This window comes from Aeromicrobium sp. P2_G6 (genome assembly GCF_056403535.1).
This window is the reverse complement of record NZ_JBFUFH010000003.1, coordinates 54,523-111,317: the sequence shown is the minus strand read 5'-3', so window position 1 is coordinate 111,317 and position 56,795 is coordinate 54,523. Positions and strand designations below refer to the sequence as shown.

The window sequence follows — 56,795 nt, the reverse complement described above, 5'->3', positions numbered from 1 at the left end:
ACATGAACCACATCATTCTCCTCACCGTCCTGGCCGTCGCGTTCCTCGCGCTGGCCGTCCAGCTCGTCCGTACGCTTCGCGGCGACGGTTACGGGGTGCGGCCTCCGCCGCGCAGTCATTGGGAGGAGGTCGACCTCAAGAACCCCTACCGCAGCCTGATTGGATGACCAGCGTGGTCAACCGTCTTGCTCGTCTCCTCTTCGGCCTGAGCCTCTATGGGTTCACGATGGCGATGATGGTCGAGTCGACCCTGGGTCTGGACCCGTGGGACGTCTTCCACGAAGGGCTGGCGCAGCAGCTGCCACTGACCTTCGGGCAGGTCGTCATCCTCGTCGGGGCCGTCGTGCTCCTGCTGTGGATCCCACTGCGGCAGATGCCAGGTGTCGGCACGATTCTCAACGTCATCGTGATCGGGCTCGCGGCCGATGCAGGCATCGCGGTGATCAGCCAGCCCGACAACCTGTGGCTGCGTGGCTTGCTGCTCGTCGGCGGTGTCGTCGGCAACGGGCTTGCCGGCGCGATCTACATCGGCGCCCAGCTCGGCCCGGGACCGCGCGACGGTCTGTGGCTGGGCCTCGTTCGGCGCACGGGCCGCAGCGTACGGTTCTGGCGCACCGTCATCGAGGTCGGCGTCCTGGTAGTCGGCTTCGCCCTCGGCGGGACGGTCGGGGTGGGCACGGTCCTGTACGCCCTGACGATCGGACCCATCGTGCAGTTCTTCCTGCCGCATGCGCAGGCCCGTACGTCAGACGGCTCGCCGCAGCCTCATTGGTCGGGCACGATGCGCAGGCGCGGTGCTCCTCGCACCGACGGGTGCGTGATGACCGGCCCGGTCGTCGGATCGGGCGACGCCGAGTAGAAGCCCTGCGCCGAGTCGCACTCGAGCAACCTCAGGTCGGCGAGCTGTTCGACGTCCTCGACGCCTTCGGCCACCACCAGCAGGCCAGATCCATGTGCGGCGTTGACCAGGAGCGCCAGCAGGTCGCGCGCTCCCGGCTCCAGTGAGTTGACGAGGGTCGAGTGGATCTTGATGGCATCGGCCGGCAGGTGCTGGATCTGGCCGATCGGGGTCCGGCCCGTGCCGAAGTCATCGATGCTCACGAACACCCCGGCATGCCGGAGTGCGCTCAAGGGCAGCATCGCGTTGGGCACATCGACCAACGCCATCTCGGTCACGCCGATCGTGAGGCGGTGAGGCGCGAGGTCCGCACTCCTCAGGGCGGCCTCGACGTCCTCGACCAGCGTGGGGGAGGCCAGGGTCCGTGCCGAGATCGTCACCGTGACCGTGAGGTCACAGAACCGCGCCGGGTCGGCCGCGGTCAGCTCCGAGAGCTCCGTCGTTGCCTCGCGGAGCGTCCACAGGTCGATCTCGCAGATCAGGTCGGAGGTCGCGGCGATGGGCAGGAATGATTCCGGCCCCTGCAGCCCGCGATCCGGGTGGTCCCATTGGAGCTGCGCCTCGTAACCCTCGACGCTCCCCGTGTGAACCGCCACGACAGGCTGGTACTGGATCGCGATCTCACCGGCCGCGAGGCCGGCACGCAGCTCCGCCTCGATGGCCGTCCGCTCGCTCAGCTCCGATCGCAGCCGCTTGTCGAACACCTCGATCCGACCCCGGCCCGAGGCCTTGGCTCGTCGGATCGCGACGTTGGCCTCGTGCAACAGCTGATCGGGTTCGGTCCCGCCGTCCATGCTGGTCGTTGCCCCGATGCTGGCACTGATCGGCACGGTGTGGCCCGACACCTCGACCGGCTGGTTGATCGACGGCAACAGGTGCGCAGCCATGATCATGGCGTCGTGGTCCGATGCCACCGAGTCGATCAGGACGACGAACTGGTCGCCGCCCAGCCGACCCACGACGTCCACATCGCGTACGAGGCTTCGCAGCCGGTGGGCGACGCTTCGCAGGACCAGGTCGCCGGTCCCGTGACCGAAGCGGTCGTTGATCTCGTCGAAGTCGTCCAGATCGACGACCAGAAGGCCGACGGAGCTGCCCTCTCGCCGGCCGCGGCGAAGCGCGGCCCCGATCTGCTGACGCATGGAGGGGCTGTTGGCCATACCAGTCAGGGCGTCGTGTGATGCCTCGTGGAACAGGTCGGAGCGGAGCTGGTCCCGCTGTCTGGCGGTCGAGCGGATCTCCTCGATGTTGTAGGCCATGCGCGCCACGACGAGCAGGGACAGCATGCTGGCACCCAGCACGAGGGTCCAGGTGTCGACCTCCAGGCCGTGCGTCAGGCTGACGACCAGCAGCACGGGGGCGATCAGCACCGCCGTGGCCAGCGCCGCAAGGCGTCGCGCCGTGAACGGAGCCGTGCGCACCCCGGCCGGCGTGGACAGCTGAGCCATCGTCGGATGCAGTGCCGCAGCGCCCCACAGGACGTACGAGATGAGCCAGAGCCCGTCGAGAATCGACGCGTACGCGGTGCTGGTCTGCATGGCGAACACCGTGTCGGCGGCGATCAGGGCGGCCGTCGCGGCGACCAACAGCCGGAAGGCTGCCGATCGCGCACCCGGTGCGGCCACGAGGCGTACGACCAGAGCCAGCAGCACGATGTCGCCGGCGGGATAGGCCGCGGCGATGGCGCGCTCGACCCACGGTGTGCTGGTGTCGTCGATGATCGGGTCCGCGACGAGCACCCATGACAGGAGCCCGATGCCGAGCGTCACGATCGCGCTGTCGATGACGCCGGCGGTGTCGCGCCCCGGACGCCGGCGATGGACGAGCACGGCCAGTCCGGCGATGAGCAACGGATAGGCCGACAGGTAGGCCAGGTCGGAGGCGGGCGGATTCGTGTGGATCAGGTCTGGCTGGTCGTAGAAGACGTCACCGGCGACCCATGCTGCCTGACCGGCCGCCATGAGAAGCCACGGCAACGGCGTGGCGGGTTTGTTGACGCGGAGGCCGACGAGGATCGCCGCCACGCACGACACGCCGATGAGGAAGTAGAGCAGGGTCGACGGCACGAGGAGATAGATCGTGGTCGCGATCGCGCCGACGACGAGGTAGCCCCTGGTCATCGCTCTCCTTTCCGTCGCCTGGACAGCAATTGAGACGCTGGTGTCCAAGGCCCCATCTTGTCCCACATCCGGACTGTCGGTGCAGGACCGTCCATTTTCGGTGGATCTCCGGCACATTTCAGGCGTGTGACGTCTCGGGGGAGTGCTGACAGGCGACCTCAGCCCCGGTACCTTTCTCGCAACGTGGTTGCCGCACCGGTGGCCAGGCTGATGTCTAGGGGTGTGCCTGCATGGCCGATGCTTCGATCGGCAGGGCACGTCGTCTCCCGCCCGAGCTTGCGATGCTGCGGATCAGCAACGCCCGTCACCGCCTGCCAGCCGTGTTCGGCACGGGCCTGCTCATCGTGCTGGCGCTGGGCGTCATGATCGGCGCGGGCATCTTCTCGTTGGCCGGCAGACAGGCCGCGACGATGGCCGGCCCCGCCGTGATCGTCTCGTTCCTCATCGCCGCCGTGGTGTGCCTGCTCGCCGCGCTCTCGTACGCCGAGCTGTCCTCGACGCTGCCGACCGCCGGCAGCGTCTACACGTTCGCCTATGTGGCTTTCGGCGAGTTGTGGGCCTGGATCGTCGGCTGGGCGCTGGTTCTCGAGCTCGTCGTCGCCGCGGCACTCGTCTCCCGCGTCTGGGCGGCGTACTTCGCGACGACGCTCGACGGCTTCGACGTCGCGGTACCGACATTCGTGGCCGAGCACTCGTCGGTCGACAAGGGCACCGGCTGGATCGCGGCGATCGTCGTGATCGTGCTGGCGCTCCTGGTCATGCTGGGCACCAAGCTGTCGGGGCGGGTCCTGGCCACGATCGTGGCGGTCAAGCTCACCGCGGTCGTGCTGGTCATTGCGGTTGGCGCCCGCCACGTCGACTCCGGCAACTACACGCCATTCGTTCCGGACGTCGACTCTGGCGCGGGCGCGAAGGGCACGGTGCTGCAGAGCATCCTGGGCGGATCCGGCGATGCGTTCGGGATCGTGGGCATCTTCACCGCCGCCGGGGTCATCGTGTTCGCGTTCATCGGCTTCGACCTCATCGCGACGGCTTCCGAGGACGCCCGTAACCCCCGACGATCGGTGCCGCGCGCGATGCTCGCCTCGATCGGCATCGTCACGGCGCTCTATGTCGCGATGGCGGCGGTGCTCGTGGGACTGAAGCCGTACGGCGAGCTCAACACCAACGCACCCGTCTCGGACGCCCTCCGTGGGGTCGGGCCGGGGTGGAGCGGCGACGTCATCAACGTGGGTGCCCTGTTCGGTCTCACGACTGTCGTGCTGGTGGTTCTGATCGCCCAGAGCCGCGTGCTGTTCGCGATGGGGCGCGACGGCCTGCTGCCTCGGGGACTGGCCCGCATCGGCGCCGGTTCATCGCCGTCCCGGGCGGCACTCGTCGCCGGTCTCGCAGCGGCCGGTCTGGCACTCGATCCCGGCACCGCCAACCGGGAGCAGCTCTTGGTGCTCGGCACGCTGTTCGCGTTCGCGTTCTGTGCGGTCGGTGTGATCCGGTTGCGCAAGTCGCAGCCCGACCTCGAACGCGGTTTCCGTGTCCCGCTCGTGCCGTTGGTCCCGATCCTCTCGCTGCTCGCGACGATCTGGTTGTCCCTCAGCCTGACCTGGTCGACGTGGCGCAACTTCGGCGTGTGGATGGTGGTCGGGCTCGTGATCTACGTGATCTACGGTCGCCGGCACAGTGCGCTGGGCAATCGCGAGGAGCCGCCGCCTGCGCCGCCCGAGGCCGAGGTCGCTCTGGCCGCCCGGGCCGTTCGCGCGCCGGGCGCCCATCGGGCGGGGTATCGCTAGGGCGTCAGCGCCGCGTCGCGATGATCAGCGAGGCGTCGACGTCGATCAGCATCTCGACGGCGGCGAACCGCTCGTCGGTGAGCCACTGCTCGCGGACCGTGTCGACGCGGCCCTCGACGATCGGCGGCCAGAACGCCGATGGCACGAAGTCGTCCAGCACGGCGATGCCTCCGGGCTCGAGCAGGTCGGCGATGACGTCGATGTCCTGCATGACCTCACGGACGTCGACGAACAGCAGCGAGAACGGGGCGTACTGCTCGAGCGTCGACCAGTCGCCGGCGATCACGTCGACGTTGTCGGTGTCGGCGAAGATCTTCTGCACATCGCCGGCCAGTGCCGGATCGAGCTCGGCGCTGACGACCCGAGCATCCTTGGGCGCACCGCTGGAGAGCCACGCCGAACCGACGCCGCACCCGGTGCCGAGCTCGGCGAGCGTGCCGGTGCGCGAGGCGGCCAGCGACGCCAGCAGTCGACCCGTCTCGTTGCGGATCGACGTGATGAACCCGCGCTGGCGGGACAGGTCGAGAGTGCTCGAGACGAGCGCGGGGACTTCAGCGGGGGCGCTCACGTGGCCAGTCTGTCACGATCCGATGACACGGCACGCCCGTCTCATCTCGCGCGCTGAGACGCGCCCCACGTTTGCCGGACAAGACGGCGCTACGCGCCTACACTGGCCGAACTATGCGGAAGCAGCTTGTAGTAATCGCTTGCCGCGGCAGGGCCTCTTAGGGCTACACCCTGCCGCGGAGTTTCGGCGTTGGCCCGCCGTTCCGCCGCAGGGTTGCTGATCATGATCTGATCGCTCGCTTTCGTACTCTCCTCGGATGATCTCCGGACACGTGTCTGGTGGAACGGCGGACCCCCGCCGGGACCCGTTCCCGTCCACACCGAAGGAGATCGCCATGGAACCCCAGCTGATGGAGTGGGGCCCCGCGCACCTGCGCGACGAGGCCTCGACGCCTGAGTTCGAGTTGTCCGACCGACCCGACGACAACTGACCACATACCAAGATGCAGGTTTCACATCCTGAGACCTGCCTGCCTAGAATGACGCTCATGACTCGCTCGTTTTCCCTTGCAGTGGTGCCCGGAGACGGCATCGGACCCGAAGTGACCGCCCAGGCCCTCCAGGTCCTCAACCTCGTCGCCGCCGACCACGACGCCGCGTTCAGCAGCACCGAGTACGACCTCGGCGCCAAGCGTTGGCACGCCACGGGAGAGACCCTGCCCGACTCGGTGCTCAAGGAGATCCGCGGCCACGACGCGATCCTGCTCGGTGCCGTGGGCGACCCGAGCGTGCCGTCCGGCGTCCTCGAGCGCGGTCTGCTGCTCAAGCTGCGATTCGCCCTCGACCACTACGTCAACCTGCGCCCGTCCAAGCTCTTCGCGGGTGTCCAGACCCCGCTGGCCGATCCCGGAGCGATCGACTTCGTCGTCGTGCGCGAGGGCACGGAGGGTCCCTACGTCGGCAACGGCGGCGCGATCCGCGTCGGCACGCCCCACGAGCTTGCGACCGAGGTCAGCATCAACACGGCCTACGGCGTCGAGCGTGTCGTCCGTGACGCGTTCGCCCGCGCCCAGGCGCGGCCCCGCAAGAAGCTGACGCTGGTCCACAAGAACAACGTGCTGGTGCACGCCGGCCACCTGTGGACGCGCACGGTCGACGCCGTCGCGGCCGAGTTCCCCGACGTCGCGGTGGACTACCTCCACGTCGACGCGGCGACGATCTTCCTCGTCACGGATCCTGCCCGATTCGACGTCATCGTGACCGACAACCTCTTCGGCGACATCCTCACGGACCTTGCCGCGGCCATCACCGGTGGCATCGGCCTCGCGGCGAGCGGCAACGTCAACCCCGATCGCACGGCACCCAGCATGTTCGAGCCGGTCCACGGCTCGGCGCCCGACATCGCCGGCCAGCACAAGGCCGACCCGACGGCCGCGATCCTCTCGGGTGCTCTCCTGCTCGAGCACCTCGGCCTGCCCGAGGCGGCCACGCGCATCAGCTCCGCAGTCGAGGCCGACATCGCCGGGCGCGGCGCCGCTCCTCGCACCACCGAGGAGGTGGGAGAGGCCATAGCTTCACGCGTGGCCGAGGGCGTAGCGGTCGGTTAATGACCGCTTACCCTTGACCCCAGAAAGTACTAACGTGATTACTATGACTTCCGACCATTTCGCCAGCACGTTCGAGGCCAACCCAGCCGCGAAGACCGACGAGCAGCGCGAAGCCATCCTCGCCAACCCCGGCTTCGGCAACCACTTCACGGACCACATGTTCCTGTCCGAGTGGACGCCTGACACGGGCTGGGCGAATGCCCGGGTCGTTCCCTACGGTCCGCTGCTGATGGACCCGGCGACCGCGGTGCTGCACTACGCGCAGGAGATCTTTGAGGGCCTCAAGGCGTACGTCCACGACGACGGCTCGGTCTGGCTGTTCCGGCCCGACGTCAACGCGGAGCGCCTGCGCCGCTCGGCGCGCCGCCTGGCGCTGCCGGAGCTGCCGACCGACTGGTTCCTCGGCTCGATCCGGGACCTGATCATCGCCGACCGGGCCTGGATCCCGTCCGGAGGGGAGAAGAGCCTCTACCTGCGGCCGTTCATGTATGCCTCCGAGGTCTTCCTCGGCGTGCGACCGAGCCAGCACGTGACCTACTCGGTCATCGCCTCACCGGCCGGCGCCTACTTCCCGGGTGGCGTCCAGGCGGTGTCGATCTGGCTGTCCTCGGAGTACTCCCGAGCCGGCGCCGGTGGCACCGGAGCAGCCAAGTGCGGCGGCAACTACGCCGCGAGCCTGCTCCCGCAGCGGGAGGCGGCCGAGCACGGCTGCGCGCAGGTGGCATTCCTGGACTCGACCGAGCACAAGTGGGTCGAAGAGCTTGGTGGGATGAACCTGTTCTTCGTGCACGCCGACGGCTCGATCGTCACGCCCGAGCTGTCCGGCTCGATCCTCGAGGGCGTCACCCGCGACTCGATCCTGCAGATCGCCCGCGACCTCGGCTACGCCGTGACCGAACGGCGAGTGAGCATCGACGAGTGGCGTGATGGCACTGCCGACGGCTCGATCACCGAGGTCTTCGCGTGCGGCACGGCGGCTGTCGTGACGCCGATCAGCTCGCTCAAGTGGGACGGCGGCGAAGCGGTCAGCGGCGATGGTGAGGCCGGCAAGATCACGACGGACATCCGCTCGGCGCTCGTCGACATCCAGTACGGCCGGGCGCCTGACCAGCACGGTTGGCTCCACCAGGTGATCTGAGCTGGAACGCGCATTTCAATCGCCCGATGCGAAGGGGATGACTGTACTGATGAGTACAGTCATCCCCTTCCGCATGTGGCACCGGATTGCTCTATGGTCGCCATGTGGGGCTCAACGTCGCGCCCCGTCACTGGAGGCTGCACATGACCATTGCCACGCGTTCCGAACACGATTTGATCGGCGACCGTGACGTCCCCCTCGAGGCCTATTGGGGTGTGCACACACTCCGCGCCCTCGAGAACTTCCCCATCACGGGCATCCCGATCGGCACGAGCCCGTTCCTCGTCGAGGCGCTGGCGGCGGTCAAGGAAGCCGCGGCGACCGCGAACCATGATCTGGGCCTGCTCGACGACGAGCGCTTCGCCGCGATCCGCGATGCCTGCGAGGAGATCCGTAGCGGCGAGCTGCGCGACGAGTTCATCGTCGACGTCATCCAGGGTGGCGCCGGCACCTCGACCAACATGAACGCCAACGAGGTCATCGCCAACCGTGCTCTTGAGCTGATGGGGCACAAGAAGGGCGACTATCACGTCATCCATCCCAACGAGCACATCAACCTGAGCCAGTCGACCAACGACGTCTACCCGACAGCGGTCAAGATCGCCATCATCCTGGCAACGCACGCGTTGCTCGACGCGATGGCGGTGCTGGAGGCGTCGTTCGCAGCCAAGGCTGACGAGTTCCACGACGTGCTCAAGATGGGCCGCACCCAGCTGCAGGATGCCGTCCCGATGACGTTGGGGCAGGAGTTCCGGACGTACTCGCTGATGATCTCGGAGGACCGCAGCCGGCTCTCCGAGGCCGTCCTGCTGCTGCACGAGATCAACCTCGGTGCGACCGCGATCGGCACCCAGCTCAACGCCCCTGAGGGCTACGTGCCGGCCGCTTGCGCCCACCTGTCGCGGATCACGGGGCTGCCGCTCGAGAGCGCGATCGACCTGATCGAGGCCACCCAGGACTGCGGTGCGTTCGTGCAGCTGTCGGGCACGCTCAAGCGCGTCGCCGTCAAGCTGTCGAAGATCTGCAACGATCTGCGACTGCTGTCCTCAGGTCCGCGAGCCGGCTTCAACGAGATCAACCTCCCCGCCGTCCAGGCCGGGTCGAGCATCATGCCCGGCAAGGTCAACCCGGTCATCCCCGAGGTCGTCAACCAGGTGGCGTTCCAGGTCATCGGCCATGACATGACGGTCACGATGGCGGCCGAGGCCGGGCAGCTCCAGCTCAACGCGTTCGAGCCGATCATCTGCTACTCGCTGTCGGCCGGCATCTCGCGGTTGCGCGAAGCGATCCTCGTGCTGGCGAGCCGCTGCGTCGACGGCATCACCGCCAACGTCGAGCTGCTGCGCAACGAGGTCGAGAACTCGATCGGCCTGGTCACGGCCCTCAACCCCTACATCGGGTATGCCGCGGCGACGGACGTCGCGCAGGAGGCTCTCGCCACGGGCCGCGGCGTGGCCGAGATCGTGCTCGAGCGCCAGCTGCTGCCGCCCGAGAAGCTCGAGGCGATCCTGCGTCCTGAGACCTTGGCCCACCTGGCCCCCAAGAGGTCGAAGCACGAGGAGAAGCCGACCACCTGACGCGTCAGGGGGCGAAGAGCGCCTCGGCGGGGTCGCCGTCGAGGGTGACCCCGAGCAGGTGGTCGTCCTCGTCGTACGTGATCTCGACGTCGATCGATCGCCCCTTGGGTGTCGACGCGGCCTCGGTGTCGCCCAGGCCGTACGCGATATCCCGCAGCGTCACGGTGGCGCGGCCGACCGGGTCATTGGCGGGCCACTCGGCGAGGAGCCGATGGACGAGTCCGGCGAGGACGGCGCTGTACATCGCGTGCGCCGACTCGTCCACGCCCTCGACGACGATCTCGGGCAGGCCGAACGACCTCAGCCCGACCGTGCGGAGGTATCCGTCGGACAGCCCTAGGTAGTCGACGGTGTACCACTGTGTCGCGTGCGCGAGCGAGACCTCGTCGGACCGCCACTCGACGACGCGAGGAATGCTCAGGTCGATCACCACCCCGTCATGCTCCTCCGCGAGGAGCAGCGCGTCGATCCGGGCGTCGCGGATCGCGAACGCCGCGTCCTCGAGGGTCGTCTGACGCAGGATCAGCCGCTGGTGCGGGCGGGAGCGCAGGCGGCGCATGGCCACCTCGGACGAGCCGTAGTGACGGAGCAGCTCGGGGGAGGGGGGCGGGATCAGGTCCTCCGTCTCCAGAGGCTCGGCCGTCATGACGGCGTACATGACGCTCGGCTCCAGATCGAGTGGGACGGGTCTGGCGGTCATAGGTCGATCAGTCTAGACTGACCCGCATGCAGAGCATCTCGATCATTATCAACAGGCGCGCCGGGCACTGACACCAAGCTCCCGACGCGCTGCCTCCCATCTTCTGGGGGGCATTTTTTGTGTCGGGACGGGCCATGCCTGACCGAGATGCCGACCGGACCGAAGGACACCGCAGTGAACGCAGGACACCAGAGCGTGAGCGACTTCCACGTCTACGACACGACGATGCGCGACGGCGCACAGCAGGAGGGCCTCAACCTCTCCGTGCAGGACAAGATGCACATCGCGCGCCACCTCGACGACCTCGGCGTCGGCTACATCGAGGGTGGCTGGCCCGGGTCGAACCCCAAGGACACCGAGTTCTTCGCCCTCGCGGCCAAGGAGCTCGACCTCAAGCACGCGACGCTGGCTGCGTTCGGCGCCACGCGCCGGGCCGGGGTGCAGGCCTCGGAGGACCCGCTGATCCAGGCGCTCCGTGACTCCGGCGCGTCCGTCGTGACGCTGGTCGCCAAGAGTCACGACCGGCACGTCACGGAGGCGCTCCGCACGACGCTCGAGGAGAACCTCGCGATGGTGCGTGACACCGTGACCTACCTGCGCGAGGAGGGCCAGCGGGTCTTCGTCGACCTCGAGCACTTCTTCGACGGCTACCGCGCCAACCGTGACTACGCCCTCGAGGTCGTACGCGCTGCGGGTGACGCGGGCGCTGAGGTCGTCATCCTGTGCGACACCAACGGCGGCATGCTGCCGCACTGGGTCACCGAGATCGTCACGGATGTCGCCCAGACCGGCGTACGCCTCGGCATCCACGCGCACAATGACACCGGCTGCGCGGTCGCCAACTCGATGGCGGCGGTCCAGGCCGGCGCGACGCACGTGCAGGGCTGCGTCAACGGCTACGGCGAGCGCACGGGCAACGCCGACCTGGTGACGTGCGTGGCCAACCTCGAGCTCAAGCTGGGCATTCCAGCGCTCCCGGAAGGTCGCCTCGCGGAGGCGACTCGCATCTCGCACGCGATCGCCGAGATCACGAACTATCCGCCGTCGGCGCGCCAGGCGTACACCGGCGTCTCGGCATTCGCCCACAAGGCCGGCCTGCACGCGAGCGCGATCCGGGTCGACCCGAACCTCTACCAGCACATCGACCCCGCGCTGGTCGGCAACGACATGCGGCTGCTGGTCTCGGAGATGGCCGGGCGGGCCACGATCGAGCTCAAGGGCAAGGAGCTGGGATTCGACCTGGCCAACGACCCCGTACGCCTGGCGCGGGTCACCGACCGGGTCAAGTCGATGGAGCAGTCCGGCTACACGTTCGAGGCCGCCGATGCGTCGTTCGAGCTGCTCCTCGCCGAGGAGATGGACGGGGCTCGGCCCTCGTACTTCGACGTCGAGTCCTGGCGGGTGCTCGCCGAGTCGGCCCGCGGTGACGACGCCGTCGCCGAGGCCACGGTCAAGCTGGTCGCCGGAGGCGTACGCCTGGCGGTGATCGGCGAGGGCAATGGCCCCGTCAACGCGCTCGACCATGCGCTACGCCAGGCCATCGAGCAGGTCTATCCCGACGTCGCACGCTTCCACCTGATCGACTTCCGCGTCCGCATCCTCGACCAGGGGCACGGCACCGATGCCGTCACCCGCGTGTTGATCGAGACGTCGGACGGCAAGGACTCGTGGGTCACGGTCGGCGTCGGCGCCAACATCATCGAGGCGTCCTGGGAGGCCTTGGTCGACGCGCTCACCTATGGGCTGCGCCGGCACGGGGTGGCGTCGCGCATCAACGGCTGATGGATTGACCCGCTTTCCCGACGCTGGGACTGTGTGGGGGTGAACGTGCCGATGCGCAGGGCCGTGGTCGCCCTGCCGGTCCTGCTGACGGTCGTGATAGCGGTCGTCATCGGCGCGCTCGTCGTGGTGCAGGACCAGCGGCAGTCCAGCCAGGTCGGTGAGGCGGACATGGTCGCGCAGGACTATCTCGCGCAGGTCGAGAAGTTCCGGTCGTCGGTCATCGCCAAGGTCGAGGCAGCTGACGCGAAGGACCCCGGAGCCTTGAGCAAGGTGGTCGACCGCGCCATCGCGGAGCCACCGCGCCTGGCCGACGCGCCGGCATACGGTCGCGAGCACTCCACGTCGTACGCCGAGGCGCTGCAGACCGAGGCGACCGTGCTGCAGCCGTTCAAACGGCTCAGCACCACGCTGCGCAGGGCCGACACCGCGCTGGCGTTCATCGTCGCCGCGCGCAAGGTGCTCGAGCTCCGGGCTACCGACTACGTGGGATACGGATTCATCACCACGAGCACGCGAGTGCGGTCCGAGCTGATCCCGGCGTTCGTCCGGGCCCGCGACGAGTTCGACCGGGTCACGGTGCCTCAGGGCCAGGAGAAGCTGGCGCAGAAGGTGCACGACGCTGCGCAGTACGTCATCGACCAAGCGTCGCTCCTGGCCAACAGCATCGAGAGTCGCCGCAACTTCTCGTTCAGCTACCGCGAGGAGTTCCAGGCGGCGGCCGACGCGGTCAGCGACTACGCCACCAAGGTCAAGGGCGATGTGGCCGAGGCAGTCTCCGAAGTGACCGCGACTTCCTAGAGTCGGCGATCAGGAAGGCAGCAGCCGAGGTCAGCGGGCAGCCGACGGAGTCCTCGACATGGGTGTGTGGAGGATGCCCGCCTCGTAGTAGTCGTCACCCGAGCGTGCGTAGCCGAACGACTCGTACCAACGCTCGAGGTAGGACTGGGCGTTGAGCTGCAGCTCGCTGTCGCCCCACAGGCGCGCCACCTCGGCCATGAGCTGCCCCGACAGTCCCTGCCCGCGTTGATCCTTGCGCGTGCAGACCCGGCCGATGTGGCGGACGCCGTCATCCCCGACGTAGACCCGCAGATAGCTCGTCGGACCATCGGCGTCCTCAAGCCACAGGTGCGTCGTCGTGGGCAGCAGGTCTCGGCCGTCGACGTCCTCCTCGTCGACCTGTTGCTCGACCGCGAACACCGCGTCGCGGATCTTCCAGATGTCGTAGACGTCCTGCGCGGTCAGCGCATCACCGGTCACACAACGCAGGCCCATGACCCCACCCTAAGAGTAGGTTCGGAGCATGGACACGCCTGTGGCAGAGGCGATGCGCGCGGTGCCGCGCGCGCACTTCCTGCCGCGGGCACAGCGGGGCTCAGCCGGCCTCGACCAGGCGTTGGAGGTCGGCCACGGGCAGACGTGCTCGCAGCCCTCGACGGTCGTCGACATGCTGGAGCTGCTCGACGTACGGCCGGGCATGCGCGTGCTCGATGTCGGTTCCGGCACGGGCTGGACGACGGCGTTGCTCGGGCACTTGGTCGGTCCGGACGGCTGCGTCATCGGGTGCGAGATCGTGCCGGCGCTGGTCGAGTGGGGGCGGGAGAACCTCGCGGGCGAGGGCATGAGCTGGACCCGCATCGAGAGCGCCACCAAGCACGAGCTGGGTCGACCCCAGAACGCGCCGTACGACCGCATCCTCGTGTCGGCGATGAGCGACAGCCTCCCGTACGAGCTCGTGGAGCAGCTCGCGCCGGAGGGGATCCTCGTCATTCCCGTGGCCGGCTCGATGACACGGGTCATCGTCGACGCGGACGGCACTCCGCAGATCAGCCGGCACGGGATCTACCGGTTCGTACCGCTGATCCGCTGATCCCCAGGCTATTCGCGGGCGCTGACGCAGGTGTTGCACGTGCCGAAGATCTCCAGCGTGTGTGCGACGTCCTGGAAGCCGTTCTCCTCGGCGATCTTGTCGGCCCAGCGCTCGACGGTCGGACCCTCGACCTCGACGGTGCGGCCGCAGGACCGGCACACGAGATGGTGGTGATGGCCGGCGCTGCACTGGCGATAGAGGACCTCACCATCGTCGTTGCGCAGGGCGTCGACCTCGGCAGCATCCGCGAGAACCTGCAGGCTGCGATAGACCGTCGACAGGCCGACGGACTCACCGCGTTGCTTGAGGATGTCGTGGATCTCCTGCGCACTGGCGAAGCCGTCCAGATCCTCGAGGATCGCGACGACCGCGCGGCGCTGGCGAGTGTTGCGGGGTGCTTCGACCATCAGATGTCTCCTCGTGCGAAATCTACTGGATGACGACGGGCCCGAAGGCGCCTCGTCGCTGCGCCGAACAGTGCGGCCACCGCGAACACCGTGAGCGCGAGCAACACGATCGTCGGGCCGGGCTGGGTGTCGATCTCGTAGCTCGCGACGACGCCGCCGAGGGCTGCGAACAGGCCGATCGCCATTGCGGCAGCGTGTGTCGCCCGGAAGCTACGGGTCAGCTGCTGGGAAGCGGCGACGGGTACGACCATCAGCGCCGACACCAGCAGCAACCCCACGGTGCGCATGGCGACCGTGATCGTCACGGCGGCGAGCACTGCGATGAGGATGCTGTAGACGCGCACGGGCACGCCACTGACCGCGGCATGCTCCTCGTCCTGGCACACCGCGAACAGCTGGGGTGACAGTCCGACCGCCAGGGCGATCACGACCACGGCGAGGATCGCAACGACCTTGAGGTCCCCGTCGGACACCGTCGTGATCGAGCCGAACAGGAAGCTGTTGAGTGCGGACGCGCTCTTCCCGGCCAGATCGGTGAGGAGCACGCCGCCGGCGAGCCCGCCGTAGAAGAGGATCGCGAGAGCGACGTCACCACTCGTACGGCCGAACATGCGCAGCAGCTCGATGACGATGGCGCCGACCACCGCGACGGCGATGGCGGTCAGGACCGGGGCGACGTGGGTGAGCAGGCCGAGGGCGACACCAGTCAGCGCGATGTGCCCGATGCCGTCGCCCAGCAGGGCAAGACGACGCTGGACGAGGAACGTGCCGATCGCGGGTGCGGCGAGGCCGGTGAACACCGCGGCGATCAGCGCCCGCCGCATGAAGTCATAGTCAAGAAGCTCGATCATGCCGTCACCTCCAGACCCCTTCGCCGGTCAGGCCCTCAGGGGTCGGGGGCACGCCGTGCATGTGGACGTGGGCGTGGTCCTCGCCGACGAGGCCCTCGCAGGGTCCTTCGTACGCGACCTCGCCTGCGTGCAGCACGATCGCGCGATCGATCAGGGGGCGCAGCGGGCCGAGCTCGTGGGCGACCAGCAGCACTGACGTGCCTTCGTGGACGAGGCCGCCGAGCAGCTCGGCGAGGGACTCCTGGTTGTCGTGGTCGACGCCCGCGGTGGGCTCGTCCATGATCAGCAGCTCGGCCTCCGACGCCAGCGCCCGGGCGATGAGCACGCGCTGCTGCTGGCCACCGGAGAGCTCGCTGAGCGATGAGCGCGTGCGGTCCGGCAGCCCCACGCGCGAGATCGCAGCGTCGACGGCCGCGGCATCGGCCTTGGTGCTCCATCCGAGGAACCTGCGGTGGGCGAGTCGCCCGCTCATCACGACCTCGTGCACCGTCGCGGGGACGCCGGCGACGGCGCGCGAGCGCTGCGGGACGTACCCGATGCGATGCCGGTCGCGGAACCGGTCGAGCGGCGTGCCGAACAGCTCGACCGTGCCGCCGCCCATCGGGATCAGCCCGGTGGCGGCGCGCACGAACGTGGACTTGCCCGAGCCGTTGGCCCCCAGCAGCGCGACGAACTCACCCGCCGACACGTCGAGGTCGACCTGTCGAAGGACAGGCCGACCATCGAGTGCCACGCTCACGCCGCGAGCTTTCAGCGGCTGTGTCGGGTCAGTGCTCATGTCGTTGCCTCCGTGAAAAACCCACGATACGGAGGCAGCGACATGAGGTGCTTGTCGTTCGCTCGCTGACGCTCGCTCATGTGCAGGAGTTTGCCTCTCTCAGGGTCCCGAGGTTCTTGCGCATGAGCGTCAGGTACGTCTGGCGCTTGGTCTCGTCGGACAGACCCTCGATGGGATCGAGCGTAGCGGTCGTGGCCCCGGTCTCCTTGGCGATCGTCTTGGCGATCGCCGGGCTCACGAGCTCCTCGGTGAAGATCGTGGTGATCTTCTCCTTGCGGACCAGCTTGGTGATGTCGCCGAGCTGCTGGGGTGACGGCTCGTTGGCCGGGTCGAGACCAGCGATCGGCACCTGGGTCAGGTCGTAGCGCGCGGCGAGGTACTGGAACGCGGCGTGGCTCGTGACGATCGTGTGGCTCTTGCAGGTCTTGAGCCCGGTCGCGAAATCGGTGCCAAGGGTCTCCAGCTCGGAGATCAGCTTGGCGGCATTGGCGGAATAGTCCGTCGCGTGGTCCGGGTCGACCGCTGACAGCTTGGCCTCGACGGCCTTGGTCACCGCGACCATGTTCTGCGGGTCGAGCCAGGTGTGGGGGTCTTCCTCGCCGTGGTCATGACCCTCGTCGCCGTGATCGTGGCCCTCTTCGGCGCCCGCCTGAAGGGGCTTGAGCTTCACGACGGAGGCGACGTCGACCGTGTCCTTCGCCGACCGGTCGGCCTGCTTGACCGCGTCGTCGACCGCGGCCTGGAAGTGCTTCTCGTAGACCACGAGATCGGCGTTCTGCACGTCGCCGACCTGCTTGGGCTTGAGCTCGAGGTCGTGCGGCTCGACACCCGGTGACGTCAGGTTCTCGACGTCGACATGGGAGCCCCCGACCTGCTCGGCAACGAATGCGAACGGGTAGAACGACGCGGCCACACTGGTCGTGCCGTCTCCCTTCGCGGAGCTGCCACACGCGGCAAGGAGGAGTACGAGTGGCAGCGCGCCGAGCAGGGCGAGGGGCTTCTTCATGAGAACGATTCTCAAGTAGTTGGGAATCGTTGTCAAATGCGAGACGCCGCACCGGACGTGACGTGGCTCACTGTAGGATGAGCGCGCACCACCACATCACCCATCACTCGGATCGTCCGGCACGTACCTGCCGGTGAAGGGAAACATCAGCATGTCATCAGTTACGTTCGAAAAAGCCACTCGCGTCTTCGCGGGTCAGGAACGCCCAGCGGTCAATCAGCTCGACCTCCACGTCGAGGACGGCGAGTTCCTCGTACTTGTCGGCCCGTCCGGCTGCGGCAAGTCCACCTCACTGCGCATGCTCGCGGGCCTCGAAGAGGTCGACGAGGGGCGCCTGCTGATCGGTGACGAAGATGTCACCGACCTGCCGCCCAAGGCCCGCGACATCGCCATGGTCTTCCAGAACTACGCGCTCTACCCGCACATGACGGTCGCCGAGAACATGGGCTTCGCGCTCAAGATCGCGGGCGCCAACAAGTCCGAGATCAGCAAGCGGGTTGCCGAGGCAGCCGCGATGCTCGACATCACGGAGTACCTCGACCGCAAGCCCAAGGCGTTGTCCGGTGGTCAGCGCCAGCGCGTCGCGATGGGTCGTGCGATCGTCCGCTCGCCGCGCGTGTTCCTGATGGACGAGCCGCTGTCCAACCTCGACGCCAAGCTGCGCGTCCAGACCCGTACGCAGATCGCCCAGCTGCAGCGCCGGCTCGGCACGACGACGGTCTACGTCACGCACGACCAGGTCGAGGCSATGACGMTGGSCGACCGCGTCGCGGTGCTCAAGGACGGCCTGCTCCAGCAGTGCGCTGCTCCCCGTGAGATGTACGACAAGCCGGCCAACCTGTTCGTCGCCGGCTTCATGGGATCGCCGAGCATGAACCTGATGGAGCTGCCGGTCGTCGACGGTGGGGTGAGCTTCGGCGACCTCGTCGTGCCGGTTGCTCGCGACACCCTTGCGGACGCCGATGCGTCGAGCGTGACGTTGGGCATTCGCCCCGAGAACCTCGTGGTCAGCAGCAGTGGCCTCAAGCTCGAGGTCGACGTCGTCGAGGAGCTCGGTGCCGATGCGTACGTCTACGGTCGCGCCGACGTCGGCGGCGAGGACCGGACGATCGTGGCCCGCGCCGACTGGCGCAAGCCGCCGGCCAAGGGCGAGACGATCTACCTCGCACCCGACGACCCGGCCGGCGTGCACGTGTTCGCGACCGACTCGGGCCGTCGCCTGAGCTGACCCGTCATTGACTGTGGGGGCGCCTCGTACGAGACGCCCCCACAGTCATGTCTGACTCAGAACCGTTGCCAGTCGGGCTTGTTGTCCCAGGCCTCGCGGTAGTAGTCGGCGAGCCGCAGGCCGGCCGCCGCGGCCTCGTCGACGACGACGGTGGCTCGGGGGTGCAGCTGAAGGATCGAGGCGGGGCAGAACGCCGACACCGGCCCCTCGGCCGCGGTTGCCACGGCCTCGACCTTGCCCTCGCCTGTGGCCACGAGCACCAGATGCCCGGCCCCGAGGATCGTGCCGAGGCCCTGCGTGATGACGTGGCGGGGCACCTCGTCGATCGAGTCGAAGAACCTGGCGTTGTCCTCACGGGTCTGGTGGGTCAAGGTCTTGACGCGCGTGCGGGACGCCAGTGAGGAGCCCGGCTCGTTGAAGCCGAGGTGGCCGTCCGTGCCGATGCCGAGCAGCTGCACGTCGATGCCGCCGGCCTCGGCGATCGCCGATTCGTAGCGCGCTGCCTCGGCCGGTATGTCCGTTGCCTCGCCGTTGGGGCCATCGACCTGCTGCAGTCCGACGTCGTCGGTGAACTCCCGACGGATGACCGAGTGGTACGACTCCGGGTGCGCGCGGGGGAGTCCGACGTACTCGTCGAGCAGGAACGCCCGGCAGGCGTCGAGACTCAGGGCCTCCTCGCGGTGGCGCCGGATCAGCTCGCGGTAGGCCGGGAGCGGCGACGAGCCGGTGGCCAGACCGAGGACAGCCCCGGGTCGCACGTGCGTACCGACGATGTCGGCGACCAAGATGCCTGCGGCGTCCTGGTCCCGGACGATCACGACCTCCACGAACGAGCCTCCTCATCCTCCGCGCCGAGCAGCGCGGCACCCAGTGCGCCGGCGGGATGTTCGGCCGGCAACCACCGTACGCGTTCGGCGATTCCGGCGAGGCGTCCGAGGGAGGTGCTCTCGTCATTGCGGAGCTGGGCGAGGATCGCGTCGCGCAGCGCTGGAGTCGCCGAGACGACTCCGCCGGTCACGAGCACGCAGGTGACGTCGACGCTGTAGGCCAGCAGGCTGATCGCCTGTGCGATCCCGGAGGTCAGCTCGTCGCGGATCCGGGCTGCGTCGGCGTTCCCTGCGTCGGCGGCCTCGAACAGCTCGGCGGCGGTCCCGGCCCACTGCCGGCGCACGCCACTGCCGGAGGCATACAGCTCCAGGCAGCCCCGCCGCCCGCAGGCGCAGAGCGGGCCGGTCGGGTCGTGCACCAGATGTCCGATCTCGCCGGCCATGCCGCGCGAGCCGTGGCGCAGACGACCGTCCAGCAGCAGTCCGGCGGCGATTCCGGTGCCGACGTTGAGCAACGCCAGGTCGTCGACCTCAGACCCCTCGTCGCGGAGCCACTGCAGCCCGCCGAGCGTTGCGGCCTTCACATCGTTCTCGACCTTCGTCGGTATGCCACCGGCACCCGAGGAGACCGCCACGGCGAGGTCGAGCGGCTCTCCGTCGAGGCCCAGGTTGACCGCGTGGGTCACGGCGCCGCCGTTGACGATGCCGGGAACGCCGAGCCCGATGCTGACGACCTCGGCATCGGGAGTCAACGCTGACTGCAGGGCGGCCACCATCTCGAGGGCCCCGTCGACCACGCCGTCGGCGCCCTTGCGGGTCGGATGCGTGGCCTCACCGACGAGCTCGTGTGGTTCGTCGGCGGCGATGGCGATGCCGTGGATCGTGGTGCCGCCGATGTCGAGGCCGAGACGGACCTTCATCGGTCGCCCCTCATCGCCTCGGCGAGTGCGTCGGTGAGCACCGCGGCGGAGCCGTACGTACGCACGACGCGGTCGTACGCATCGAGGGCCGGATCGGGCCAACCGAGCTCGACCAGGATCGTTCGGGGATTGCCGGTGAGCTGCTGCTGGATCCAGTCCCAGACGGCGGGAACTGCAGTGGCGCGTCGGACGACGACCGCAACCTCGCCATCGACCACGCCCGTGAGCGCGACGTCTTCCGCGGTCAGGTCGAGGCACTCGCCGCCGAGATCGAGGCGGCCCCACGCAGTGTCGCCGACGGCAAGGTTGGTGCCGGTGTCGACTCGGACGACGGTGGCCGGCCCGCTCGTCGTCGGGGCATCGGCGACCGTGGCGGAGGCGACTCGCCGAGAGGCCAGCCGAGCAGCCGCGATGATGTCGTCCGCATCGTCGCCCACCGTGAGGACGCTCCAGGTCTGCCGAAGAGAATCGACGCGTTCGGCTGCCTCGGCCAGTCGTGCCGCGGGCAGCTCTCCGGACTCGACAGCACGGCACACCGCCTCGACCGCTTCCTCGATCGCCCTCGGTGACTCGGTCTGTTCGGGTCCGAGGCACAACAGGTCGGCCCCTGCGGCGAGCGAGAGCACCGCTGCTCCACCGATGCCGTGCACGGCGCTGGCGCCGGCCATGTCGAGGGCGTCGGTCACGATGACGCCACCGAAGTCGAGCTCGTCGCGCAACAGTCCGGTGAGCACGGCGCGGCTCAGCGTCGCGGGCTCCTGGTCGTCGAACGCCTCCAGCAGGACGTGCGACGTCATGACCGTGGCGGCATCGTTGACGACCGCGGCGAACGGCACGAGCTCGCGAGCGCGGAGCGTCTCGCCGTCGACGGTGACTCGGGGGAGACCGAGGTGCGAGTCGGCGCTGGTGTCGCCGTGGCCCGGGAAGTGCTTGACCGAAGCGGCGACGCCCTGCGACGCGAGGCCCGCAACGTACGCCTTGGTGTGGCGTGCGACGAGCGCTGGGTCGGCGCCAAAGCTGCGGGTCCCGATGACCGGGTTGCGCGGATTGCTGTTGATGTCGGCGCTGGGCGCGAGGTCGAGCCAGACACCGGCACGCGCGAGCTCGGCGCCGATGCCGGCCGCGACCGCCTGCGTCACCGCCACGTCGTCGTATGCCCCGAGTGCGGCGTTGCCGGGATAGGGGCTGCCGTGATGGGAGTGGAGCCGGGTCACGTCACCGCCTTCCTCGTCGAGTGCGAGAACCGCGGTCGGGTCGATGTCGCGTACGGCTCGAGCGAGGTCGGCGATGTCGGACGAGGGAGCCATGTTGTTGCCGTACAGGCATATCCCGGCGAGGCCCTCGGCGTACTCCTTGGGCAGCCATCCCGGGACGTCGGGGCCGGCGAACGCGCCGAGCATGACGCCGTACGCCAGCCGCCTGATGTCTTCGGTCATCCCTTGACCGCCCCGCCGACCATGCCCGAGGTCATGCGGTTCTGCACGATCATGAACAAGATGATGACGGGCGCAGCGACGAGCGTCGCGCCGGCCATGACCGCCGGCCAGTCGACGGCCTCGTTGGACACGTCGGTCAGGCCCTTGAGCCACAGCGGCAGCGTCCGGTTGGAGGGATCCATCACGACGACGGCGAGGGTGTACTCGTTCCACGCCTGCAGGAAGCCGTAGACGCTGCTCGCGACGAGGCCGGGCGCCAGCAGCGGGAACGTGATTGTGAAGAACGCCCGCGTACGGCTGCAGCCGTCGGTCATCGCAGCCTCCTCGAGGTCGATCGGTATGCCGTCGACGAACCCGCGCAGCATCCACACCGTGAACGGCAGGATCAGCGCGGTGTAGAGCAGGCCGAGCCCGACGACGCTGTTGAGCAGTCCCCAGTCGTTGAGCATCTTGTACTGGGAGATGAACAGCGCCTCGGGCGGGATCATCTGGATCGCGAGCACCGTGAAGATGAAGGACCGGCGGCCCCGGAACCGGAAGCGCGAGATCGCCACGGCAGCGACGAAACCGCACAACACCGCGGCGATGATCGCGAGCAGGGTCACCGCAAGGCTGAGCTTGAGCGAGTCGACGAACGAGTCGTCGAAGACCCGGCCGAAGCCCGACGCGTCGAAGTCCGGCAGGAATGAGGGGTTCGGGGAGCGGAGCGCCTCGACCGGCTGGAACGCGCTGTTGACGATCCAGTAGACCGGGAACGCCCAGATCACGGCGAGGACGATCGCGACGGCGCCCCATAGACGGGCTCGGGCGTTCATCGGGGTTCCTCCTTGAGCAGGGACCGCACGTAGCGGAAGGTCAGGATGAGCGTCAGCACGAGGACGAACATGGCGAGCGCGGACGCGGAGCCGTAGTCGTTCTGGCCGATGCCGAGCGTGTAGATGTAGGTGCCCAGCAGGTGTGTCTCGCTGGGGGTGCCGCCGACGTTCTGCAGGAAGTTGATCTGCGCGAAGACTCGCAGGTCCCACACGATCTGCAGCAACATCACGATCGTCAGGACGGGCTTGATCGTCGGGTAGACGATGTGCCGGAACCGCTGGACCGCGGTGGCGCCGTCGAGGTGGCTGGCCTCGATCGTCTCGTCGGACACCTGGGTCAGCGCCGCGTACGCCGTGAAGGCGACGAACGGAACGCTCATCCAGATGATGATGACGCTGGCGACGAAGAAGAACGAGAGCGGATCGATCAGCCAGTTGTGGCCGTCGAAGGTGCTGAAGCCGAGCTTGCGCAGTGACCAGTTGACCAGGCCGTACCGGGTGTCGAACAGCCATTGCCAGGCCGTCATCGCGGCGATGACCGGCATGGCCCAGGCCAGCAGCATGCTGACCTGGAGGATCAGGCGCGGAGCGGTCGCGACGCGTTTCATGAGCACCGCGACGAGGATGCCGATGACCATCGTGATCGACGCGTTGACCAGGCAGAACGCCAGTGACCGGGCGATGACGGTCCACATCGTGCGGTCCGTGACGAGCTCGCGATAGTTGTCGAGCCCGACCCACGGAGCCGGTTGGCCGAACTGCTGGGCGCGCCCGAACTCATGGAACGACAGCACCAGCTGCCGGCCGAGCGGGTACGCCATGCCGACGACGAGCACGAGGATGGCCGGGACGAGCAGGGCATACGGTCCGGCCTTGCGCCCCAGGCGTGTGCTGCTCATCCGGGCCCTTCCTCGACGGACGGATGTCCTTTCGACAGGCTCAAGGACCGTCCCGACGGGCTCGAGGACCACGCCTTGAGCCTGTCGAAAGGATGTACGCATTACTTGTTGAGTGCGGCGTTGAGCTTGTCGTCGGTGGCCTTGGCCGCCGATGCGACGTCCTCACCACTGGCGATCTTGCCGAAGAACTCCTCCATGATGCTGGCGCTCTCGACCGAGGCCCACTCCGGCGATGCCGGCGTCAGCTTGGAGTTGCTCGCTGCCGAGACGGCCGCCTTCGCGAACTCGTCATCGCCCATGAGGCCCGTGTACTTGTCGTTGGCCGGGCCGAGGCCGTTCTTGGCCAGCTGCTGCTGGAACTCGTCGCTGTAGATCAGCTTGAGCAGGTCGAACGACAGGTCCTGGTTCTTGGACTTGGCCGAGATGCCGAGGTTCGAACCACCGGCGAACACCGGGGCCGCCCCGCCGTCGACACCCGGGAGCGCGAACCCACCGAGGTCGGCCGCGCGCTTCTCGTCAACGCTCCAGCGGGCCCAGCTCGGAGCCATGAACATCGCGGCCTCGCCGTTGTTGAACGCGGTCCACGGCTCGGCGTCCTTGCCGTCCCTGGGCGCGGTGGTGGCCTTCTCGTACAGGCTCTGCAGCTCGGTCAAGCCCTTGGTGCTCTCGGGTGACGAGAGGGTCGCGACCCACTTGCCACCCTCCTGCTTGGCGATGTCACCGCCGTTGGCGAAGATCCAGCTGATGCCGTTTCGCCAGTCCTGGCCGGGGAGCCAGAAGCCGGAGAACTTCGAGTCGCCCTCGGACTTGAGCCGGGTCGCGGCCTGGTTGAAGCCGTCGAGGGTCGTCGGCACCTCGATGCCGGCGTCCTTGAACGCCTTCTTGCTGTAGAAGATGTAGCGCGAGCCCCAGTAGTAGGGGACTGCCGAGACCTTGCCGTCGTACGTGCCGGCCTCGACGAAGCTCTTGGGGCCGATGTTGTCGCCGAGCTGGTCGAGCTTGTTGGTGAGATCCGTGAAGGCGCCGACGCTCGTGAACGTCGCGGCCTGGGTGTTGCCGACCTCGACGACGTCAGGCGTCTTGTCGCTCTGCAGCGCCGTGTTGAGGCGGGGGATGAGCTCGCCCCAGTCGATGTGCTGGACCTTGAGATTCTTGCCCTCGTGCTGCGCGGCGAACTCCTTGACGAGCCAGTCCTCGACCTTCTTGGGGGTGTCCTCCTTGCCGGCGAGCCACAGGGTCACGGTGTCGGACCCGCCCTCTGACTTGTCGCCGTCGCTGCTGCCACCGCAGGCGGCGAGTGCGGTCAGCGCGAGGGCGGATGCCGCCGCCGCTGCCGCGATCTTGGTGAGCTTCATGGTTTGTCCTCTTTCGAATCGTTCCTGGTCGTACGTCGTGGAGTTCGGTGGGTCGAACCGTGTCGGCAGGTCACACCACCCCTAGCTCGCGATAGCGCACGAGCGCTGCCGCGCCCGTGAGCACGAGCTCGTCCTCCAGCGGAGCCAGGCGGATCTGGACTCGCTGGGCGACGAAAGGAAGGGTCTGGTGAGCGAGGGCGCTGCGTACGGCGTCGAGCAGGGCGCCCTCGAGCAGCTCGGCCGGGCCGTAGAGCACGACGTCAGCGATCCCGAGTGTCGTGACGACGGGCGTCAGGACAGAGGCGAGCCGGGCGCCGACCTCGGCTCGAGCGGAGTCACTGTCGAGCATGCGAAGGGCTGGTGCGGCGAGGAACGTCTCGAGGCAGCCGCGGTTGCCGCAGGCGCACTGTCGACCCGCGGGATCGACCACGACGTGACCGATCTCGCCGGCGGACTGCAGGGGGCCGGAGAGGGCGCGTCCGTCGATCATGACGCCGCCGCCGACACCTTGGCCGATCGTGAGCAGCAGGAGCCCGCCGTCGTCCCCGGCTCCGAAGGCGCTCTCGGCGACCGCGGCGACATTGGCGTCGTTGCCGGCGTGCACCGGTAGGCCGATCGCCCTGGAGAGCTCGCCGGTGAGGTCGAGGTCGGTCCAGCCCAGGTTGGGCGCGAGGACGACGGTGCCCTCGGGGTCGACGATGCCGGGGGTGCCGATGCCGACGCCGAGGACACGCCGGTCCGTGGCGTTCTGGAGGCGGATCGCCAGGTCTGCGATGACCGAGAGGTCGTCGCCGCGGACGAAGGGGACCTGTTCGCGGGCGAGGATGTTGCCGTCGAGGTCGACGACGCCGCCGGAGAGCTGACCGTCAGCCGACAGGTCGAGGGCGATCGTCACGGGTGCCTCGGCAGAGATGCCGACCAGCGTCGCGGGCTTGCCCATGTGGGTGCCGGGACGGGTGCCCAGCTCGCTGATGAAGCCCTCCTCGATGAGCTCGGCCACGAGGTCGGAGATCGTGACCCGCGTCAGCGACGTCTCACGAGCGAGGTCCGCGCGACTGCGTTCTCCCTCGTCCACGAGCTGCTGGAGGATCAGCGCCCGGTGATGCCGGCGGGTGTCGGCGGGGCGAACCTTGCCGACGGGTCGGCGGCCGGCGGTGCTGCGCGTACGGGCCTCATTGATCTGGGTCACATAGTTAATAAAGCGTACTAACAAAGTCGAGGTCAAGGGATTCCGGTAACAAATGCGTGAAATCCTCGGTTCGGCCCGCCGCCGAGCGAGAGGGGGTCGCCGACTAAAGTGGGGCGGACCCTCGGGCGTACGGCATCACGATGCCGTGCACAGGCCCGCCGACACCCAGCCGGATTGGAAACATCCCCCATGGCATCGACCGTCGACAACGTCATCAGCCTCAGCAAGCGCCGCGGCTTCGTCTACCAGTGCGGGGAGATCTACGGTGGCACCAAGTCCGCGTGGGACTACGGCCCGCTCGGCGTCGAGCTCAAGGACAACATCAAGCGCCAGTGGTGGCGGTCGATGGTCCAGAGCCGCGACGACGTCGTCGGCCTCGACTCCTCGGTGATCCTCCCGACGGATGTCTGGAAGGCGTCCGGCCACCTCGCGGCCTTCGTCGACCCGCTGGTCGAGTGCCGGCACTGCCACAACCGCTTCCGCCAGGACCACCTGCAGGAGTCGTACGCGGAGAAGAAGGGCATCGACGACCCCGACACCGTGACGATGGATCTCATCGCGTGCACCAACTGCGGCACCCGCGGCGAGTGGACCGAGCCGCGGATGTTCAACGGCCTGCTCAAGACATACCTCGGCCCGGTCGAGTCCGAGGAGGGCTTGCACTACCTGCGGCCCGAGACGGCGCAGGGCATCTTCATCAATTTCGCGCAGGTCATGACGACCGCGCGCAAGAAGCCGCCGTTCGGCATCGGCCAGATCGGTAAGAGCTTCCGCAACGAGATCACGCCGGGCAACTTCATCTTCCGCACCCGCGAGTTCGAGCAGATGGAGATGGAGTTCTTCGTCGAGCCGGGCACCGACGAGGAATGGCACGAGACCTGGATCAAGACGCGCATGGACTGGTACACGGGTCTGGGCATCAACCCCGACAACCTCCGTCTGTTCGAGCACCCGCAGGACAAGCTCTCGCACTACTCCAAGCGCACGGTCGACATCGAGTACCGCTTCGAGTTTGCCGGCTCGACGTGGGGCGAGCTCGAGGGCATCGCCAACCGGACGGACTTCGACCTCAAGACGCACAGCGAGCACTCCGGCAAGGACCTGACGTACTTCGACCAGCCCAACAACGAGCGCTGGACGCCGTACGTCATCGAACCCGCTGCCGGCGTCAACCGCTCGATGATGGCGTTCCTGATCGATGCGTACGTCGAGGACGAGGCGCCCAACTCCAAGGGCGGTGTCGACAAGCGCACGGTTCTCAAGCTCGACCCGCGGCTCGCGCCGATCAAGGCCGCGGTGCTGCCGCTGTCCCGCAACGAGGAGCTGTCGCCCAAGGCGCGGGCCCTGGCCGCCGAGCTCCGTGGCTTCTGGAACGTCGACTTCGACGACGCCCAGGCAATCGGCAAGCGCTACCGCCGCCAGGACGAGATCGGCACGCCGTACTGCATCACGGTCGACTTCGACACGCTCGACGACCAGGCGGTCACGATTCGCGAGCGCGACTCGATGGCTCAGGAGCGCATCGCCCTCGATCAGGTGACGTCCTGGCTGGCGGCGCGTCTGCCGGGTTGCTGATCCGCTTGTGAGCGACAATCGGCACGTGCCTACCAAGATCGTCGCTGCCGTCGCGTCACTCCTGCTCGTCGCCGGCTGCTCGTCGTCGGACGACGGCAAGAAGTCCGACGAGGTGCCGGTGCCCAAGGGACTCGAGGTGCCGAAGGGCGTCACGCTCACCAAGGGCGGCACGACGCTGACCGAGGACAAGCCCGCCAGCGTGGTCTACCAGGTCGGCGACAAGGCCGCCAGCGTCATCACGGTGACCGTCTCGTCGGTCCGCAAGGGCTCGATCAAGCGGGACTTCGCGTTCTTCTCCCTCGACGACGAGGCCAAGACGTCGGCGCCGTTCTACGTCGACGTCACGGTCAAGAACGAGGGCCCGGCGGGCCTCGGCGGGGCCGCGCTGCCGATCTTCGCGCACGACTCCAGCAACACCAACCTCCCGGCCAACGACATCGTCGGGACGTTCAAGCCGTGCCGCAACTCCACTCTGCCCAAGAGCTTCTTGCCGGGTGCCAGCGCGAAGCTGTGCCTGGTCTACCTGGTCCCCAAGGGCAAGGCGCTGCAGTCCGTCGACCTCCAGACAGGCTCGACCAAAGACGCCATCACCTGGACCCCATAAGCCGGTGGTTGAGGTGCGGAGGCCGCCAGTCGGTGGTTGAGGTGCGGAGGCCGCCCGCGGCCGTAGCCTCGAAACCACTCTCCGCTAGCTCGATCGATTCTTCTTTGCTCGGCTCGCGAGTCGAGGCAGTGCCTCGTAGTCGCCACGGATGAGCGCTTCACGCTTCTTGCGAGACCAGCCTTGCACCCGCTTCTCCATGGCGAACGCGTCGATGACCCGCTCGAACTCGTACGCATAGACAAGCTCCACGGGAAGGCGGTGCTGCGTGTACTCGGCACCGAGCCCCTGCTGGTGCTGCCACAGTCGACTCTCGAGATTTCGAGTGCTGCCGACGTAGTAGGAGTCGTCAGCGCACCGGAGTATGTACATGTAGGCCACGCACTGAGGCGACCACGAGTCGAGTTGTCCCGTCGACCTTGCGATCCACAGGTGGTTTCGAGGCTCCGGCCGCGGGCGGCCTGCGCACCTCAACCACCGGTGGGCGATCTGCAGGTGGTTTCGAGGCTCCGCTTCGCTCCGCACCTCAACCACCGCACCGGGGTGACACCTGTCATGGGTGACTCGTGACCGAAGGCTGAGGGACAAAGGCGCGCATCAGCAGACGATGGAGACATGAACTCACCAACTCCTGCTGTCAGCATCGACGGCGTCGTCAAGCGATTCGGGTCGGTCACCGCGGTCGACGGACTGAGCCTGACGATCCAGCCCGGCGAGGTCGTCGCCTTCCTCGGCCCGAACGGTGCGGGCAAGACCACGACCGTCGACATGATCCTCGGCCTGTCGCAGCCCAGCGAAGGATCGGTCCAGATCTTCGGCGGCGATCCCCGCAAGGCCGTCGCCCTGGGACGGGTCGCCGCGGTCATGCAGACCGGGGGCCTGCTCAAGGACTTCACGGTGCGCGAGACCGTCGAGCTCACGGCGTCGTTGTTCAGGCCGTCCCGACCTGTCGACGAGGTCCTCGACCGAGCCGGAATCCTCGACATCGGCGACCGCATGGTCGGCAAGGCTTCGGGCGGCCAGCAGCAGCGTCTGCGGTTCGCCCTCGCACTGCTCCCCGATCCCGATCTGCTGATCCTGGATGAGCCCACGACAGGCATGGACGTCCAAGGTCGCCGCGACTTCTGGAACGCGATTCGCTCGGATGCCGAGCGCGGTCGCACCACGGTCTTCGCGACGCACTACCTCGAAGAGGCGGATGCATATGCCGACAGGATCGTGCTGGTGCGCCGCGGCAAGATCGTCGCGGATGGCACGGCAGCCGAGATCAAGGCCCTGTCGGCCGGTCGTACGGTCAGGGCGACCCTCGAGGCGCCCGACACCGCGGCACTCGCGAAGGTTGACGGTGTCGACTCGGTCGATGTTCGCGGTGACTCGATCCTGATCCATGGATCCGACAGCGACGCGATCGCGCGCTACCTGCTCAACCACACCGCTGCGCGTGACCTGGAGATCACCTCGCGCAACCTCGAAGAGGCCTTCGTCGCACTGACCGGTGACGACGCCTTGACACCCGAAGGAGCCATCGCATGACCATCGCAACTGACACCCGAGGTGTCCCTCCGCTCGGTGGCTTCTCGCCGAGGTTCTACGTGCTCGAGCTCAAGCGGATGCTGCGCAACAAGCGCTCGATGATCTTCACGCTCATCATGCCGAGCGTGTTCTTCCTGCTGTTCGGCTCGGACGCCGAGTACCGGACCGAACGCGCCGGGCACGGCAACGTCACGGCGTACATCATGGTCAGCATGGCGGTCTACGGGGCGATGATCGCGACGACGGCTGGTGGCGCGATGGTTGCCACGGAGCGTGCCCTCGGGTGGAGCCGTCAGCTCCGGCTGACGCCGCTCAAGCCCGTGGCCTACGTCGCCATCAAGGTGCTCGTCGCCATGACGATGGCGGTGGTGGCGATCCTGGCCGTCTTCGTGGTCGGCAACCTGCGCGGAGCTGATCTGCCCTTCGGGCGCCTCGTCCTGTGCGGGGTCATCGGCTGGGGATGCACGCTGGTGTTCGCCGCATTCGGCTTGTTCATGGGCTACCTGCTCCCCAGCGAGAACGTCATGCAGCTGCTCGGCCCGTCGCTGGCCCTGCTGGCCCTGGCCGGCGGCCTGTTCACGCCGCTCGACAACTTCAGCCAGGGATTTCAGGACTTCGCGAAGTTCACCCCGGCGTATGGCGTCGGCGTCCTGTCCAGGGCGCCGTTCGGCTCCGACGGCAACGTCGGGTTGGCTGCGCTCAACATCGCGGTGTGGACCGCGATCTTCGTGGGCGGCGCTGCGTGGCGGATGAGCAAGGACACGAAGCGTGTCTGATGGCTAGCCTTGGGCCCGTGGCCACGCACGACACCGACCCCCAGGACCGCGCTCGCTTCGGTCGCCTCCTGGGGGCCGGCATCTGGCTGTTCTTCCTCGGCAACCCAGTCGGCGTGCTGCTCAAGAACGACGACTTGCTCGAGCGCTACACGGGTCTCGCCGCGTTGGCGGTCTTCGTCCCGGTGTACCTCTACGGTCTCGCGCACATCCCGGAGTTCCACCTGCATCGTCGACGTCTCCACGCGTGGACCTACATCACCGTCTTGCTGGCCTGTTTCGCCGTGATCGTCCCCGGGGCGGGTGATCAGTCCACGACCTGCCTCGTGTTCATCACGGCCCTGTCAGTCGCGATCCTGCCAAAGATCGAGGCTTGGGCCGTCGTCGTCGTCATGTTCGCCGCCATCACGGTTGCGTCCTACACGATCGACGGCTGGTCGGCGCATGGCAACAACTTCGCGGTCGTCCTGGCCGCTGCCGCCGTGTGGTCGTTCCGGCTCGCGTGGCAGCGCCAGGCCAAGCTCATGGCGGCAGAGCAGGATCTCTCCGAGCTCGCGATCGAGGAGGAGCGCGCCCGCATCGCCCGCGACCTGCACGACATCCTGGGTCATTCGCTGACCGTCATCTCGGTCAAGGCCGAGCTGGCCGAGCGGTTGTTCGACGACGATCCCGAGCGGGCACGGGCCGAGCTGGTGGACCTGCAGCGCCTGTCACGGGACGCCCTTGCGGACGTACGCTCGACCGCCCAGGGCATACGCGGGATCTCGCTTCCCGGCGAGATCGCCTCGGCACGCATGGCGCTCGAGTCGGCCGGCATCGAGCCGTTGCTGCCGACCGTTGCCGACGAAGTGCCGTCGAGGTGGCGTGAGCTGTTCGCGTGGACCCTGCGCGAAGGCGTCACCAACGTCATCCGGCACAGCGAGGCATCGAGGTGCGAGGTCGAGCTCGACGCAGAAAGGATCAGCGTGATCGATGACGGCCGTGGCCCCATCCACAACGACAGCAACGGCAACGGGCTGGAAGGACTCCGGCAACGCGCCCGGCTCGCGGGGGCGACCGTGACGACCAGCGCAGGCCCCGGCGATCGTGGCTTCTCCCTCACGGTGTCGGTGCCAGCATGATCCGTCTGTTGCTCGCCGACGACCAGGCTCTCGTTCGCGGCGCGCTGGCGGCGCTGCTCGAGCTCGAGGAGGATCTCGAGGTCGTTGCCGAGGTGTCGCGGGGCGACGAAGTCGTCGCTGCGGCTCGCGAGACCCGTCCTGATGTGGCGCTGCTGGACGTGGAGATGCCCGGCATCGACGGCCTCGCCGCGGCCCGGCTGCTGCGGGACGCCCTGCCCACGTGCCGGGTCCTGATGGTCACGACATTCGGGCGGCCCGGCTACCTCAAGCAGGCGATGTCGGCCGGAGCGAGCGGCTTCGTCGTCAAGGACACGCCGGCCCGTCAGCTCGCCGACGCCGTCCGGCGGGTGCACAGCGGACTGCGCGTCGTCGACCCGACCCTGGCCGCCGAGTCGCTGGCCCAGGGCGACTCGCCGCTGACCGAGCGCGAGGCCGACGTGCTGCAGGCTGCCCGCGGCGGTGGAACGGTCGCGGCGATCGCCTCGACGCTGTTCCTGTCCGAGGGCACGGTTCGCAACCACCTGTCCAGCGCGATTGGCAAGACCGGCGCCCGTACGCGCGCCGAGGCCGTACGCGTCGCCGTCGACAACGGCTGGCTGCTGCCCCACTGACCCCTTGGCGGTGACTTGGCGCCCACGCGAATCGGCGAGCGGTGACCTAGGGCCCACGACGTCGCAGCAGGTGGGCCCCAAGTCACCGCTCCGGGGTGGGACAGTGGCGCCTGAGACAATGGGTGCCATGCCCACCGCCACGCTGCCGAGCACGCTTCGGCTGGGAGACCTCGAGGTCCCCAGCCCGGTCGTGCTCGCCCCGATGGCCGGCGTGACGAATGCTGCGTTCCGCCAGCTCTGCGCCGAGCAGGGCGCCGGCCTGTACGTCTGCGAGATGATCACGTCGCGCGGCATCGTCGAAGGTGACAGGACGAGCCTTTCGATGCTGACGTTCGCGGCCAACGAGACATTCCGCTCGGTGCAGCTCTACGGCATTGACCCGCACACGATCGGTCGCGCCGTCGAGATCCTGTGCACGGACCACGGCGTCGACCACGTCGACCTCAACTTCGGGTGCCCGGTCCCCAAGGTGACGCGCAAGGGCGGGGGAGCGGCGCTGCCATGGAAGGACACGCTGCTCGGCGAGATCCTCGAGGCCGCAGTCTCGGCGGCGACCCCGTACGGCGTCCCGGTCACGATGAAGACCCGCAAGGGCATCGACGACGATCACCTGACCTACCTCGACGCCGGCCGCATCGCGCAGGACACCGGATGTGCGGCGATCGCGCTGCACGGTCGCACCGCGGTGCAGCACTACTCGGGCCGCGCCGACTGGGACTCGATCGCCGAGCTCAAGGCCGCCGTCGACATCCCGGTGCTGGGCAACGGCGACATCTGGGAGGCCGCCGACGCAATCCGCATGGTCGAGGAGACCGGGTGCGACGGCGTCGTCGTGGGCCGCGGTTGCCTGGGCCGGCCCTGGCTGTTCCGCGATCTCGCCGCAGCGTTCTCCGGCGAGCAGGTCGTCGAGCTGCCCACCCTCGGTGAGGTCGCCGGAGTCATGCGCCGGCATGCCGAGCTGCTGGGCGGCCTGATGGGCGAGGAGCGGGGCTGCATCGAGTTCCGCAAGCACATCGCGTGGTACCTCAAGGGATTCGCCGCCGGCAAGGACGTGCGGAGCAGGCTGGGGATGGTGTCGTCGTACGCCGATCTCGATGCGTTGCTGGGCCGCCTTGATCCCGCGGAGCCCTATCCGCTCGACGAGCTCGGCACGCCCCGCGGCCGGCAGGGAACGCCCAAGAAGGTCTCCGTGCCGGATGGCTGGCTCGAATCGCGCGACATGGTCGCGCCGATGGATCCCGACGCGGAGGACGGCACCTCCGGCGGTTAGCTGCGCGCTGCGCGGGCTCGTTCGAGCTGGGCCAGCACCTCGGCTCGCGCATCGCGTTCGTCGAGGTTGCGGCCGTCGGCGTCGACGGGTCCGGCCGGCGTGTGCACCTCGATCGTGGCGAGACGTCGTCTGCGCTGCAGCGGTCCCTGCCGCAGCTCGACGGACTGCGTCTTGTGGTGCGGCACGATGCTGGTCGTGCGCTCGACCCATCCCTCGCGGGCCACGAACGTACGCTCGTTGGCGCCGACCCAGCGATAGCGCCAGCCGATCGGGGCAAACGGCCACGATCGCCGGGGCGCCGCCGTACGTGGCACCGACTCGGCGGCGGAGCCGGGAATCAGCTCGGCGATCACGGCGTCGGCGAGCGGCCGGTCGGAGATTGGCAGCAGGGTCGACGACGAGGCGATCCCCTCGTCGTCCCGATGCGCGGCATAACCGGCGACATCGACCTCGAGCCGCTGCCAGCCGAACCGCCGCCAGACGTACGGCTCCTTGACCGCGATGCCCTGCACCCGCGCGAACGGGATCGTCTGGGACGTGCGGGACAGCAGCCCGCGCTCGATGCGGAGCCCGCCCTGACCGCGCGAGAGGGTGAAGTCCCACTGCTGCAGGATCCGGTTCGCGATGATCTGCGCGAGCCAGATGCCGAGCGGGATGATGCCGCCGAGCGCGACCACCAACCGCCCGAACCAGATTGCGCCGACCACCAGGGCGATCGAGCCGGTCGCGGCGAACAGGAAGTCCAGCGACAGGACCGTGCCGATCACGACCCGGCTGGGCGGGACGGCGGTGATGATGGTGCGCTGCTCCTCGACCTTGGCATCCTCCTGCGAGACCCCGTGAGCACGCGCCAGCAGGAGGCGCCTGAGGTCTCGGGCGTCGGCCAGCTCGAGGAATCGCAAGGCAGTGCGCGAGTCCCTGCCGCCGGCCATCTCGATGCGCAGCTCGGCTAGACCGAACACGCGGGCGACCAGCGGCTCCGCGATGTCGACGGACTGGATGCGCTCGTACGGAATGCGGCGCGACGCCTTCGTGATGACGCCGCTGTTGATGCGCAGCTCCGTGCCGTCGATGACGTAGCGCGTGAACAGCCAGCTCAGGAAGCCGAAGCCCATGCCGACGACGAGCCCGCCGCCGACCGAGATCGCCAGGCTCAGCAGCGCACTCATGTCGCCCCAGCCGTCACCCGTGACGATCGAGGTGATCAGGCCGACCGACGCGGCAGCCGCCCACAGCGCGCCCTGGACGACCGAGGTCAGCGGATGCGTGCGGAGTCCAGCCGCCTCGGTCGCGACCTCAGACCCCGGCGCCATGGGCCTCGCCGAGCTCGGTCAGGCGGTTGCGCAGGCGCGTCGCCTCGGCGGCCGGCAGCCCCGGTATGTCCGCTGCGGTCTCCGCGCTTGCGGTGTGCAGCGTGACGGATGCGACGCCGTACGCCCGCGCGAGCGGACCGGCCTGGACGTCGACGAATTGCATGCGTCCGTAGGGGATGGCGACCAGCCGCTTGAACATCACACCGCTCGTCACGAGCAGGTCGTCGTCGTGCTCGGCGTAGCCCCAGCTGCGCTGGTTGCGCCCGGCCCACGCCCACCCCCAGGCGCCGAGAGCGAGTGCCAGCACGATCACGAGGACGCCGATGAACCAGATGTCACCCACCGTCAGCAGGATCACGAGCTGCACGACGATCGCAACGGCCACAGGCACCAGGATCAGGATGCGCCGGATCGTGGCGAGCTTGGGCGAGACCCGCTGCCAGTCGCCCGACGGGGGAGTGAAGAGATCGTCCACGTCGCGACCTTACGCGGAGCGCCCGCCGTACGTGTGCACGGCGGGCGCTCCGTTGGTCAGGTTGCGGGTGGTGCGGAGGTGCTCGGCGAGCCAGCCGTCGACGGACGATCCATCGGCTGGTCGATGAGGCCGTCCATCGATGACGTGTCGTCATCGTCCTCGTCACGGCCCGGTGTCCTCAGGTTCCACTTGCGGATCACGAAGCGGAACAGGAAGTAGTAGACGGCCGCGTAGCCGAGGCCGATGACGATCAACAAGCCCGGCTTGGTCGCGATGTTCCAGTTGAGCAGGAAGTCGAACAGGCCTGCGGAGAATCCGAAGCCGTCATGGATGTCCAAGGCGTTGGTCAGCGCGATCGAGGTGCCAGTCAGCAACGCGTGAATCACGTACAGCGGCCACGCCACGAACATGAAAGCGAACTCGAGCGGCTCGGTCACGCCGGTGAGGAAGCTGGTCAGGGCGGCGCTGATCATGATGCCGCCGACGGCCTTCTTCTGGGCCGGCTTGGCCTCCTGCCAGATCGCCAGGGCGGCGGCGGGCAGTGCGAACATCATGATCGGGAAGAAGCCCGTCATGAACGATCCGGCGTCCGGGTCGCCGGCAAGGAATCGCGGGATGTCGCCGTGCACGACTGCGCCGGCGGAATTCGTGAAGTCGCCGAACAGGAACCACGGGCCGGAATTGAGGATGTGGTGCAGGCCCAGCGGGATCAGGAGCCGGTTGAGGGTGCCGTAGACGAAGCCGCCGATGACGTCGTTGTCGGCGACCCAGTCCGAGAGGTTCTTGAGTCCTTCGTTGAACGCCGGATAGACGAGGCTGAAGAGCACCGAGATGAGGATGGCCGCGACGGCGGTGATCATCGGCACGAACCGGCGGCCGCCGAAGAACGCCAGGTAGTCGGGCAGCTTGATCCGGTAGTAGCGCTGCCAGAGCAATCCGGCGGTGATGCCCATGACGATGCCGCCGAGGACGCCGTAGTTGATCAGCTCCTGCGTGCCGCCCTTCGCGGGTGGGTCGAGGATGAACGGCGAAAGTGCATCACCCACGCCCTTGAACACGAGGTAGCCCACGACGGCCGCCAGCGCGGTGGATCCGTCGGCCTTCTTGGCCATGCCGATCGCGACGCCGACCGCGAATAGGAGCGGCAAGTTGGCGAACAGTGCGTTGCCCGCCGCGCCGAGAACAGCGGCGACCTTCACCCAGCCCCAGCCGTCGGCGCCGAGCAGGTCGGGCTGGCCGAGCCGGAGAAGCAGGGCCGCTGCGGGTAGGGCAGCGATCGGCAGCATGAGGCTGCGGCCGAACTTCTGTACGGGGGCGAGGTTGAAGCCTCGCCGTCCTGCAGTCGTGCTGGTCATCTTCGATTCCCCTCAGTGTTGGTGGTGCTTCGGACTCAACGCGTGGACGGGCCCCGTTGCAGGCTCATCGACAACTGGTAGCGGTCACCGCGGTAGCGGCTGATGGTCTGTTCGACGGGACCGTCGCTGGACGACCCGACGCGGTCGAAGACCATGACCGGCGCGGCCTCCGCGACCTCGAGCAGGTGCGCGTACGCGGGACCGGCCTGCTCGGCCCAGGTGGTCTGCTGCGCGTCGGTGATCACGACCCCGTACGTCGACTCGAAGATCGCGTAGATCGAGCCACTGAGGTCCTCGTCCCCGAGCGCCGGGAAGAGGGCCTCCGGGTACCAGCTGATCTCGTGCGCCATCGGCTCGTCGTCGGCCAGACGCAGGCGCTCGATCTCCCAGAGCCGCTCACCAGGGCTGACGCCCAGTGCCTTGGCGGTCGCCTCCCCGGCCTCGACCACGGCGCAGGACAGCACCTCGGTGCTGGGGCGGTGGCCGCGCTGCCGCATGTCCTGCGTGAACGAGGCCAGGTGCAGGTTGCTCTCCACGCGCGGGCGGGTGACGACCGTCCCGCGGCCCGGCACCGTCGTCAGACGGCCTTCGTTGACGAGGCTGCTGATCGCGGCGCGCACCGTCGCGCGGCTGACGTCGTAGCGGCTGGTGAGATCGCGCTCGGACGGGATCATCGCGCCCGGCTGGAGCTCCTCGTCGATGGTCTTCAGCAGGGCAGCTCGGAGCTGCGCGTGCTTGGGGAGCAGGCTGTCGTTCAGCATGCGACAACTCCTCTCGACGGGCGCCTGAACCGCTGGTACGATCCGGTACGTACCAGTGAGGATGGACGCGAATAGCCCGGCATGTCAACCCCTACGCAGACGGATCGAGGCCAACCGGTGACAACGCTGATCGAGGCTCGACGACTCGTGGGGCTGCCTGACGATGAGTCGGGTGCGGGCTGGCTCGAGGTCGACGGCGACCGGATCAGCGCCGCCGGGCGCGGAGCGCCGAACCATACGCCCGACCTCGTCCTCGACGGCGTCCTCGCGCCAGGCCTCATCGACGCACAGATCAACGGCGCGTTCTCGGTCGACTTCGCGGACGCCGACGCAGCCGAGGTCCGCGGTGTCGCCGAGCGGATGGTGTCGACCGGTGTCACGGCGATGGTGCCGACCTTCATCACCGCGACGGTGGAGCAGCTCGTCGAGCAGGTCAGCCGCTACGACGACGCGCGCCGGGCCAGCAACGAGACTGGGAAGGCGACGCGCCTCCTGCCGGCTCACGTCGAGGGTCCGTTCCTGTCGCCCAGAAGGCGCGGCGCCCATCGCGAGTCGCTGCTCGTCGACCCCACGCCTCAACGCGTCGCACCACTGATCGAGCTTGCCCCCGCGATCTCGTACGTGACGCTCGCCCCTGAGCGTGAAGGGGCGCTGCGGGCCATCGCCGACCTCGTCGCCGCGGGCATCCGGGTAGCGGTCGGGCACAGTGACGCCTCTGACGACCAGGTCCGGGCTGCCGCCGATGCCGGAGCAACGCTCGTCACGCACCTCTACAACGCGCAGAGCCCGTTCCACCACCGAGCACCCGGCGTGGTCGGCGCAGCCCTCACGGATCCCCGTCTGACGGTCGGCATGATCGTCGACGGCCACCATGTCGAACCTGCAGCTGTACGCCTGGCGTTCTCCGCCGCTGCCGGACGGGTCATGCTCGTGACCGACGCGGTGGCCGCGCTGGGCATGCCGCCTGGGGTCTACGAGCTCGGCGGCGACCAGCTCGAGGTCATCGCCGGCAGCCCACCGCTGCGCGCCGACGGCACGATCGCGGGGGCTGACGAGCCGCTCGACGCCAATGTCGGCCACGCGGTCGACTTCGGGGTCGACCTCGTCGACGCGATCAGGGCGGCGACGCGTACGCCCGCCGACGCGCTCGGGCTCACCGACCTCGGCCGGATCGAGCCCGGTGCGCGCGCCGATCTCGTCCTGCTGGACGACGACCTGCGTGCGCGTACGACCTGGCTCGGCGGCCGCCGCGTCTGGTCCGATGGCACGACGCACGAAGGACCGGGAGCCACCGTGGCGTCCGGCAGTCTCTAGGAGGTTCCCATGGTCACAGCAGAACAGATCGTTGCCGGGCTGGGCGGTCGCGACAACATCGTCGAGATCGAGCCGTGCATCACCCGGCTTCGCACGGAGGTCGAGGACGCGTCGCTGGTCGACCAGGCCGCGCTCAAGGCCGCCGGTGCCTTCGGGGTCGTCATCTCTGGCAACGTCGTCCAGGTCGTCGTCGGCCCCGTTGCCGACACCCTGGCGAGCGACATCGAGGACCTCGATTGAGCACCGTGCTGGCGCCGGTCGCGGGGAAGGTCATCCCGCTCGCGGACGTACCCGATCCCGTCTTCGCCCAGCAGATCGTCGGCTCGGGCATCGCGATCGACCCTGAGCGCGCCGAGTCGACTGTCGTCTCGCCCGCCGACGGACGCCTGCTCAAGCTGCACCCGCACGCGTTCGTGCTGCTCACCGCCGACGGCAAGGGGCTGCTCGTGCACCTCGGCATCGACACGGTGCAGCTCGACGGCGCGGGATTCGAGCTGCTCGTCGCCGAGGGTGACGAGGTGACGACCGGCACGCCGATCGTGCGCTGGGATCCCGCGGAGATCGAGGCCGGCGGGCGGTCGCCCATCGTGCCGATCGTCGTGATGGACACGCCCCCTGACAGCATCCAGTCCGCGGTCAGCGGGACGGTACGCGTGGGAGACGAGATCTTCGCTGTCTGAGGGCTGTGAGAGCCCGACTGGAAGTTGACCCAAATGGACTGCGGTGCGAGACTGAGAGACGCAGATCAGCCTTATCTGCCCTTCCCCTCAGATCCATTCCGCGGAGATCTTTTCATGGCCAAAGCACTCATCGGCTACATCGGGGGTCCCACCTCCGATCAGTTGCGCGAAACCGCCGCACTCCACCGTCGCATTGCCGACCTCGAGGCCGAGATCATGCGCCTCAAGGTCGAGAACGACGGTTTGCTCCGGACGATCCGTGAGCGTGTCGACAATGTCACCGCCGGCGACTTGATGGAGCCTGCCGCTCACTAGCGTTTCAGCGGTCTAGTCTGGCTCCAACCAGTTGTCCGTCGTAGGAGTCAGCGTTGTACCTCAAGAGCCTCACGTTGCGTGGGTTCAAGTCCTTCGCGTCCTCGACGACCCTCCAGCTCGAGCCGGGCATCACGTGCGTCGTCGGACCCAACGGCTCCGGCAAGTCCAATGTCGTCGACGCCTTGTCGTGGGTCATGGGCGAGCAGGGTGCCAAGTCCCTGCGCGGCGGCAAGATGGAGGACGTCATCTTCGCCGGTACGTCCGGCCGTGCCCCGCTGGGTCGCGCTGAGGTCGTCCTCACGATCGACAACACCGACGGTGCGCTCCCGATCGAGTACACCGAGGTCACGATCTCGCGGACGATGTTCCGCAACGGCGGCTCGGAGTACGCCATCAACGGCAACACGTGCCGACTGCTCGACGTCCAGGAACTGCTGAGTGACTCCGGCATCGGCCGCGAGATGCACGTCATCGTCGGCCAGGGACAGCTCGACGGTGTCCTGCGGGCGACGCCGGAGGAGCGCCGTGGCTTCATCGAGGAGGCCGCTGGCGTCCTCAAGCACCGCAAGCGCAAGGAGAAGGCGCTCCGCAAGCTCGACGCGACCCAAGGCAACCTGACCCGCCTCAACGACGTGCTGACCGAGCTGCGCCGGCAGCTCAAGCCTCTGGGCCGGCAGGCCGAGGTGGCTCGCCGCGCCGCCGTGATCCAGGCCGAGGTTCGCGATGCCAGGGCACGCATCCTGGCCGACGACATCGTCAGCGCCCGATCCGTGATCGCCGAGGAGCTCGCCGACGAGACCGCCCTCAAGGAGCGGCGCCAGGCGGTCGAGCAGTCGATCGCCGCGGCCCGCGAGCAGGAGACCGAGCTCGAGGACCAGCTGCGCGAGGACTCGCCGCGCCTGTCCGCCGCGCAGGAGACCTGGTACAGCCTCTCCGGCCTGCGCGAGCGCATCCGGGGCACCGCTGGACTCGCCAATGAGCGCGTACGCCTTGCGGCCGTCGAGGCCGAGGATCGCCGGGTCGGCCGTGAGCCCGAGGAGCTGGAGGCTGACGCTCGCCGCGCCCAGGAGCAGCTCGAGCAGCTCAGTGCCGGCGTGACGCGGGCGACCGAGTCGCTCGAGGCCGTCATCGCCGAGCGCAACGAGGCCGAGACCGCCTACACCGCGGAGGAGCGCCGGGTTGCCGGGCTGCTGCGTGCCGCCGCCGACCAGCGCGAAGGCCTGGCCCGGCTCCACGGCCAGGTCAACGCCCTCAAGAGCCGCGCGACAGCAGCCGGCGAGGAGATCGGCCGGCTCACCGCTGCGCGCGAGGAAGCCGAGAGCCGCGCGGTCGAGGCGCACCGCGAGTTCACGAACCTCGAGAACCAGATCGCCGGGCTCAACGCGGGGGAGTCAGGCCTCGACGAGGAGCTCGAGGCGGCCGAGGACGGCCTCGCCGAGATCACCGAGCACCTTGCCTCTCTCACCGCGCAGTCGCAGGAAGCCGAGCGCCAGCAGGCTGCGTTCGCCGCCCGCAAGGAGGCCCTCGAGCTGGGCCTGGCCCGCAAGGACGGCGCCGGGGCGCTGCTCGCCGCGACCGACGAGATCAGCGGCCTGCTGGGCTCGGTCGCCGCACTGCTGACCGTACGCGCGGGGTTCGAGACCGCGATCGCCTCCGCACTGGGCTCGGCTGCGGACGCCGTCGCAGTCGATCACCTCGACACCGCGGTCTCGGCGATGGAGAAGCTCAAGTCCGAGGACCTCGGCCGTGCCGGCATGCTGCTCGGCGGCGGCGAGGTCGACGACTCCACCTGGCCGGGGCTGCCGGACTATGCGACCTACGCGATCGACGTCGTCGACGGCCCGGCGCCGCTGCAGGGTGCGCTGCGCCGCCTGCTGTTCAAGGTCGCCGTCGTCGACAGCCTCGAGCAGTCGCAGGACCTGATCCGCCACGCGCCAGATGTCACCGCGGTCACCCGCGACGGCGATGTGCTCGGTGCGCACTTCGCCGCCGGTGGCTCGACGTCCAAGCAGAGCCTCATCGAGGTCAAGGCCGCGATCTCGCAGGCCGACGACGACCTCGCGCGCGCGGTCCACACGCTCGAGCGCCTGCGCTTCGAGCGCGAGGCCGCCGACGCCAAACGAGTCGTTGCCCAGGAGCGCGTCGACGCTGCGCTCGGCCGGTTGCACGAGTCCGACGCCACGATGGCCGCGGTCGCCGAGAACCTCGGTCACCTCGGTGCGACCGCCCGCGCCGCTCGGGGCGAAGCCGACCGTCTCGCCCTGGCGATCACCAAGGCCGAGGAGTCGCAGGCCGGCGACCTGTCCGGCCTGGCCGAGCTCGAGGAGCGGCTCGCGCAGGCCGAAGCGGCCCCCGAGGAGGAGCCCGACACGGCGCTGCTCGAGGAGCTGGCCGACAAGGCCTCCACGGCCCGCCGCGCGGAGACCGACGCCCGGCTCGCGCTGCGCACCAACGAGGAACGAGCCCGCGCGCTCGAAGGCCAGGTCACGGCGCTGTTCGAGGCCGCCGAGGCCGAGCGCGAGGCGCGGATCAAGGCCAAGGAGCGTCGCGAGCGCCAGCTGCGGGAGGCCGAGACAGCCAAGGCCGTGATCTTCGCCAGCGACCAGGTGCTGGCCCGGCTCGAGCAGTCGATCGCCCAGGCATCTGCCCTACGCTCGGAGATCGAGGCGTCCCGCACGGGCCGCGAGGAGACCCTGCGAGGCGTACGTGCGCAGCTCCGCGAGCAGATCGCGGAGCTCGACGGCCTCACCGACTCGGTGCACAAGGACGAGATGGCTCGCGCCGAGATGCGGCTGCGCCTCGAAGGTCTCGAGGGGCGTGCCCTCGAAGAGCTCGGTCTCGAGGTCGAGACGCTCGTGGCCGACTACGGGCCGGACCAGCTGGTGCCGCCCATCACGGTCGAGGGCGAGGACGACTCGCTGCCGGCGGAGCCGGTGCCCTACGAGCGTGAGGCGCAGGTCAAGCGGCTGCGCAACGCCGAGCGGTCGATGGCGATGCTCGGCAAGGTCAACCCCTTGGCACTCGAGGAGTTCACCGCGCTCGAGGAGCGTCACCAGTTCCTCTCCGAGCAGCTCGACGACCTGCGCAAGACCCGTCAGGACCTGCTCGAGATCGTCGAAGAGGTCGACGCCAAGGTCGAGCAGGTCTTCACCGAGGCCTGGTACGACGTCGAGCGCGAGTTCCAGGACGTGTTCTCCCGCCTGTTCCCGGGCGGCGAGGGATCGCTGATCCTCACGGACCCACAGAACATGCTGACCACCGGCATCGACGTCGAGGCGCGCCCGCCGGGCAAGAAGGTCAAGCGGCTGTCGCTGCTGTCCGGTGGCGAGCGCTCGCTGGTCGCTGTGGCGTTCCTCGTTGCGCTGTTCAAGGCCCGACCGAGCCCGTTCTACATCCTCGACGAGGTCGAGGCGGCGCTCGACGACGCCAACCTCGGCCGGCTGCTCGACCTCTACGAAGAGCTGCGCGCCAACTCACAGCTCATCGTCATCACGCACCAGAAGCGCACGATGGAGGTCGCTGACGCGCTCTACGGCGTCTCGATGCGCGGCGACGGTGTCTCCGCCGTCATCAGCCAGCGTCTGCGCGAGGAAGAGACCGCTTCTTGACGTCGGGACCCCGGCTGCGTACGGACTTCGGTGTCCTGCGGACCATCACCACGCGGTGGGAGGACGAGGACGTCTACGGCCACGTCAACAACGTCGTCTACTACTCGTTCTTCGACACCGCGGTCAACGGCTACCTGATCGACCAGACCGGCGTCGACATCCGCAAGCTCGACGCCGTTGGCCTCGTCGCCGAGACGCAGTGCGAGTTCCTGCGCGAGCTGGGCTTCCCGGGCGACGTGCAGGCCGGGCTGGCCGTCACGAAGCTCGGCACGTCGAGCATCGTCTACCGCATCGGGCTGTTCCAGGGCGACAGTGACGAGCCGGCCGCTATCGGCCGATTCGTCCACGTCTACGTCGACGCCGCTTCTCGTACCGTCACGCCGATCCCCGAAGCGATACGCAGCGCGGTCGCGCCACTCGTCACGCCCTGACCACGTCCAGCCGACGTTCTGCATAGGATCGACGCGTGACCACGCCTGTGCTTCTCCTGATCATCCTTGCCGTCATCGTCGTTCTGGGCGTCGGCATCAGCCTCGTCCTCGGCCGCGGCCGCAAGGAGCTGCCGCCGCCCTCAGAGCTCGACCGGATCACCGAGGAGCTCATCGAGCATCCCGAGCACCCGGAGCCTCACCTCGAGGACGAGGAGCCGGCCGCACCCGTCGAGACCATCGAGCGCCCGGAGGCACCACAGGGCCGGCTCGTACGTCTGCGTGCGCGGCTCGCGCGGTCGCAGGGCACGCTCGGCAAGGGCCTGCTCGCGGTGCTCAGTCGTTCGACGCTCGACGACGACGCGTGGGAGGAGCTCGAGGACACGCTGCTCGCCGCCGACGTCGGCGTCACGGCGACCGATGAGCTGGTCGCCAACCTCAAGACCCGCGTCCGGGTGGAGGGCATCGACGATCCCGCTGCCGCGAAGGCAGCACTCCGCGAGGAGCTCGTGGGACTGATCAACCCGTCGTACGACCGCACGCTCGACTCGACGGGAGCTGACGGCAAGCCCGGCGTGGTGCTCGTCGTCGGCGTCAACGGCACCGGCAAGACCACGACCGTCGGCCGGCTCGCCCGCGTACTGGTCGCCGAGGACAAGACCGTCGTTCTCGGCGCGGCCGACACGTTCCGCGCCGCGGCGGCCGACCAGCTGCAGACCTGGGGCGAGCGGGTCGGCGTGCCCACCGTTCGCGGCCCCGAGGGCGGTGACCCGGCGAGCGTCGGCTTCGAGGCCGTGCAGCGTGGCATCGCCGACGGCACCGACGTCGTGCTGGTCGACACCGCCGGACGCCTGCACACCAAGGCCGGGCTCATGGACGAGCTCGGCAAGGTCAAGCGGGTCATCGAGAAGCAGGCTCCGGTCACCGAGGTGCTGCTCGTCATCGACGCCACGACAGGCCAGAACGGACTGACCCAGGCCCGGGTCTTCGGTGAGGTCGTCGACGTCACGGGCATCGTGCTGACCAAGCTGGACGGCACGGCCAAGGGCGGCATCGTGATTGCGGTGCAGCGTGAGCTCGGGGTGCCGGTCAAGTTCGTCGGCCTCGGTGAGGGCGCGGACGATCTGGCCCCGTTCGACGCCGAGGAGTTCGTCGACGCGCTCCTCGCGTAGCTGCGCACATCGCGCCGCGGGAGCCCGTGCGCTCGCCGTTACCTGTTGTTAACAATCGGGCCGCACATGTCATCTGCGCGCAACGTTCAGGCTCTTGGACTGAAACCGTCGACCTCCACAGTGGTGCCCTAATGGCGCCCACTCGTGTGCCGAAAACTACCGAAATTCGGAGGCCTAATGGACGGCTATTACGCCTGGATGCTCGTGGCTACAGCACTCGTGCTGATGATGACCACGCCAGCGCTCGCCCTCTTCTACGGCGGCATGTCCCGCTCGAAGTCCGTACTGAACATGATGATGATGTCCTACATCTCGATGGCCGTTGTCGGCATCGTGTATGTCCTGTGGGGCTGGTCGGAGTCATTCGGAGACGGGTTCAGCGGCGACGGGAACTTCTTCGCCAACCCGTTCACCCAGTGGGGACTCGACGGTGTCGGCTGGGAGAGCTACATCGGCGTGATGTTCCAGCTCACCTTCGCCGTGATCACCGCCGCGCTGATCTCGGGCGCCGTCGCTGACCGCGTCAAGCTCTCTTCCTGGATCGTCTTCCTGCCGATCTGGGTCACGCTCTGCTACTTCCCGCTCGCACACATGGTCTGGGGCGGCGGATGGATCGCTGAGCACCTCACCGCTCAGGACTACGCAGGCGGCACGGTCGTCCACATCAACGCCGGTGTTGCCGGCGGCATCCTGGCCCTGGTCATCGGTCGACGCGTCGGCTGGCCCAAGGAGCAGATGAAGCCGCACAACCTGACGCTCACGATGATCGGTGCAGGCCTCCTGTGGTTCGGTTGGTACGGCTTCAACGTCGGCTCGATCGTCTTCGTCGCGGGTGACGCCGGCAAGAAGGACATTGCGCAGTTCATGTCCGAGACCGGTGTCACGTTCGCCAACACGACCGTTGCCACGATGGCCGCCATGCTCGGCTGGCTCCTCGTCGAGCGCATCATTCACGGCAAGGCCTCTGCGCTCGGAGCCGCGTCGGGCATCGTCGCCGGTCTGGTCGCCATCACGCCGTCGTGTGGCGCCGTCAGCATCACTGGTGCCATCGCGATCGGCGTCATCGCGGGTGCGGTTTGCGCCTACGCGGTCAGCCTCAAGTTCAAGTTCGGTCTCGATGACTCGTTCGACGTCGTGGGTGTCCACCTCGTCGGCGGCATCATCGGCACCGTCCTGATCGGATTCCTGTCGACCTCGTCGGCGCCTGGTGGAATCGATGGCCTCTTCTACGGAGGCGGCTTGGAGTCCTTGGGTCGTCAGGCCGGCGCAGCAGGTTTCGCCATCGTGTGGACCGGTATTCTCACCACGATCATCGCGTTGGGCATCAAGTACACGATTGGTTGGAGAATCAACGCAGAGGACGAAGTCGAAGGCATTGACTTCGCTCAGCACGGCGAGACCGCCTATGACCTCGCCGGAACCTCCGGCAGCGGCCACCTCTGAGAACGGGAGACTGACGAATGAAGCTCGTAACTGCAGTCATCAAGCCGCACAAGTGGGAAGAGGTCCGCGAGGCCCTCGCCGCAGCGGGTGTCGCCGGTATGACGGTGACCGAGGCAAGTGGCTACGGCCAGCAGAAGGGACACACCGAGGTCTACCGCGGTGCTGAGTACGACGTCTCGCTGGTCCCCAAGATCCGCCTCGAGGTCGTCGTCGACGACGCCGACGTCGAGAGCGTGGTCAGCACGATCACCGGGTCAGCGCAGACCGGCAAGATCGGTGACGGCAAGGTCTGGGTCATCCCGGTCGACTCGGTCGTGCGGGTTCGCACGGGCGAGACGGACGAGGCTGCTCTCTAAGGCCTGACGACCATCAACAGAGCCGCCGCAGCACCTCAACGGGTGTTGCGGCGGCTCTGTGTCGTGTGTCCGGCGCCGCCGGTGGGCGATCCGCTGCGTACGATCACCTCCGTGACCCACGAGTTCGACAAGGCTGCGCTCGCCCAGCAACGGAGCGACCGGGCCCTCGAGGCCGACCGGAGGCTGCGCCAGCTGTTCACGGCGGCGGTGCCGACCGACGGCAGCGACCCGCGCGAAGGTCCCGGCATGGCGCTTGTCGCGGTCGGTGGATACGGCCGTTCGGAGCTCTCCCCGTTCAGCGATCTCGACGTCGTGCTGCTGCACGACCCTTCGGTCGACGAATCCGTTGTCCGGGAGGTCGCGGAAGCGATTTGGTACCCCCTGTGGAACGACGGTGTCGCCCTCGACCACTCCGTACGCGACACGGTCCAGATGCGTGAGGCCGCCGCAACCGACCACCGTGCGGCGATGGGCATGCTCGACGCCCGGACCGTGGCGGGCGACGCCGGGCTCGTCCTGGCCCTGCGTTCACAGGTGCTCGCGGACTGGCGCCGCGACGCCCGTACGCGGGTCGAGGAGGTCCGCGAGGCGCGCAACTCGCGCATCGAGCGATCCGGCTGGATCGCCCATGCCGCCGTCCCCGATCTCAAGGAGTCCGGGGGAGGGCTGCGCGACAGCGTCATCCTGCGAGCGCTCGTGGCGACGTGGCTGATCGACGTACCCCATGGCGAGTCGGAGTCGCTGCGATCCGACCTGCTCGACGTACGCGACGCGCTGCACGAGACCGTCGGGCGGCGGGTCGAGCGGCTCGATGCCGACGTCATCCCCGACGTCGCGCGGTTCCTCGGCATGGGTGCCGAGGAGCTGGACCTGCACACCCGTCAGCTCGGCCGCCGCATCGCTCACCTGGCGTCGCTGTCGTGGCACAAGATCGACGCGGCCCTCGCGCCGCCCGCCCTGCGCACCATCACGCCGACCGGCCCGGCCGTGACGCCGTTGGCCGAAGGCGTCGGCATCCTCGACGGCGAGGTCATCGTGACCGGCAAAGCCGATCCCGCGACCGACCCCGAGGTGGCGCTCCGGGCTGCCGCGGCGGCGGCCCGTGAAGGTCTCCCGCTCAGTCCTGGCTCCGCGACCCGGCTCGCCGCGTCGATGGGCGAGCTGCCCGACCCGTGGTCGGCGTCGTCCTCCCGTCTGATGGTCGACCTCCTGAGCTCGGGCAAGGGCCTCGTGCGGGTGTGGGACGAGCTCGACTTCGCCGGCGTCGTCGACCTGCTGCTGCCGGAATGGGTCGCGATCCGGCTGCGCGGCTCGTCGTCGCCCGTGCACCGCTTCACGGTCGACCGGCACAGCCTGGAGACCTGCGTGGAGGCCGCCAAGGTCAAGCGCGATGTGGCCCGCCCCGACCTGCTCGCGGTCGCGGCGCTGCTGCACGACATCGGCAAGGGCGCTGAGGGCGATCATTCCGAGGTCGGCGAGCCCATGGCCGTACGCATCGCACAGCGGTGGGGCTTCAGCGACGAGGACGCCGCCGTCGTCGGCAAGCTCGTACGCTGGCACCTCCTGCTGCCGACGATCGCGACGCGGCGTGACATCGAGGACCCGTCGACGGCTGCCAACGTCGCCGAGATCGTGGAGACCGAGGACTTCCTCGACCTGCTCGCCGCGCTCACCGCCTCCGATGCGCTGGCCACCAGCCCGGCGGCGTGGTCACCGTGGCGCAAGGGGTTGACCGAAGGGCTCGTCGAGAAGGTGCGTGGTGTCCTCGACGAGAGCGTGACGACACCGACCGCCGAGGACTACGAGGGCTGGCCCGTCGGTGTGCCCATCCCGGAGCACGGTGCGATGCAGCCGACCGATTTCCTGCTCACGGTCGAGTCGCACCAGGGCGGATCGCTGCTGAAGATCGTGACCGCCGACCGGCAAGGCGTCATGGCCGATCTCGCCGGTGGCCTGGCCCTCGCGGGGCTGGCGATCCGCTCGGCCCGCACCGTCACGCTCGGCGACGCGGCGGTCTCGCTGTGGGAGGTGTCGCGGGCTGACATCGACGCGGCACGTCTGACCGACCGTCTCCGCCCTGCGATGGCCGGCGAGCTCGACCTGTCGGGGCGCCTCGAGCTGACGTCGATCGCCGACGCGCCGGACGCCCGCGTGCGCCTGCTGGACCGGCTCTCGGAGACCGCGACGCTCGTCGAGGTACGTGCCCAGGACCGCCGCGGACTGGTCTGGACGGTGTGTGACCAGATCGCCTCGCTCGGCCTGTCGATCCGCTCGGCCCACATGTCGACGTACGGCGACGAGGTCCGCGACGTGTTCTACGTCGTCGACGGCGACGGCCAGCCCCTCGACGATCCGACCGCGACGACCCTGCGCGACGCCCTCGCCACCGCCCTCACCTGACCCCGCCCCGTGGAGCGGTGACTTGGTCGCCCTTCCGGGGTCGGGAAAGCCGACTCAGCCACCGCGCCGAACGAGGAAGGGCGACCAAGTCACCGCCCACGAGGGGGAGGCGCCACGGGGTCTCGGTTAGAGTTGACCAGACCCCTTTCTTCCATTCGAGGATGACGACCGACGTATGTTCGACACCCTGCAAGATCGCCTGCAGTCAGCGTTCAAGAACCTGCGCGGCAAGGGTCGACTCTCCGACGCCGACATCGACGCCGTCGCCCGCGAGATCCGGGTCGCGCTGCTCGACGCTGACGTCGCCGTCCCGGTGGTCCGTGACTTCATCGCCAACGTCAAGGAGCGGTCTCGCGGCGCCGAGGTGAGCCAGGCGCTCAACCCCGCCCAGCAGGTCATCAAGATCGTCAACGACGAGCTCGTCACGATCCTCGGCGGCGAGACGCGGCGCATCCGCTACGCCAAGAACCCGCCGACCGTCATCATGCTCGCCGGCCTCCAGGGTGCCGGCAAGACGACCCTCGCCGGCAAGCTCGGACTCTGGCTCAAGGGCCAGGGCAAGTCGCCGATGCTCGTCGCGGCCGACCTCCAGCGTCCCAACGCCGTCAACCAGCTCCAGGTCGTCGGTGAGCAGGCCGGCGTCAAGGTCTTCGCCCCCGAGCCCGGCAACGGCATCGGCGACCCGGTCAAGGTCGCCACCGACGGTCTCGCCGAGGCCCGCCGCACCCTGCACGACGTCGTGATCGTCGACACCGCAGGACGTCTCGGCATCGACGCAGAGCTGATGCAGCAGGCCGCAGACATCCGTGCCGCGGTCGACCCCGACGAGGTGCTGTTCGTCATCGACGCGATGATCGGCCAGGACGCCGTCGTCACCGCTGAGGCATTCCTCGAAGGCGTCGACTTCACCGGCGTCGTCCTGACCAAGCTCGACGGCGATGCCCGCGGTGGCGCGGCGCTGTCCGTGCGCTCGATCACCGGCCGGCCGATCATGTTCGCGTCGACGGGTGAGAAGCTCACCGACTTCGATGCGTTCCACCCCGATCGCATGGCATCTCGCATCCTCGACATGGGCGACATGCTCACCCTGATCGAGCAGGCCGAGAAGGTCATGGACACCGAGCAGGCGGCCAAGGACGCCGAGAAGCTCATGGGTGGCTCGTTCACCCTCGACGACTTCCTCGGCCAGATGGAAGCCATCTCCAAGATGGGCTCGATGTCCAAGCTGGTCGGCATGCTCCCGGGCATGGGCGCCATGAAGGAGCAGCTCGCCAACTTCGACGAGCGCGAGGTCGACAAGATCAAGGCGATCATCCGCTCGATGACGCCGGCCGAGCGTGACAACCCAAAGATGATCGACGGCTCCCGCCGTACGCGCATCTCCAAGGGCTCCGGCACGCAGGTCAAGGACGTCAACCAGCTCGTCGATCGCTTCTTCGACGCACGCAAGATGATGCAGCAGATGGCCAAGGGCGGCGGTGTGCCCGGTATGCCTGGCGGAATGCCGGGGATGCCCGGAGTCGGCAAGCGGGCGGGTGCCAAGCAGAAGCCGCAGCAGAAGAAGAAGGGCAAGCGCGTGTCGGGCAACCCCGCCAAGCGCGCCGCCGAGGCTGCAGGCGCCACCAAGAAGGACGGCGCGAGCGCGTTCGGCTTCCCGGCCGGCGGCAGCGACGAGTTCGAGCTGCCCAAGGAGCTCAAGGACCTGCTCTGACCCACGCTCCGCGTGCGTCATCCGCTTCGCGGACATAGTGTCGTGGCATGGGGGAACGTCCGCTCGTCGTGGTCATGGGCATTTCGGGCGTCGGCAAATCCGCCGTCGGGCACGAGCTGGCTGATCGTTTCTCGCTCGACTACGCGGACGGCGACGACTTCCACTCCGAGGCCAACATCGCCAAGATGTCCGCCGGTACGCCGCTCACCGACGAGGACCGCTGGCCGTGGCTGGCCGACATCGGCGTGTGGCTCCACGAGCACGATGCCGCAGGCGGCGTCATCAGCTGCTCCGCGCTCAAGCGTGTCTATCGCGACATCCTCGTCGACGCCGCCCCTCGTACGTACTTCCTGCACCTGACCGGCGACCACGAGCTCATCAAGTCCCGCATGGAGCACCGCGACCACTTCATGCCGGCGTCGCTGCTGGAGTCGCAGGAGCAGACCCTCGAGCCGTTGCAGGAGGACGAGAACGGCTGGGCCTTCGACATCACCCCGTCGCCTGCCGAGATCGTGGACGAGTTCGTCGCCCGCGCCGGCCTCTCCCAGGAGGACACCGAATGATCGCCAGCACGCTCATCGCGGCCACACCACCCGAGCCGGTCAAGGCCGTTGCCGGGACCGGTCAGCTCATCACCGCGGCCCTGGTGGGCATCGCGGTGCTCGTCGTGCTGATCACCTGGTTCAAGCTGCACCCGTTCCTCGCCCTGATCCTCGGGTCGCTGACAGTCGGCGCGATCGCCGGCCGCAACATGCTCGATGTCGTCGGCAGCTTCACCACCGGGGTTGGCGACACAATCAAAGGCGTCGGTGTCCTGATCGCACTGGGCGCGATGTTCGGCAAGCTGCTCGCGGACTCCGGCGGAGCCGACCAGATCGTCGCCACGATCGTCGGGAGATCGAGTCCGCGGATGCTGCCGTGGTCGATGGCCGCGATCGGCGCGATCATCGGCCTGCCGATGTTCTTCGAGATCGGCCTGGTGCTCCTGATGCCAGTCATCTTCCTCGTCGCCAAGCGCGCAGAACGGTCGATCATCTCGCTCGGCATCCCGGCCCTCGCCGGGCTCTCCGCGATGCACGGGTTCGTCCCACCGCACCCGGGCCCGCTGGCCGCGATCGACGCCGTGGACGCCGACCTCGGACGTACGCTGGCACTCGGCATCCTGGTCGCGATCCCGACGATCGTCGTGGCGGGGCCGCTGTTCGCCCGGTTCGCCGACCGCTGGGTCCCGGTGCCGGCGGGCGACCTCTACGACGCGACGACGGAAATACGGGAGAGGCGCCCCACGTTCGGCGCCACCCTCGCCACGGTGCTGTTGCCGGTCGTGCTGATGATGGGCAAGGCATACTCCGACATCGCCCTCGACGAGGGCACCGGACTGCGCAAGACGCTCGACTTCATCGGCGAGCCGTTCGTCGCGCTGTTGATCTCGGTCATCGTCGCGGTGTTCACCCTCGGCGTGGCCTCCGGCATGGACAAGAACGACATCAGCGACGTGCTCAACAAGTCGCTGCCGCCGATCGCCGGGATCCTGCTGATCGTCGGCGCTGGTGGCGGGTTCAAGCAGACGTTGATCGACACCGGCATCGCCGAGGTGGTGGCGGACTTCGTCAAGGACAGTGGCGTCTCGGTCCTGCTGCTCGCCTGGCTGGTCGCCGTGCTCATCCGTCTCGCTACCGGATCGGCGACGGTCGCCACGATCACCGCCGCGGGCATCATGTCGCCCATCGCCCAGGACCTCGGCAGCACCGAGGTCTCGCTGCTGGTGCTGGCCATCGGCGCCGGTTCGGTGTTCTTCTCCCACGTCAACGATGCGGGATTCTGGCTGGTCAAGGAGTTCTTCGGGCTCTCGGTGGTCCAGACCATCAAGAGCTGGTCGATCATGGAGACGATCCTGTCGGTCAGCGGCCTCGTCGTGGTGCTGCTCGTGAACACGGTGGTCTAGCGGTAGTGGTCGTTGAGGTGCGGAGGCCGCCCGCGGCCGAAGCCTCGCAGGTCATGACATCTGTCGTGAGATTGTGACAGGGCGCCGAGATACCCTGAGGCAATGCTCATTCCGCTCCTGCGGACGTATCTTGCGCCCTACAAGCGGCCCATCGCCCTCGTCCTGGTCTTTCAGCTGATCCAGACCCTGGCCAACCTCTGGCTGCCCGGGCTCAACGCCGACATCATCGACAAGGGCGTCGTGCAGGGCGACACCGGCTACATCGTCCGCACCGGCGGGATGATGCTGATGGTCACGGTCGTCCAGGTCGTCTGCACGATCGTCGCGGTCTACTTCGGCGCGCGGACGTCGATGGCACTCGGCCGCGACCTGCGTGCCGGTGTGTTCGGCAAGGTCGAGACGTTCGCGGCACGCGAGATGGCCCAGCTGGGAGCGCCGACGCTCATCACCCGGACGACCAACGACGTGCAACAGGTGCAGCTCATCGTGTTCATGGCGCTGACCCTGCTCGTCGCGGCGCCGATCATGTGCTTCGGCGGCATCTTCATGGCACTGCGCCAGGACGTCGAGCTGTCGGGGCTCCTGCTGCTCGTCATACCGGCGCTGGTCATCAGCATCGGCCTGGTGATCAGGCAGATGCGGCCACTGTTCCGGTTGATGCAGACCAAGATCGACGCGATCAACGGGATCATGCGCGAGCAGATCATGGGCATCCGGGTGATCCGGGCGTTCGTCAAGGAGCGCTACGAGACTGAGCGGTTCGGCGACGCCAACCGCGAGAGCATGGAGGTCGCGATCGCCGTCGGCCGGCTGATGTCGATGATGTTCCCGATGGTCATGCTGATCATGAACGTCTCGGTGGTGCTCGCGACGTGGTTCGGCGGCTACCGCATCGGCAGCGGCGACCTCGAGGTCGGCACGCTGACCGCGTTCCAGAACTACCTCGTCCAGATCCTCATGTCGGTCATGATGGCGACGTTCATGCTGATGCTGTGGCCGCGTGCGGAGGTCTCGGCCGAGCGGATCACCGAAGTGCTCGACACCGAGCCGAGTGTGCTGGCGCCTGACGACGCGGTGCAGGTCACCCTCGACCGCGGTCATATCGACCTCACCGGCGCCTCGTTCGCCTTCCCCGGCGCCGAGCAGGACGTGCTCCACGAGATCGACCTGGTCGCGAGGCCGGGTCAGACCACGGCGATCATCGGCTCGACCGGCAGCGGCAAATCGACGCTGCTCGGGTTGATCCCGCGGCTGTTCGACGCCACGGCGGGCACCGTGACGATCGACGGGCACGACGTACGTTCACTGCACCCGGAGGACGTCTGGGCGTCGATCGGTCTGGTGCCGCAGCGGCCGTTCCTGTTCAGCGGCACGGTCGCCTCCAACCTTCGTTACGGGCGGCCCGACGCGTCCGACGACGACCTGTGGGAGGCGCTCGAGATCGCACAGGCCCGCGACTTCGTCGAGCGCATGCCCGAGCGGCTGAATGCCCCGATCTCGCAGGGGGGCACCAACGTCTCCGGCGGTCAGCGCCAGCGACTGGCGATCGCACGGGCCATCGTCAAGCGGCCGCCGATCTATCTGTTCGACGACTCGTTCTCGGCCCTCGACTACGCGACGGACGCCGCTCTGCGCGCCGCCATTCGTACGGCCACCGCCGACGCGACCGTCGTCATCGTTGCCCAGCGCGTGTCGACGATCCGCAACGCCGACCGCATCGTCGTCCTCGACGAGGGAAGGGTCGTCGGCACCGGCACCCACACGCAGCTGATGCAGACCTGCGAGGTCTACCGCGAGATCGTGCTCTCCCAGCTCACGGAGGAGGAAGCCGCGTGAGCGGGCGGGGGCCGGCGCTTGCCGGGATGGGGATGCCGCCGACGCGGGCCAAGGACTTCAAGGGAACGCTGCGCCGGCTGGTCGACCGGCTGCTGCGCCAGCGCATCATGGTCTGGGGCGTCATCGCGTTCGGCGTCGTCGCCACCTCGATGTCGGTCATCGGGCCCAAGGTGCTGGGCCACGCGACCGACATCGTGTTCACCGGCTTCCTCAACGGTCAGTTCCCCGACGGCGCCACCAAGGCGGAGGTCGTCGCCCAGCTGCGCAGCGAGGGCAACGACAAGCTCGCCTCCCTGGTGTCATCCGTCGACCTCCAGCCCGGCGCCGGCATCGACTTCAGGAGCCTCGGCTTGGTGCTCTCCGGCGTACTCGTCCTGTATGTCCTCGCGTCGGTCCTTCAGTGGTTCCAGGGCGTCTTCACGACGACGGTCGTGCAAAAGACCGTCACTGGCCTGCGTGACGACGTGGAGGCCAAGATCAACCGGCTCCCGCTGTCCTACTTCGACAGCACGGACCGCGGCGAGGTGCTGTCGCGCACGACGAACGACATCGACAACATCGCGCAGTCGTTCCAGCAGACCATGAGCCAGCTGCTCGGCTCGGTCCTCATGGTCATCGGCACGCTCGTCATGATGCTCATCATCTCCCCGCTCCTGTCACTCGTCGCGCTGCTGACGCTGCCGCTGGCGTTCGCCATCACCAAGGCGGTCACCAAGCGCTCGCAGCCGGAGTTCATGAAGCAGTGGGCGAGCACCGGGCGGCTCAACGGACACATCGAGGAGGTCTTCACGGGCCACGAGGTTGTGAAGGTCTTCGGCCGCCAGCAGGAAGCGCGTGAGGAGTTCGACCAGCGCAACGAGGCGGTGTTCGCGGCCTCGTTCAAGGCGCAGTTCGTCTCGGGCGTGATCCAGCCGGTCATGATGTTCGTGTCCAACATCAACTACGTGCTTGTCGCCGTCATCGGCGGGCTGCGGGTCGCGTCGGGCACGCTCAGCATCGGCGACGTGCAGGCGTTCATCCAGTACTCCCGGCAGTTCACCCAGCCGCTGACGCAGGTCGCCGCGATGGTCAACCTGCTGCAGTCGGGCGTCGCCTCGGCGGAGCGCGTCTTCGCGCTGCTGGACGAGCCGGAGGAGCGTCCCGATGAGGCGGACGCGCCGTTCCCCGATCCCATACGCGGTCGCGTCGTCTTCGAGGACGTCTCGTTCTCCTACAAGCCCGACGAGCCGCTGATCGAGCATCTCGACCTCGTCGCCGAGCCCGGGCAGACGGTCGCCATCGTCGGGCCGACCGGTGCCGGCAAGACGACCCTCACCAACCTGGTCCTGCGGTTCTACGACATCCAGGGCGGGCGCATCACGCTCGACGGCGTCGACATCGCCCGGATGGACCGCGGACCGCTGCGGGAGAACTTCGGTGTCGTACTGCAGGACACCTGGCTGTTCAAGGGCACGATCCGCGACAACATCGCGTACGGCGCCCACCGCGCGTCCGAGGAGCAGATCATCGCGGCCGCCGAGGCAGCATTCGTCGACCACTTCGTTCGCACCTTGCCTGACGGCTACGACACGGTGATCGAGGACGAGGGCACCAACATCAGTGCCGGCCAGCGGCAGCTGCTGACGATCGCCCGCGCGTTCCTCGCCGATCCGGCGATCCTCGTGCTGGATGAGGCCACCAGCTCGGTCGACACGCGCACCGAGTCCCTCGTCCAGGGCGCGATGGAGCAGCTGCGCTCGGGGCGTACGTCATTCGTCATCGCACACCGGCTGTCCACGATCCGCGACGCCGACCACATCGTCGTGATGGAGGACGGCCAGATCGTCGAACAGGGCGACCACGACTCGCTGCGGGCCGCCGGGGGAGCGTACGAGCGCCTCTACTCCGCACAGTTCGCGGCCCCGGTGGCTGACTCAGTTGTTGGCGCCCTTGAGTGACCCGACACTCAACCCGCCGTCGGAGACCATGCAGGTGACGCCGGTGTCGGCATCCCACGAGTCCTCGAACGGCCGCAGGAAGACGACGTCGAGCTCTGACTCGTCGTAGCTGATCCCGACGTACTCCTCGAACCGGGAGGCGCACCCCTCCTCCGCCAGTCGATCGACCTCCGCCTGGCCCGGGAACTCGCCGCCGCCGAGGTCGAACGTGGCGTATGCCTCCTCGCGGTGCGGTCTGCTGCACGGTGTGGCCTCGACCGTGATCTGGACCGACTCACCGGGCTCATCGACGAGGCAGTCGCCGACCCGGATGCTGGTCACGAGGATGAATCCGTCATCGACGATGGTGCCGGAGGAGTCGCGGTCCGCCTTGTTGGTGACCACGGCCACGACCACCACGATGAAGCCGACAAACCAGAGCACACAGATGACGAGTGCCGAGATCGCCATGCCCTTGCCGTGCGGCCGACCGTCCCTCGACTGGACGAGGACGATGATGGCGAGCACCACCGCAGCGATCGCAGTCACGACGAAGAATCCGAGGATCGCCAGCACCAGCGCCGTGATG

Annotated in this window: 54 protein-coding genes (1 of these 54 running past the window's edge); 33 read left to right on the top strand and 21 right to left on the bottom strand. The window is 68.3% G+C overall.

Features of this window, described 5'->3' with window-relative positions:
- The first annotated feature begins 2 nt into the window (after window positions 1-2).
- Window positions 3-167: a hypothetical protein gene (locus AC1DVU_RS11540; protein ID WP_476922579.1), complete on the top strand. Its 165-nt coding sequence runs from the start codon at window positions 3-5 to the stop codon at window positions 165-167.
- Window positions 164-859, top strand: coding sequence for a membrane protein YczE (yczE, locus tag AC1DVU_RS11535; RefSeq protein ID WP_476922578.1), 696 nt, complete (start codon window positions 164-166; stop codon window positions 857-859). The genes AC1DVU_RS11540 and yczE overlap by 4 nt, the downstream gene beginning before the upstream one ends.
- Here the strand turns inward: yczE and AC1DVU_RS11530 are convergent.
- Window positions 766-3,018: a putative bifunctional diguanylate cyclase/phosphodiesterase gene (locus AC1DVU_RS11530; RefSeq protein WP_476922577.1), complete on the bottom strand. Its 2,253-nt coding sequence runs from the start codon at window positions 3,016-3,018 to the stop codon at window positions 766-768. The two genes, yczE and AC1DVU_RS11530, sit on opposite strands and share 94 nt — an antisense overlap.
- 230 nt (window positions 3,019-3,248) lie before the next feature.
- Here AC1DVU_RS11530 and AC1DVU_RS11525 point away from each other — a divergent pair, with 230 nt between their 5' ends.
- Window positions 3,249-4,805 (top strand): amino acid permease, encoded by a 1,557-nt coding sequence (locus tag AC1DVU_RS11525; protein ID WP_476922576.1) that lies wholly within the window; start codon window positions 3,249-3,251, stop codon window positions 4,803-4,805.
- A gap of 4 nt (window positions 4,806-4,809) precedes the next feature.
- Here AC1DVU_RS11525 and AC1DVU_RS11520 read toward each other — a convergent pair whose 3' ends face one another.
- Entirely contained in the window at window positions 4,810-5,373 is a 564-nt protein-coding gene (locus tag AC1DVU_RS11520) for an O-methyltransferase (protein ID WP_159538412.1), read from the bottom strand.
- A 256-nt stretch (window positions 5,374-5,629) separates the two neighbouring features.
- On the opposite strand from AC1DVU_RS11520, the gene AC1DVU_RS11515 reads away from it, so the two are divergent.
- The 4 genes from AC1DVU_RS11515 to AC1DVU_RS11500 all read left to right on the top strand — a co-directional run bounded on the left by AC1DVU_RS11515 (window position 5,630) and on the right by AC1DVU_RS11500 (window position 9,634).
- Window positions 5,630-5,803 (top strand): hypothetical protein, encoded by a 174-nt coding sequence (locus AC1DVU_RS11515; RefSeq protein WP_476922575.1) that lies wholly within the window; start codon window positions 5,630-5,632, stop codon window positions 5,801-5,803.
- 57 nt (window positions 5,804-5,860) lie between these two features.
- On the top strand, window positions 5,861-6,919 hold the full coding sequence (locus tag AC1DVU_RS11510; RefSeq protein WP_476922574.1) for a 3-isopropylmalate dehydrogenase: 1,059 nt from the start codon (window positions 5,861-5,863) through the stop codon (window positions 6,917-6,919).
- 43 nt (window positions 6,920-6,962) lie between these two features.
- Window positions 6,963-8,057, top strand: a complete 1,095-nt coding sequence (locus AC1DVU_RS11505; RefSeq protein ID WP_476922573.1) for a branched-chain amino acid aminotransferase — start codon at window positions 6,963-6,965, stop codon at window positions 8,055-8,057.
- A gap of 143 nt (window positions 8,058-8,200) precedes the next feature.
- The gene (locus tag AC1DVU_RS11500) at window positions 8,201-9,634 is read left to right on the top strand and encodes an aspartate ammonia-lyase (RefSeq protein WP_476922572.1); all 1,434 of its coding nucleotides are present in this window, start codon (window positions 8,201-8,203) and stop codon (window positions 9,632-9,634) included.
- Window positions 9,635-9,638: 4 nt separating this feature from the next.
- On the opposite strand, the gene AC1DVU_RS11495 is transcribed toward AC1DVU_RS11500, so the two are convergent.
- The gene (locus AC1DVU_RS11495; protein ID WP_476922571.1) at window positions 9,639-10,334 is read right to left on the bottom strand and encodes a hypothetical protein; all 696 of its coding nucleotides are present in this window, start codon (window positions 10,332-10,334) and stop codon (window positions 9,639-9,641) included.
- A 174-nt stretch (window positions 10,335-10,508) separates the two neighbouring features.
- Here AC1DVU_RS11495 and cimA point away from each other — a divergent pair, with 174 nt between their 5' ends.
- Window positions 10,509-12,116, top strand: coding sequence for a citramalate synthase (gene cimA, locus AC1DVU_RS11490; RefSeq protein WP_476922570.1), 1,608 nt, complete (start codon window positions 10,509-10,511; stop codon window positions 12,114-12,116).
- A 45-nt stretch (window positions 12,117-12,161) separates the two neighbouring features.
- A complete protein-coding gene (locus AC1DVU_RS11485; RefSeq protein WP_476922569.1) occupies window positions 12,162-12,914 on the top strand; it encodes a hypothetical protein in 753 nt (250 codons plus the stop codon).
- A gap of 30 nt (window positions 12,915-12,944) precedes the next feature.
- Here the strand turns inward: AC1DVU_RS11485 and AC1DVU_RS11480 are convergent, their stop codons facing one another.
- The gene (locus AC1DVU_RS11480) at window positions 12,945-13,388 is read right to left on the bottom strand and encodes a GNAT family N-acetyltransferase (protein WP_476922568.1); all 444 of its coding nucleotides are present in this window, start codon (window positions 13,386-13,388) and stop codon (window positions 12,945-12,947) included.
- Window positions 13,389-13,416: 28 nt separating this feature from the next.
- Here AC1DVU_RS11480 and AC1DVU_RS11475 point away from each other — a divergent pair, with 28 nt between their 5' ends.
- Window positions 13,417-13,983, top strand: a complete 567-nt coding sequence (locus AC1DVU_RS11475) for a protein-L-isoaspartate O-methyltransferase family protein (protein ID WP_476922567.1) — start codon at window positions 13,417-13,419, stop codon at window positions 13,981-13,983.
- 8 nt (window positions 13,984-13,991) lie between these two features.
- Here the strand turns inward: AC1DVU_RS11475 and AC1DVU_RS11470 are convergent, their stop codons facing one another.
- The 4 genes from AC1DVU_RS11470 to AC1DVU_RS11455 all read right to left on the bottom strand — a co-directional run bounded on the left by AC1DVU_RS11470 (window position 13,992) and on the right by AC1DVU_RS11455 (window position 17,025).
- On the bottom strand, window positions 13,992-14,390 hold the full coding sequence (locus AC1DVU_RS11470; RefSeq protein ID WP_476922566.1) for a Fur family transcriptional regulator: 399 nt from the start codon (window positions 14,388-14,390) through the stop codon (window positions 13,992-13,994).
- A complete protein-coding gene (locus AC1DVU_RS11465) occupies window positions 14,390-15,241 on the bottom strand; it encodes a metal ABC transporter permease (protein ID WP_476922565.1) in 852 nt (283 codons plus the stop codon). Before AC1DVU_RS11465 ends, AC1DVU_RS11470 begins: the two co-directional genes overlap by 1 nt.
- 4 nt (window positions 15,242-15,245) lie before the next feature.
- Window positions 15,246-15,980, bottom strand: a complete 735-nt coding sequence (locus tag AC1DVU_RS11460) for a metal ABC transporter ATP-binding protein (protein ID WP_476922564.1) — start codon at window positions 15,978-15,980, stop codon at window positions 15,246-15,248.
- 115 nt (window positions 15,981-16,095) lie between these two features.
- Window positions 16,096-17,025, bottom strand: a complete 930-nt coding sequence (locus AC1DVU_RS11455; RefSeq protein ID WP_476922563.1) for a metal ABC transporter substrate-binding protein — start codon at window positions 17,023-17,025, stop codon at window positions 16,096-16,098.
- 151 nt (window positions 17,026-17,176) lie between these two features.
- Between AC1DVU_RS11455 and AC1DVU_RS11450 the strand changes: the two genes are divergently transcribed.
- Entirely contained in the window at window positions 17,177-18,253 is a 1,077-nt protein-coding gene (locus AC1DVU_RS11450) for an ABC transporter ATP-binding protein (RefSeq protein WP_476922562.1), read from the top strand.
- 56 nt (window positions 18,254-18,309) lie between these two features.
- Here AC1DVU_RS11450 and nagB read toward each other — a convergent pair whose 3' ends face one another.
- The 7 genes from nagB to AC1DVU_RS11415 form a co-directional block, all read right to left on the bottom strand.
- A complete protein-coding gene (nagB, locus tag AC1DVU_RS11445) occupies window positions 18,310-19,080 on the bottom strand; it encodes a glucosamine-6-phosphate deaminase (RefSeq protein ID WP_476922561.1) in 771 nt (256 codons plus the stop codon).
- Window positions 19,068-20,000 (bottom strand): ROK family protein, encoded by a 933-nt coding sequence (locus tag AC1DVU_RS11440; protein WP_476922560.1) that lies wholly within the window; start codon window positions 19,998-20,000, stop codon window positions 19,068-19,070. Before AC1DVU_RS11440 ends, nagB begins: the two co-directional genes overlap by 13 nt.
- Window positions 19,997-21,436, bottom strand: coding sequence for a glycoside hydrolase family 3 protein (locus AC1DVU_RS11435; protein WP_476922559.1), 1,440 nt, complete (start codon window positions 21,434-21,436; stop codon window positions 19,997-19,999). The genes AC1DVU_RS11440 and AC1DVU_RS11435 overlap by 4 nt, the downstream gene beginning before the upstream one ends.
- Window positions 21,433-22,251, bottom strand: a complete 819-nt coding sequence (locus AC1DVU_RS11430) for a carbohydrate ABC transporter permease (protein WP_476922558.1) — start codon at window positions 22,249-22,251, stop codon at window positions 21,433-21,435. The genes AC1DVU_RS11435 and AC1DVU_RS11430 overlap by 4 nt, the downstream gene beginning before the upstream one ends.
- Entirely contained in the window at window positions 22,248-23,150 is a 903-nt protein-coding gene (locus tag AC1DVU_RS11425; RefSeq protein ID WP_476922557.1) for a carbohydrate ABC transporter permease, read from the bottom strand. The genes AC1DVU_RS11430 and AC1DVU_RS11425 overlap by 4 nt, the downstream gene beginning before the upstream one ends.
- Window positions 23,151-23,251: 101 nt before the next feature.
- Window positions 23,252-24,505 (bottom strand): extracellular solute-binding protein, encoded by a 1,254-nt coding sequence (locus tag AC1DVU_RS11420; RefSeq protein ID WP_476922556.1) that lies wholly within the window; start codon window positions 24,503-24,505, stop codon window positions 23,252-23,254.
- Window positions 24,506-24,575: 70 nt separating this feature from the next.
- The gene (locus AC1DVU_RS11415) at window positions 24,576-25,694 is read right to left on the bottom strand and encodes an ROK family protein (RefSeq protein ID WP_476922555.1); all 1,119 of its coding nucleotides are present in this window, start codon (window positions 25,692-25,694) and stop codon (window positions 24,576-24,578) included.
- Between the two features lie 189 nt (window positions 25,695-25,883).
- Between AC1DVU_RS11415 and AC1DVU_RS11410 the strand changes: the two genes are divergently transcribed.
- Together AC1DVU_RS11410 and AC1DVU_RS11405 are read left to right on the top strand one after the other, a co-directional pair.
- The gene (locus tag AC1DVU_RS11410) at window positions 25,884-27,269 is read left to right on the top strand and encodes a glycine--tRNA ligase (RefSeq protein WP_476922554.1); all 1,386 of its coding nucleotides are present in this window, start codon (window positions 25,884-25,886) and stop codon (window positions 27,267-27,269) included.
- Between the two features lie 25 nt (window positions 27,270-27,294).
- Complete coding sequence (locus AC1DVU_RS11405; RefSeq protein WP_476922553.1) at window positions 27,295-27,873, top strand: hypothetical protein; 579 nt, start codon at window positions 27,295-27,297, stop codon at window positions 27,871-27,873.
- 84 nt (window positions 27,874-27,957) lie between these two features.
- Here AC1DVU_RS11405 and AC1DVU_RS11400 read toward each other — a convergent pair whose 3' ends face one another.
- Window positions 27,958-28,242, bottom strand: coding sequence for a GIY-YIG nuclease family protein (locus tag AC1DVU_RS11400; protein ID WP_476922922.1), 285 nt, complete (start codon window positions 28,240-28,242; stop codon window positions 27,958-27,960).
- Window positions 28,243-28,485: 243 nt separating this feature from the next.
- Here AC1DVU_RS11400 and AC1DVU_RS11395 point away from each other — a divergent pair, with 243 nt between their 5' ends.
- The 5 genes from AC1DVU_RS11395 (at window position 28,486) to dusB (ending at window position 33,178) form a co-directional block, all read left to right on the top strand.
- Complete coding sequence (locus AC1DVU_RS11395; RefSeq protein ID WP_476922552.1) at window positions 28,486-29,403, top strand: ABC transporter ATP-binding protein; 918 nt, start codon at window positions 28,486-28,488, stop codon at window positions 29,401-29,403.
- Window positions 29,400-30,179, top strand: coding sequence for an ABC transporter permease (locus AC1DVU_RS11390; RefSeq protein WP_476922551.1), 780 nt, complete (start codon window positions 29,400-29,402; stop codon window positions 30,177-30,179). The genes AC1DVU_RS11395 and AC1DVU_RS11390 overlap by 4 nt, the downstream gene beginning before the upstream one ends.
- A 17-nt stretch (window positions 30,180-30,196) precedes the next feature.
- Entirely contained in the window at window positions 30,197-31,297 is a 1,101-nt protein-coding gene (locus tag AC1DVU_RS11385; RefSeq protein WP_476922550.1) for a sensor histidine kinase, read from the top strand.
- Window positions 31,294-31,908 carry a response regulator gene (locus AC1DVU_RS11380; protein WP_476922549.1) on the top strand — a complete coding sequence of 205 codons (615 nt, stop codon included), beginning with the start codon at window positions 31,294-31,296 and terminating at the stop codon, window positions 31,906-31,908. The genes AC1DVU_RS11385 and AC1DVU_RS11380 overlap by 4 nt, the downstream gene beginning before the upstream one ends.
- A 127-nt stretch (window positions 31,909-32,035) precedes the next feature.
- Window positions 32,036-33,178, top strand: a complete 1,143-nt coding sequence (dusB, locus tag AC1DVU_RS11375) for a tRNA dihydrouridine synthase DusB (protein ID WP_476922548.1) — start codon at window positions 32,036-32,038, stop codon at window positions 33,176-33,178.
- On the opposite strand, the gene AC1DVU_RS11370 is transcribed toward dusB, so the two are convergent.
- Genes AC1DVU_RS11370 through AC1DVU_RS11355 form a run of 4 tightly spaced genes read right to left on the bottom strand, consistent with a single transcriptional unit; the run spans window position 33,175 to window position 37,082 of the window.
- Window positions 33,175-34,491 (bottom strand): PH domain-containing protein, encoded by a 1,317-nt coding sequence (locus AC1DVU_RS11370; protein WP_476922547.1) that lies wholly within the window; start codon window positions 34,489-34,491, stop codon window positions 33,175-33,177. The genes dusB and AC1DVU_RS11370 overlap by 4 nt on opposite strands.
- On the bottom strand, window positions 34,475-34,966 hold the full coding sequence (locus AC1DVU_RS11365) for a PH domain-containing protein (protein WP_476922546.1): 492 nt from the start codon (window positions 34,964-34,966) through the stop codon (window positions 34,475-34,477). The genes AC1DVU_RS11370 and AC1DVU_RS11365 overlap by 17 nt, the downstream gene beginning before the upstream one ends.
- 56 nt (window positions 34,967-35,022) lie before the next feature.
- The gene (locus AC1DVU_RS11360) at window positions 35,023-36,321 is read right to left on the bottom strand and encodes a PTS transporter subunit EIIC (RefSeq protein WP_476922545.1); all 1,299 of its coding nucleotides are present in this window, start codon (window positions 36,319-36,321) and stop codon (window positions 35,023-35,025) included.
- 35 nt (window positions 36,322-36,356) lie between these two features.
- Window positions 36,357-37,082 (bottom strand): GntR family transcriptional regulator, encoded by a 726-nt coding sequence (locus AC1DVU_RS11355; RefSeq protein ID WP_476922544.1) that lies wholly within the window; start codon window positions 37,080-37,082, stop codon window positions 36,357-36,359.
- Window positions 37,083-37,199: 117 nt separating this feature from the next.
- On the opposite strand from AC1DVU_RS11355, the gene nagA reads away from it, so the two are divergent.
- The 15 genes from nagA (at window position 37,200) to AC1DVU_RS11280 (ending at window position 56,227) form a co-directional block, all read left to right on the top strand.
- Entirely contained in the window at window positions 37,200-38,396 is a 1,197-nt protein-coding gene (gene nagA / locus AC1DVU_RS11350) for an N-acetylglucosamine-6-phosphate deacetylase (RefSeq protein WP_476922543.1), read from the top strand.
- Window positions 38,397-38,405: 9 nt separating this feature from the next.
- The gene (locus AC1DVU_RS11345; RefSeq protein ID WP_476922542.1) at window positions 38,406-38,636 is read left to right on the top strand and encodes a PTS sugar transporter subunit IIB; all 231 of its coding nucleotides are present in this window, start codon (window positions 38,406-38,408) and stop codon (window positions 38,634-38,636) included.
- Window positions 38,633-39,076, top strand: coding sequence for a PTS sugar transporter subunit IIA (locus AC1DVU_RS11340; RefSeq protein WP_476922541.1), 444 nt, complete (start codon window positions 38,633-38,635; stop codon window positions 39,074-39,076). Before AC1DVU_RS11345 ends, AC1DVU_RS11340 begins: the two co-directional genes overlap by 4 nt.
- 114 nt (window positions 39,077-39,190) lie before the next feature.
- Window positions 39,191-39,391 (top strand): hypothetical protein, encoded by a 201-nt coding sequence (locus tag AC1DVU_RS11335; RefSeq protein WP_056207586.1) that lies wholly within the window; start codon window positions 39,191-39,193, stop codon window positions 39,389-39,391.
- A gap of 53 nt (window positions 39,392-39,444) precedes the next feature.
- Entirely contained in the window at window positions 39,445-42,999 is a 3,555-nt protein-coding gene (smc, locus tag AC1DVU_RS11330) for a chromosome segregation protein SMC (protein ID WP_476922540.1), read from the top strand.
- Window positions 42,996-43,430 carry an acyl-CoA thioesterase gene (locus tag AC1DVU_RS11325; protein WP_476922539.1) on the top strand — a complete coding sequence of 145 codons (435 nt, stop codon included), beginning with the start codon at window positions 42,996-42,998 and terminating at the stop codon, window positions 43,428-43,430. The genes smc and AC1DVU_RS11325 overlap by 4 nt, the downstream gene beginning before the upstream one ends.
- Before the next feature lie 35 nt (window positions 43,431-43,465).
- Window positions 43,466-44,599, top strand: coding sequence for a signal recognition particle-docking protein FtsY (gene ftsY / locus AC1DVU_RS11320; protein ID WP_476922538.1), 1,134 nt, complete (start codon window positions 43,466-43,468; stop codon window positions 44,597-44,599).
- A 198-nt stretch (window positions 44,600-44,797) separates the two neighbouring features.
- On the top strand, window positions 44,798-46,042 hold the full coding sequence (locus AC1DVU_RS11315; protein ID WP_476922921.1) for an ammonium transporter: 1,245 nt from the start codon (window positions 44,798-44,800) through the stop codon (window positions 46,040-46,042).
- Between the two features lie 17 nt (window positions 46,043-46,059).
- Complete coding sequence (locus AC1DVU_RS11310) at window positions 46,060-46,398, top strand: P-II family nitrogen regulator (RefSeq protein WP_056397808.1); 339 nt, start codon at window positions 46,060-46,062, stop codon at window positions 46,396-46,398.
- A gap of 111 nt (window positions 46,399-46,509) precedes the next feature.
- On the top strand, window positions 46,510-48,798 hold the full coding sequence (locus AC1DVU_RS11305; RefSeq protein ID WP_476922537.1) for a [protein-PII] uridylyltransferase: 2,289 nt from the start codon (window positions 46,510-46,512) through the stop codon (window positions 48,796-48,798).
- A 175-nt stretch (window positions 48,799-48,973) separates the two neighbouring features.
- Window positions 48,974-50,509, top strand: a complete 1,536-nt coding sequence (ffh, locus tag AC1DVU_RS11300; RefSeq protein ID WP_476922536.1) for a signal recognition particle protein — start codon at window positions 48,974-48,976, stop codon at window positions 50,507-50,509.
- A 47-nt stretch (window positions 50,510-50,556) separates the two neighbouring features.
- Entirely contained in the window at window positions 50,557-51,072 is a 516-nt protein-coding gene (locus AC1DVU_RS11295) for a gluconokinase (protein WP_476922535.1), read from the top strand.
- Window positions 51,069-52,454: a GntT/GntP/DsdX family permease gene (locus tag AC1DVU_RS11290; RefSeq protein WP_476922534.1), complete on the top strand. Its 1,386-nt coding sequence runs from the start codon at window positions 51,069-51,071 to the stop codon at window positions 52,452-52,454. Before AC1DVU_RS11295 ends, AC1DVU_RS11290 begins: the two co-directional genes overlap by 4 nt.
- A gap of 102 nt (window positions 52,455-52,556) precedes the next feature.
- Complete coding sequence (locus tag AC1DVU_RS11285; RefSeq protein WP_476922533.1) at window positions 52,557-54,290, top strand: ABC transporter ATP-binding protein; 1,734 nt, start codon at window positions 52,557-52,559, stop codon at window positions 54,288-54,290.
- Window positions 54,287-56,227 (top strand): ABC transporter ATP-binding protein, encoded by a 1,941-nt coding sequence (locus AC1DVU_RS11280; protein WP_476922532.1) that lies wholly within the window; start codon window positions 54,287-54,289, stop codon window positions 56,225-56,227. The genes AC1DVU_RS11285 and AC1DVU_RS11280 overlap by 4 nt, the downstream gene beginning before the upstream one ends.
- Here the strand turns inward: AC1DVU_RS11280 and AC1DVU_RS11275 are convergent.
- Window positions 56,204-56,795: the 3' portion of a DUF4190 domain-containing protein gene (locus AC1DVU_RS11275; RefSeq protein WP_476922531.1), read on the bottom strand. Its footprint extends 155 nt past the window's final position; 592 of the gene's 747 nt are visible here — the last part of the coding sequence; its start codon lies off the right edge, out of view; the stop codon is at window positions 56,204-56,206. The genes AC1DVU_RS11280 and AC1DVU_RS11275 overlap by 24 nt on opposite strands.

Bases quoted from the DNA above. Each gene is read 5' to 3' on its own strand.
- AC1DVU_RS11540 (WP_476922579.1), top strand. From the start codon at position 3: ATGAACCACATCATTCTCCTCACCGTCCTGGCCGTCGCGTTCCTCGCG.
- yczE (WP_476922578.1), top strand. From the start codon at position 164: ATGACCAGCGTGGTCAACCGTCTTGCTCGTCTCCTCTTCGGCCTGAGC.
- AC1DVU_RS11530 (WP_476922577.1), bottom strand. From the start codon at position 3,018: ATGACCAGGGGCTACCTCGTCGTCGGCGCGATCGCGACCACGATCTAT.
- AC1DVU_RS11525 (WP_476922576.1), top strand. From the start codon at position 3,249: ATGGCCGATGCTTCGATCGGCAGGGCACGTCGTCTCCCGCCCGAGCTT.
- AC1DVU_RS11515 (WP_476922575.1), top strand. From the start codon at position 5,630: ATGATCTCCGGACACGTGTCTGGTGGAACGGCGGACCCCCGCCGGGAC.
- AC1DVU_RS11510 (WP_476922574.1), top strand. From the start codon at position 5,861: ATGACTCGCTCGTTTTCCCTTGCAGTGGTGCCCGGAGACGGCATCGGA.
- AC1DVU_RS11505 (WP_476922573.1), top strand. From the start codon at position 6,963: ATGACTTCCGACCATTTCGCCAGCACGTTCGAGGCCAACCCAGCCGCG.
- AC1DVU_RS11500 (WP_476922572.1), top strand. From the start codon at position 8,201: ATGACCATTGCCACGCGTTCCGAACACGATTTGATCGGCGACCGTGAC.
- AC1DVU_RS11495 (WP_476922571.1), bottom strand. From the start codon at position 10,334: ATGACCGCCAGACCCGTCCCACTCGATCTGGAGCCGAGCGTCATGTAC.
- AC1DVU_RS11480 (WP_476922568.1), bottom strand. From the start codon at position 13,388: ATGGGCCTGCGTTGTGTGACCGGTGATGCGCTGACCGCGCAGGACGTC.
- AC1DVU_RS11475 (WP_476922567.1), top strand. From the start codon at position 13,417: ATGGACACGCCTGTGGCAGAGGCGATGCGCGCGGTGCCGCGCGCGCAC.
- AC1DVU_RS11470 (WP_476922566.1), bottom strand. From the start codon at position 14,390: ATGGTCGAAGCACCCCGCAACACTCGCCAGCGCCGCGCGGTCGTCGCG.
- AC1DVU_RS11465 (WP_476922565.1), bottom strand. From the start codon at position 15,241: ATGATCGAGCTTCTTGACTATGACTTCATGCGGCGGGCGCTGATCGCC.
- AC1DVU_RS11455 (WP_476922563.1), bottom strand. From the start codon at position 17,025: ATGAAGAAGCCCCTCGCCCTGCTCGGCGCGCTGCCACTCGTACTCCTC.
- AC1DVU_RS11440 (WP_476922560.1), bottom strand. From the start codon at position 20,000: ATGAAGGTCCGTCTCGGCCTCGACATCGGCGGCACCACGATCCACGGC.
- AC1DVU_RS11435 (WP_476922559.1), bottom strand. From the start codon at position 21,436: ATGACCGAAGACATCAGGCGGCTGGCGTACGGCGTCATGCTCGGCGCG.
- AC1DVU_RS11430 (WP_476922558.1), bottom strand. From the start codon at position 22,251: ATGAACGCCCGAGCCCGTCTATGGGGCGCCGTCGCGATCGTCCTCGCC.
- AC1DVU_RS11425 (WP_476922557.1), bottom strand. From the start codon at position 23,150: ATGAGCAGCACACGCCTGGGGCGCAAGGCCGGACCGTATGCCCTGCTC.
- AC1DVU_RS11420 (WP_476922556.1), bottom strand. From the start codon at position 24,505: ATGAAGCTCACCAAGATCGCGGCAGCGGCGGCGGCATCCGCCCTCGCG.
- AC1DVU_RS11410 (WP_476922554.1), top strand. From the start codon at position 25,884: ATGGCATCGACCGTCGACAACGTCATCAGCCTCAGCAAGCGCCGCGGC.
- AC1DVU_RS11400 (WP_476922922.1), bottom strand. From the start codon at position 28,242: ATGTACATACTCCGGTGCGCTGACGACTCCTACTACGTCGGCAGCACT.
- AC1DVU_RS11395 (WP_476922552.1), top strand. From the start codon at position 28,486: ATGAACTCACCAACTCCTGCTGTCAGCATCGACGGCGTCGTCAAGCGA.
- AC1DVU_RS11390 (WP_476922551.1), top strand. From the start codon at position 29,400: ATGACCATCGCAACTGACACCCGAGGTGTCCCTCCGCTCGGTGGCTTC.
- AC1DVU_RS11380 (WP_476922549.1), top strand. From the start codon at position 31,294: ATGATCCGTCTGTTGCTCGCCGACGACCAGGCTCTCGTTCGCGGCGCG.
- dusB (WP_476922548.1), top strand. From the start codon at position 32,036: ATGCCCACCGCCACGCTGCCGAGCACGCTTCGGCTGGGAGACCTCGAG.
- AC1DVU_RS11370 (WP_476922547.1), bottom strand. From the start codon at position 34,491: ATGGCGCCGGGGTCTGAGGTCGCGACCGAGGCGGCTGGACTCCGCACG.
- AC1DVU_RS11360 (WP_476922545.1), bottom strand. From the start codon at position 36,321: ATGACCAGCACGACTGCAGGACGGCGAGGCTTCAACCTCGCCCCCGTA.
- AC1DVU_RS11355 (WP_476922544.1), bottom strand. From the start codon at position 37,082: ATGCTGAACGACAGCCTGCTCCCCAAGCACGCGCAGCTCCGAGCTGCC.
- AC1DVU_RS11345 (WP_476922542.1), top strand. From the start codon at position 38,406: ATGGTCACAGCAGAACAGATCGTTGCCGGGCTGGGCGGTCGCGACAAC.
- AC1DVU_RS11335 (WP_056207586.1), top strand. From the start codon at position 39,191: ATGGCCAAAGCACTCATCGGCTACATCGGGGGTCCCACCTCCGATCAG.
- AC1DVU_RS11315 (WP_476922921.1), top strand. From the start codon at position 44,798: ATGCTCGTGGCTACAGCACTCGTGCTGATGATGACCACGCCAGCGCTC.
- AC1DVU_RS11310 (WP_056397808.1), top strand. From the start codon at position 46,060: ATGAAGCTCGTAACTGCAGTCATCAAGCCGCACAAGTGGGAAGAGGTC.
- ffh (WP_476922536.1), top strand. From the start codon at position 48,974: ATGTTCGACACCCTGCAAGATCGCCTGCAGTCAGCGTTCAAGAACCTG.
- AC1DVU_RS11295 (WP_476922535.1), top strand. From the start codon at position 50,557: ATGGGGGAACGTCCGCTCGTCGTGGTCATGGGCATTTCGGGCGTCGGC.
- AC1DVU_RS11290 (WP_476922534.1), top strand. From the start codon at position 51,069: ATGATCGCCAGCACGCTCATCGCGGCCACACCACCCGAGCCGGTCAAG.
- AC1DVU_RS11285 (WP_476922533.1), top strand. From the start codon at position 52,557: ATGCTCATTCCGCTCCTGCGGACGTATCTTGCGCCCTACAAGCGGCCC.